39 protein-coding genes, 9 tRNA genes and 1 other RNA gene (1 of these 49 cut by a window edge) are annotated in these 41,158 nt (G+C 47.8%); 3 read left to right on the plus strand and 46 right to left on the minus strand.

The window, feature by feature from the left end; all coding sequences use genetic code 11:
- The 3 genes from LCF57_RS09130 to LCF57_RS09140 form a co-directional block, all read right to left on the minus strand.
- A protein-coding gene (locus LCF57_RS09130; RefSeq protein WP_226000411.1) for a ring-cleaving dioxygenase crosses the window boundary here: on the minus strand, positions 1-706 show its 5' portion. It extends 239 nt beyond the left edge of the window; 706 of the gene's 945 nt are visible here — the first part of the coding sequence; its start codon is at positions 704-706; its stop codon lies off the left edge, out of view.
- 74 nt (positions 707-780) lie between these two features.
- Positions 781-1,179, minus strand: coding sequence for a DoxX family protein (locus LCF57_RS09135; protein WP_025721377.1), 399 nt, complete (start codon positions 1,177-1,179; stop codon positions 781-783).
- A 66-nt stretch (positions 1,180-1,245) separates the two neighbouring features.
- Positions 1,246-1,473, minus strand: a complete 228-nt coding sequence (locus tag LCF57_RS09140) for a DUF896 domain-containing protein (RefSeq protein WP_025721379.1) — start codon at positions 1,471-1,473, stop codon at positions 1,246-1,248.
- A gap of 126 nt (positions 1,474-1,599) precedes the next feature.
- Here LCF57_RS09140 and LCF57_RS09145 point away from each other — a divergent pair, with 126 nt between their 5' ends.
- Positions 1,600-1,833, plus strand: coding sequence for a hypothetical protein (locus tag LCF57_RS09145; protein WP_226000412.1), 234 nt, complete (start codon positions 1,600-1,602; stop codon positions 1,831-1,833).
- Here LCF57_RS09145 and ssrA read toward each other — a convergent pair.
- The 10 genes from ssrA to LCF57_RS09195 form a co-directional block, all read right to left on the minus strand.
- Positions 1,794-2,158, minus strand: a transfer-messenger RNA (tmRNA) gene (gene ssrA, locus LCF57_RS09150). The genes LCF57_RS09145 and ssrA overlap by 40 nt on opposite strands.
- A 259-nt stretch (positions 2,159-2,417) precedes the next feature.
- A complete protein-coding gene (gene smpB, locus LCF57_RS09155; protein ID WP_013308270.1) occupies positions 2,418-2,897 on the minus strand; it encodes an SsrA-binding protein SmpB in 480 nt (159 codons plus the stop codon).
- Between the two features lie 273 nt (positions 2,898-3,170).
- The gene (gene rnr / locus LCF57_RS09160; protein ID WP_226000413.1) at positions 3,171-5,774 is read right to left on the minus strand and encodes a ribonuclease R; all 2,604 of its coding nucleotides are present in this window, start codon (positions 5,772-5,774) and stop codon (positions 3,171-3,173) included.
- 185 nt (positions 5,775-5,959) lie between these two features.
- The gene (secG, locus tag LCF57_RS09165) at positions 5,960-6,193 is read right to left on the minus strand and encodes a preprotein translocase subunit SecG (protein WP_025717843.1); all 234 of its coding nucleotides are present in this window, start codon (positions 6,191-6,193) and stop codon (positions 5,960-5,962) included.
- 360 nt (positions 6,194-6,553) lie between these two features.
- Positions 6,554-7,840, minus strand: coding sequence for a phosphopyruvate hydratase (eno, locus tag LCF57_RS09170; protein ID WP_226000414.1), 1,287 nt, complete (start codon positions 7,838-7,840; stop codon positions 6,554-6,556).
- 63 nt (positions 7,841-7,903) lie between these two features.
- On the minus strand, positions 7,904-9,448 hold the full coding sequence (gene gpmI, locus LCF57_RS09175) for a 2,3-bisphosphoglycerate-independent phosphoglycerate mutase (RefSeq protein ID WP_226000415.1): 1,545 nt from the start codon (positions 9,446-9,448) through the stop codon (positions 7,904-7,906).
- Position 9,449: 1 nt separating this feature from the next.
- The gene (gene tpiA / locus LCF57_RS09180; RefSeq protein ID WP_013308264.1) at positions 9,450-10,202 is read right to left on the minus strand and encodes a triose-phosphate isomerase; all 753 of its coding nucleotides are present in this window, start codon (positions 10,200-10,202) and stop codon (positions 9,450-9,452) included.
- Between the two features lie 58 nt (positions 10,203-10,260).
- Complete coding sequence (locus LCF57_RS09185; RefSeq protein WP_226000416.1) at positions 10,261-11,442, minus strand: phosphoglycerate kinase; 1,182 nt, start codon at positions 11,440-11,442, stop codon at positions 10,261-10,263.
- A 122-nt stretch (positions 11,443-11,564) separates the two neighbouring features.
- Positions 11,565-12,575, minus strand: a complete 1,011-nt coding sequence (gene gap, locus LCF57_RS09190) for a type I glyceraldehyde-3-phosphate dehydrogenase (protein WP_025717839.1) — start codon at positions 12,573-12,575, stop codon at positions 11,565-11,567.
- A gap of 92 nt (positions 12,576-12,667) precedes the next feature.
- Positions 12,668-13,705, minus strand: coding sequence for a sugar-binding transcriptional regulator (locus LCF57_RS09195; RefSeq protein ID WP_226000417.1), 1,038 nt, complete (start codon positions 13,703-13,705; stop codon positions 12,668-12,670).
- Positions 13,706-13,939: 234 nt separating this feature from the next.
- Here LCF57_RS09195 and LCF57_RS09200 point away from each other — a divergent pair.
- Positions 13,940-14,011 (plus strand) — tRNA-Arg (locus tag LCF57_RS09200).
- Positions 14,012-14,224: 213 nt separating this feature from the next.
- Positions 14,225-14,821 carry an ATP-dependent Clp endopeptidase proteolytic subunit ClpP gene (gene clpP / locus LCF57_RS09205; protein WP_013368815.1) on the plus strand — a complete coding sequence of 199 codons (597 nt, stop codon included), beginning with the start codon at positions 14,225-14,227 and terminating at the stop codon, positions 14,819-14,821.
- A gap of 81 nt (positions 14,822-14,902) precedes the next feature.
- Here clpP and LCF57_RS09210 read toward each other — a convergent pair whose 3' ends face one another.
- The 33 genes from LCF57_RS09210 to LCF57_RS09370 form a co-directional block, all read right to left on the minus strand.
- On the minus strand, positions 14,903-16,012 hold the full coding sequence (locus LCF57_RS09210; RefSeq protein ID WP_226000418.1) for a PdaC/SigV domain-containing protein: 1,110 nt from the start codon (positions 16,010-16,012) through the stop codon (positions 14,903-14,905).
- Positions 16,013-16,244: 232 nt separating this feature from the next.
- A complete protein-coding gene (locus LCF57_RS09215; RefSeq protein ID WP_226000419.1) occupies positions 16,245-17,000 on the minus strand; it encodes an SIMPL domain-containing protein in 756 nt (251 codons plus the stop codon).
- 280 nt (positions 17,001-17,280) lie between these two features.
- Complete coding sequence (locus LCF57_RS09220; protein WP_013368811.1) at positions 17,281-17,550, minus strand: HPr family phosphocarrier protein; 270 nt, start codon at positions 17,548-17,550, stop codon at positions 17,281-17,283.
- 135 nt (positions 17,551-17,685) lie between these two features.
- Positions 17,686-18,630, minus strand: a complete 945-nt coding sequence (gene whiA / locus LCF57_RS09225) for a DNA-binding protein WhiA (protein WP_226000420.1) — start codon at positions 18,628-18,630, stop codon at positions 17,686-17,688.
- A gap of 5 nt (positions 18,631-18,635) precedes the next feature.
- Entirely contained in the window at positions 18,636-19,622 is a 987-nt protein-coding gene (locus LCF57_RS09230; RefSeq protein WP_025717834.1) for a gluconeogenesis factor YvcK family protein, read from the minus strand.
- Positions 19,623-19,634: 12 nt separating this feature from the next.
- The gene (rapZ, locus tag LCF57_RS09235; RefSeq protein WP_226000421.1) at positions 19,635-20,534 is read right to left on the minus strand and encodes an RNase adapter RapZ; all 900 of its coding nucleotides are present in this window, start codon (positions 20,532-20,534) and stop codon (positions 19,635-19,637) included.
- A 65-nt stretch (positions 20,535-20,599) separates the two neighbouring features.
- Positions 20,600-21,550, minus strand: a complete 951-nt coding sequence (locus LCF57_RS09240) for an ROK family glucokinase (protein ID WP_226000422.1) — start codon at positions 21,548-21,550, stop codon at positions 20,600-20,602.
- Positions 21,551-21,951: 401 nt separating this feature from the next.
- Positions 21,952-22,905, minus strand: a complete 954-nt coding sequence (trxB, locus tag LCF57_RS09245) for a thioredoxin-disulfide reductase (RefSeq protein WP_226000423.1) — start codon at positions 22,903-22,905, stop codon at positions 21,952-21,954.
- 39 nt (positions 22,906-22,944) lie between these two features.
- Positions 22,945-24,723 carry a tetratricopeptide repeat protein gene (locus LCF57_RS09250; RefSeq protein ID WP_226000424.1) on the minus strand — a complete coding sequence of 593 codons (1,779 nt, stop codon included), beginning with the start codon at positions 24,721-24,723 and terminating at the stop codon, positions 22,945-22,947.
- Positions 24,724-24,950: 227 nt separating this feature from the next.
- Positions 24,951-25,775 carry a histidinol-phosphatase HisJ gene (gene hisJ / locus LCF57_RS09255; RefSeq protein ID WP_226000425.1) on the minus strand — a complete coding sequence of 275 codons (825 nt, stop codon included), beginning with the start codon at positions 25,773-25,775 and terminating at the stop codon, positions 24,951-24,953.
- Positions 25,776-25,811: 36 nt separating this feature from the next.
- Complete coding sequence (gene hisIE, locus LCF57_RS09260) at positions 25,812-26,555, minus strand: bifunctional phosphoribosyl-AMP cyclohydrolase/phosphoribosyl-ATP diphosphatase HisIE (RefSeq protein WP_226000426.1); 744 nt, start codon at positions 26,553-26,555, stop codon at positions 25,812-25,814.
- Positions 26,552-27,310, minus strand: coding sequence for an imidazole glycerol phosphate synthase subunit HisF (hisF, locus tag LCF57_RS09265; RefSeq protein ID WP_226000427.1), 759 nt, complete (start codon positions 27,308-27,310; stop codon positions 26,552-26,554). The genes hisIE and hisF overlap by 4 nt, the downstream gene beginning before the upstream one ends.
- An 11-nt stretch (positions 27,311-27,321) precedes the next feature.
- The gene (gene hisA / locus LCF57_RS09270) at positions 27,322-28,053 is read right to left on the minus strand and encodes a 1-(5-phosphoribosyl)-5-[(5-phosphoribosylamino)methylideneamino]imidazole-4-carboxamide isomerase (RefSeq protein WP_226000428.1); all 732 of its coding nucleotides are present in this window, start codon (positions 28,051-28,053) and stop codon (positions 27,322-27,324) included.
- 109 nt (positions 28,054-28,162) lie between these two features.
- Positions 28,163-28,792, minus strand: a complete 630-nt coding sequence (gene hisH, locus LCF57_RS09275) for an imidazole glycerol phosphate synthase subunit HisH (protein WP_226000429.1) — start codon at positions 28,790-28,792, stop codon at positions 28,163-28,165.
- Positions 28,793-28,795: 3 nt separating this feature from the next.
- Positions 28,796-29,404, minus strand: coding sequence for an imidazoleglycerol-phosphate dehydratase HisB (hisB, locus tag LCF57_RS09280; RefSeq protein ID WP_226000430.1), 609 nt, complete (start codon positions 29,402-29,404; stop codon positions 28,796-28,798).
- Complete coding sequence (gene hisD / locus LCF57_RS09285) at positions 29,388-30,701, minus strand: histidinol dehydrogenase (protein ID WP_226000431.1); 1,314 nt, start codon at positions 30,699-30,701, stop codon at positions 29,388-29,390. The genes hisB and hisD overlap by 17 nt, the downstream gene beginning before the upstream one ends.
- A gap of 72 nt (positions 30,702-30,773) precedes the next feature.
- The gene (gene hisG, locus LCF57_RS09290) at positions 30,774-31,418 is read right to left on the minus strand and encodes an ATP phosphoribosyltransferase (protein ID WP_226000432.1); all 645 of its coding nucleotides are present in this window, start codon (positions 31,416-31,418) and stop codon (positions 30,774-30,776) included.
- On the minus strand, positions 31,415-32,620 hold the full coding sequence (locus LCF57_RS09295; RefSeq protein ID WP_226000433.1) for an ATP phosphoribosyltransferase regulatory subunit: 1,206 nt from the start codon (positions 32,618-32,620) through the stop codon (positions 31,415-31,417). Before LCF57_RS09295 ends, hisG begins: the two co-directional genes overlap by 4 nt.
- Before the next feature lie 230 nt (positions 32,621-32,850).
- Positions 32,851-34,059: an acyltransferase gene (locus LCF57_RS09300; protein WP_226000434.1), complete on the minus strand. Its 1,209-nt coding sequence runs from the start codon at positions 34,057-34,059 to the stop codon at positions 32,851-32,853.
- Between the two features lie 90 nt (positions 34,060-34,149).
- Positions 34,150-34,644, minus strand: coding sequence for an acyltransferase (locus LCF57_RS09305; protein ID WP_226000435.1), 495 nt, complete (start codon positions 34,642-34,644; stop codon positions 34,150-34,152).
- Positions 34,641-35,294 (minus strand): pyrophosphatase PpaX, encoded by a 654-nt coding sequence (gene ppaX, locus LCF57_RS09310; RefSeq protein ID WP_226000436.1) that lies wholly within the window; start codon positions 35,292-35,294, stop codon positions 34,641-34,643. Before ppaX ends, LCF57_RS09305 begins: the two co-directional genes overlap by 4 nt.
- Positions 35,291-36,346, minus strand: coding sequence for a prolipoprotein diacylglyceryl transferase (gene lgt, locus LCF57_RS09315; protein WP_226000437.1), 1,056 nt, complete (start codon positions 36,344-36,346; stop codon positions 35,291-35,293). The genes ppaX and lgt overlap by 4 nt, the downstream gene beginning before the upstream one ends.
- 43 nt (positions 36,347-36,389) lie before the next feature.
- Positions 36,390-37,328, minus strand: a complete 939-nt coding sequence (gene hprK / locus LCF57_RS09320; RefSeq protein ID WP_226000438.1) for an HPr(Ser) kinase/phosphatase — start codon at positions 37,326-37,328, stop codon at positions 36,390-36,392.
- Between the two features lie 343 nt (positions 37,329-37,671).
- Positions 37,672-38,796, minus strand: a complete 1,125-nt coding sequence (locus LCF57_RS09325) for an ABC transporter ATP-binding protein (RefSeq protein WP_226000439.1) — start codon at positions 38,794-38,796, stop codon at positions 37,672-37,674.
- Between the two features lie 103 nt (positions 38,797-38,899).
- Positions 38,900-40,042 (minus strand): PucR family transcriptional regulator, encoded by a 1,143-nt coding sequence (locus LCF57_RS09330; protein WP_226000440.1) that lies wholly within the window; start codon positions 40,040-40,042, stop codon positions 38,900-38,902.
- A gap of 148 nt (positions 40,043-40,190) precedes the next feature.
- Positions 40,191-40,263: transfer RNA gene (locus LCF57_RS09335), tRNA-Lys, on the minus strand.
- Positions 40,264-40,270: 7 nt separating this feature from the next.
- Positions 40,271-40,356: transfer RNA gene (locus LCF57_RS09340), tRNA-Tyr, on the minus strand.
- Positions 40,357-40,365: 9 nt separating this feature from the next.
- Positions 40,366-40,438: transfer RNA gene (locus LCF57_RS09345), tRNA-Phe, on the minus strand.
- A 78-nt stretch (positions 40,439-40,516) separates the two neighbouring features.
- Positions 40,517-40,593, minus strand: a tRNA-Asp gene (locus LCF57_RS09350).
- A gap of 16 nt (positions 40,594-40,609) precedes the next feature.
- Positions 40,610-40,685 (minus strand) — tRNA-Thr (locus LCF57_RS09355).
- 4 nt (positions 40,686-40,689) lie between these two features.
- Positions 40,690-40,765, minus strand: a tRNA-Val gene (locus tag LCF57_RS09360).
- Between the two features lie 10 nt (positions 40,766-40,775).
- A tRNA-Met gene (locus LCF57_RS09365) sits at positions 40,776-40,852 on the minus strand.
- A 31-nt stretch (positions 40,853-40,883) separates the two neighbouring features.
- Positions 40,884-40,975, minus strand: a tRNA-Ser gene (locus tag LCF57_RS09370).
- Between the last annotated feature and the right edge of the window lie 183 nt (positions 40,976-41,158).

Below are 41,158 nucleotides of genomic sequence, written 5' to 3' on the forward strand. Positions count from 1 at the left end.
GGACAGTGCTTCTCCAGTCTTCATGTTGCTCGAAATCTTTTGCACGCCATGCAATGTGATGTACCGTGCCTGCTCCACCAAAGCCTAAACCCATTTTGGCGATTCGAACATCCACGATGTTGCCGATTTCTCCTTCGGACTGATAACGGACATATTCGGCGTCTTCATCGATTTTTGTAAATCCGAGTATGCTTTCCATTACATCCATCGTTTTCTGAGGATTGACACTAAATAGCACGGCACCTCCAAACCCCTTAATTGCTTTATCAGCCGAAATGCCACCGTAAGACCAAGTACTGTTCGCTCCCGCTTCACGTTCGACAAGCTCAAGACGTAGGCCCTCATTATCCTCGAATTGGAGATATTGTTCAGAAAAGCGGCTCGTTTTCGTAACTTGAATATCAAAGCTTTGCAAACGATGCTGCCAAAAATCAAGTGAACCTGGCGGTACTACATATGAGGTAATGCCCACCTGGCCACCTCCGATTCGCCCTTTGGGAGTTCCTGGAGCAGGAAAAAATGTAATGATGGTTCCAGGGCCTCCTGCCTCGTTGCCAAAGTACAAGTGGTAAACCTCAGGAGCATCGAAGTTGATTGTTTTCTTCAATAACCGAAGTCCAAGGATGCCGGCATAGAAGTCGACATTTTCCTGCGGATTACCGGCAAAAGCTGTAATATGATGTATACCTGTAGTTTGAAGTGACATATGAAACCCTCCTTTAATCGTAGGAACCTTTATTTTTTGTCGTTGATGATTTTTAATGGCTTAAATATCATGTTTTATTTAAGTATTGCATCGATGGAATATGAACCTGCCCCTGTCAACGCAATACCGATTACAACGGCAATAAGAACTAGAGGATATTCATAGCCGTCAGCTGTGGCCCAGATCCCATTTTGACCATGTACTTTGAAAATCGCTCCGAGCATAGTCACCGTAATCAACAATGCAGCCAATGGAGTGAGCAGTCCTAAAGTAAATAGAGTTCCTCCCAACAATTCCATCAACCCAGCGGACACTGCCATGAATACTCCCGGCTTAATTCCAACCGATTCCATCCAACCACCGGTACCTTTTAGACCATAGCCACCAAACCAGCCAAAAAGTTTCTGAGCTCCATGTCCCACCAATAACAATCCAACCACCAAACGTACCAGTAACAATCCACTCGCCAACATAAAATCACTCTCCATATTATATTTGTTTAAAGATTATTTAATTAAAGATATTAGATAAAATTAAATTCATTGTTTAACGATTTGGGCCTGTTCTTTTTTTAGTTTTTCAGGAGTAACATCATCTCCATTCGGATCATAGATAGTAGCATTCAAAAGGATGCTTTTTACAGAACCCCGAAAGATTTGAAGGTATTCTTTGCGAAGATCGATTTGTTCCGTTTTTTCAATTTCAGTTAATCCGACTTCTTTTGCTTTTTTGGCAAGCTGATTAATTCTTTTTAAAATTGTAAGCATGTGTATACCTCCATATTCAAAATTTGCTGATCGTTTTTATCTTTAATTTATTTATCTTGATATAAAGATATAATACTTTTCTATCCGTGTCAATACTTATTCAAAAAAAGAAGATGAACCCTTTAGTTGCTTTCAAAGGTAAAAGAAAAAGCAGCCATCACAGAGGATGCTCTGCGACAACTGCTTTCTGGCTTTCAGGACCACATCACCAGCCGGAACCTTCCTGAGGTCAAGAAGTTCATCGGCAGCTATGTAGAAAAGGTGATCGTCTACAAGGAAAACGTAGAAGTCATCTTTAAGCTACAAGTTGTGGATTTGATCGATGGAGGCGAGGGGAGTCGAACCCCTGTCCGAAGATAACGACACATAAGCTTCTACGGGTGTAGTCACAGTTTTGATGTCACCCGAGTATCGCCCCGTAACCGGCTATACGTTGGGTCAGCCTGATTGTCTTCTTCAGCTCACCGCAGGCGGAGATGAGACAGCGTATCCCACTATTTGTTAGCCCCTATCCCTGTCACATGGGCGATGCAGAGTAGAAGCACGCACACAGTTTCTTAGGCTGCGAAAGCGTAGTTGTTTTGTTGTTTGCCGTTTAATAGGCTTTAGCGTTGATGAAGCGGACGCGTCCCCACTACCCGCTACCCATGCTCGAACTATCCCCGTCGAATCCATAAACGCCCCCTTATTATAAAAGGGCTCCACGGATAATTCCGGAAATACCGGAGCATAAGCATGCATAATATCGGAAGCTGAATCCTAAGATTCAACATTCAAACCAAGTTAAAATACAAAATTCATTAAAACTTACTACTTCGTTAGTATACCATATTACATGTCATAACGAAACGGAATGAAACCATTTAAGCTCGATAAAATAGCACCATTACAGGAACAAGTAGCTTATCCACGTAATTTGTACCATACACAATATTACAGCAACCCTATCTCGCAATTTTTTGCTTCTCTCGCAGAGCGCGTTGGATATCACGCTGTGCATCACGTTTAGCAGCTGCATCACGTTTATCATACTGCTTTTTACCTCTACCCAGTCCAAGCAACAACTTGGCATAACCGTTGCGCACATAAATCTTCAACGGCACGATCGTGTAGCCTTCCTGCTTGGACAGACCGATAAGCTTGCGGATCTGCTCTTTATGCAACAGCAGCTTACGCGTACGCGTCGGATCAGTCGGATTATTACGATTACCTTGTTCAAAAGGGCTGATATGCATATTGTGAATATGAATTTCGCCATTACGGATCGTAGCAAAGGCATCACTGATATTGGAGCGGCCATTCCGCAGAGACTTAATTTCCGTTCCCGTTAACACCATGCCCGCCTCGTAGGTGTCCTCAATAAAATAGTCATGGGAAGCTTTTTTGTTCTGGGCGAGCACTTTCCCGTCTGCCTTCTTACCCATGAATACCACTCCTTATAAATAACTTAATTCAAAATATAAATCCAGGCACAAGAATCCGGCTACAAAGAGCTACCTAGAAATATATTGTAACAAATTTCAGATGATAAAAGCAAGAAAGGTCAAGCCTTCTACATTTCTAACTTACACGTATCACACTAAAAGCAAACGGTTTCTATCCATTACTACAGACAGAAACCGCCTTATACCTAAGCCCCCGTCAGCTCATTTACTGGTACGAAAACTCCAGCCTTCTAACGAGTATGTTATATCAACTTACTTTTTCTTTTTCCTCACAAATCCAGCGGTGCTATTGCCACCACCGCCGCTCTTATTTTTCCGCTTGCGGCGCGTGCCGCCGTCACCGCCTGGTCTGGCATCACTCCCAGGTGTAGCTGCGCCGCCGATAAAAATGCCGCTGGCAGACGTCTTCTTCCGCCGCTTGCTTGCACCCGTTGCTGGCGAAGTGTATCCGCCCTTGCCACTGCCAAAGCCAAAGCTGCCCGCCGAACTGGATCCGCCGCCATTTCCACCACCACGGCCTGTGCGACCTGCAGTGTTGATACCTCCGTTGTCAGCCTCTTTAGGCTTCCCAGCCGTCTCACGACCGCCCTTACGCTCTCTGCCAGCCTTTTCCTTGCCGCCCTTACGGTCACGTCCTTCGCGGCCTTTACCACGCCCCTCGCCACGTGCAAAACCACTGCCTTGGCCAGATCCGCCCGTCCGCTCACGGCGTTGACGCGGCTTCATATCGACAAGTTCAAAATCAATCGTGTAATCCTCCATGTTGACGCGGGCGACACGAACCTTAACCTCATCCCCGATACGAAATACCTTGGAGGTGCGTTCACCGATTAACGCCATATGCTGCTCATCAAAATGGTAATAGTCGTCCGTAAGCGCACTCAAGCGCGTTAGACCCTCCACCGTATTGTCCAACTCGATGAACATACCAAAGCTGGTTACGCTGCTGATGATGCCCTCGAACTCCTCGCCAACCTTGTCCAGCATGTATTCAGCCTTTTTCATTTGCTCTGTGTCGCGCTCTGCATCCACAGCCACACGTTCACGCTCAGAGGATTGCTGAGCAATATCAGGCATGCGTGCAGTCAGATATTCTTGACGCTCAGCTGTCAAAGCCCCGCCATTTTCCAATACCTCACGAATAACACGGTGAATCACTAAATCAGGATAGCGGCGAATTGGCGATGTAAAATGAGAATAATACTCCGCTGCCAGTCCAAAATGTCCTGTCGATTCCGCATCATACTTCGCCTGCTTCATCGAACGCAGCATCATGGTACTAAGCACCGTCTGCTCCTTGGTGCCCTCGATATCTTCCAGCAATGTTTGCAGCGCACGCGGATGAATGGAATTCCCGCGGCCTTTGATCTGATGTCCAAAATTAGCCGCAAACGCCATGAAATTTTGCAGTTTCTCCGGGTCCGGGTCCTCATGAATCCGGTATAAGAATGGCACCTTGAGCCAGTGGAAATGCTCGGCCACGGTTTCATTGGCTGCCAGCATAAATTCCTCGATAATTTGCTCGGCTATCGTGCGATCTCTTTTAACGATATCGACAGCTTTACCCTCATCGTTCACAATGACTTTCGCTTCATCAAAATCGAAATCAACCGCACCCCGGCGCATCCGGTTAGCACGCAGCTTCAATGCCAGCTCCTTCATCGTACGGAATACCTCTACCAGATCCTTGTACCGTTCCATCAGTTCGGCATCTTCCTCTTCGAGGATCTTGCGAACGTTGGTATATGTCATTCGTTCCTTGGTTTTAATCACACTGGTGAAAATATCATGCTTTACAACCTTCATATGCTCGTTGAATTCCATTTCACAGGACAAAGTCAAGCGATCCACCTGCGGATTCAAAGAACAAATCCCGTTTGAAAGCCGGTGTGGAAGCATAGGAATGACACGGTCAACCAAATACACGCTACAACCGCGATTATAGGCTTCCTGATCCAGCTTGGAGTTCTCACGCACATAATACCCTACGTCGGCAATATGAACGCCCAGACGGTAGTTCCCGTTCGGCAGACGCTCAACATTGACCGCATCATCCAGGTCCTTAGCATCTTCGCCATCAATCGTAACAATGATCTTATCACGCAGATCGCGACGCCCCTGACGTACAATTTCTTCTTCCGTAATCGCGTCGGGAGCCTGATCCGCTTCCGCTGTCACTTCATCGGGGAATGCCTCTGGAAGCTGATGCTTGCGAATCACTGACAAAATGTCGACGCCTGGATCATCCTTGTGACCCAGAACTTCCAGCACTTCACCTTCCGCCGCCGCCCGTCCTTCCGGGTAGCTCACAATACGCACAACGACCTTTTGCCCGTTTACAGCTCCATTAAAGCTGTCCTTTGGAATAAAAATATCCCGGTTAATGCGTTTATCATCCGGCAAAACAAAACCGTATGCTTCGTGGCTCTGAAACACGCCCACCACTTGAAGCACAGCGCGCTTCACGATCCGCACGACTTCGCCTTCCAATCGGCCACCCGCAGGTCCCTTCGATGTCACTCTTACCAGTACCGTGTCTCCATTCATCGCGCTCTTTAAGTCATTAGCGTGAATGTATACATCCGGGTGCTCCCGGTCCTCTGGAATAAGAAAAGCGAAGCCCTTGGCATGAGCCTGCAAACGCCCGCGCTGCAAATCCATCCGTTCCGGAACACCATAACGGTTTGTGCGGGTCAGCAGAATTTTCCCGTCTTCTTCCAATACGTTCAAGAGCTTAAGGAATTCGCGAAAATCGTCTGCATCCTTAATGTCAAAATGCTGCTCCAGCTCCTGGTATGTCATAGGCTTGTATGCGGTCTCGCGCATAAAATCAAGTAATTGTTGCTCTGTTATCATAATTTTGTCCACCTCGGGCGACCTTTAATTTTCAGTAATAATCCGCATGTTCCTTGTCCTGTTACAAGGCTCTTTTATACTCATACCCTAGTATACACGAATTTAATCGACGGCATCCCTGCTTGCCTAAAATCCAAAAAAGCCTCCGTTTCCCGTGAAACGAAGGCTTAAGGTATATATTTATCTTATTTTGCAAAAAACGCAACCAGCACGGCAATAATCATAAAACACGCACCCAAAACGGCAGTTACGCGTTGCAAAATCAAATCCATACCGCGAGCTTTTGTCTTGCCGAACAGATGCTCAGCACCGCCAGAGATGGCACCGGACAAACCTGCACTTTTCCCCTTTTGCAGTAAAACAACCGCAATAACAGCAATCGAGAACACAACGAGCAGCACTTTCAAAAAGATTTCCATGAAAAATCCCACCTCCTGAGCTTATACATCTGTTTTGCAAAACAACACAGCCTCTTTTATGAAAACATGTCCATATCATGTTATGAATAGCCGGAAATTAACGCAAAACACTATTTTCATTCTACCACAGCTTCCAGTAGATAACAACCAGCTTTGCCGATTGGCTCGCACCAAGCCTTTGCAAGGATACATCTATGTGCTTTTCTACTTATCTTCACTATGCATACAAACAAATAACAAAAATAGACCTGCTCACAGTAGCAGCAGGTCTATTTTAATCATTGCGTCTAGCTTCGAGCGTCCAAGCTTCGTAATCTTAAACCACGAAGCTTAGAACAACTTTAGCATGTTGTCGCAATATTATTTTTTCAGGTTGTAGAAAGATTTCAGGCCGTGGTATTGAGCCAGTTCACCCAATTGGTCCTCAATGCGGAGCAATTGGTTGTACTTCGCAATACGGTCAGTACGGGAAGGAGCACCTGTTTTGATTTGGCCTGCATTTGTTGCAACAGCGATATCAGCGATTGTGCTGTCTTCGGATTCACCGGAACGGTGAGAGATTACAGCTGTGTATCCTGCACGTTTAGCCAATTCGATAGCGTCGAATGTTTCAGTCAGCGTACCGATTTGGTTTACTTTGATCAGGATGGAGTTACCGATGTTTTCTTCGATACCTTTAGCCAGACGTTCTGTGTTCGTTACGAACAGGTCGTCACCAACCAATTGGATTTTGCTACCCAGTTTCTCAGTGAGCAATTTCCAACCTTCCCAGTCATCTTCGGAGCAACCATCTTCGATTGTGATGATTGGGTATTTATCAACCCAAGAAGCAAGCAGGTCAACGAACTCAGCAGAAGTGAAGGATTTGCCTTCGCCTTCCAGCGTGTATTTTCCATCTTTGTAGAACTCAGTGGAAGCAACGTCCATACCGAGGAATACGTCAACGCCTGGTTTGTAACCAGCTTTTTCGATGGCTTCGATAATAGTGGACAGAGCTTCTTCGTTGGATTTGAAGTTAGGAGCAAAACCGCCTTCATCGCCAACAGCTGTGTTCAAACCTTTAGAGTTCAGTACAGATTTCAGGTTGTGGAAGATTTCCGCACCAATACGCAGAGCTTCTTTGAAAGTAGGAGCGCCTACAGGCAGAACCATGAACTCTTGAACGTCAACGTTGTTGTCAGCATGAGCGCCACCGTTAACGATGTTCATCATTGGTACTGGCAATTGCTTAGCGTTGAATCCGCCCAGGTAAGTGTACAGTGGCAAGCCCAGAGCTTCAGCAGCAGCGCGAGCTACAGCCATGGATACAGCCAGAATGGCATTTGCACCCAGTTTACCTTTGTTTGGCGTACCATCCAATTTGATCATCAATGTGTCGATTTCTACTTGGTTTATAGCGTCCATACCGATTACTTCAGGAGCGATGATTTCGTTCACGTTTTTAACGGCTTGAAGAACACCTTTGCCCAGGTAACGGGATTTGTCGTTATCGCGAAGCTCTACAGCTTCGTGAGCACCAGTAGAGGCACCGGAAGGAACGATGGCACTACCGATAGCACCGGATTCCAGATATACTTCAACTTCAACCGTAGGGTTACCACGGGAGTCGAGGACTTCGCGAGCGTACACGTCAGAAATAATAGTCATTTGTACTTAATCTCCTTTGTGAATCATAATTTATTGGTCAAGCCTATACTTATTAAATCAAGCTTACTTGCGGGATGCAATCATAGATTTTCCTGTCATTTCCGCAGGTTGCGGAAGTTGCATTAAATCCAGAAGCGTTGGAGCTACGTCAGCCAGAATTCCATGCTCACGCAAAACGATATTTTCGTCAGTCAAAATGAACGGAACCGGATTCGTTGTATGAGCTGTGAACGGACGTCCCTGCTCATCAATTTCCATATCCGCGTTACCATGGTCGGCAATGATAACAACCACGCCGCCTTTGGCTTTAACTGCATCGACAACACGTCCAACACATTCATCCGTCGTTTCTACCGCCTTAATGGTCGGCTCCAGCATGCCGGAGTGTCCTACCATGTCCGGATTGGCAAAGTTCAGGATGATTGCGTCATGCTTGTCAGCTTCGATTTCCTTCACTGCAGCATCCGCAACCTCGTACGCACTCATTTCAGGCTTCAGGTCATACGTAGCCACTTTAGGCGAGTTGATCAAAACACGAGTTTCGCCAGGCAGCTCGACATCGCGTCCGCCACTGAAAAAGAAAGTAACGTGCGGATACTTTTCTGTCTCAGCAATACGCAATTGCTTTTTGTTGTTTTGTACCAGCACTTCGCCAAACGTATTATCCAGGTTCTTCGGTTCATAGGCTACAAAGCCTCCAACCGTTTCACTGAACAAGGTCAAGCAAACAAAGTGCAGATCCTTAGGCCATTTCGGCCCACGGTCAAAACCACGGAAATCCTCATTGGTAAATACTTGAGACAATTGGATCGCACGGTCAGGACGGAAATTCAGGAAAACAACAGAGTCATTGCTCTCAACCAGCCCTACAGGACTTCCGTCGGCCTTCACAATAACAGTTGGCTCCACAAATTCATCGAACACTGATTTTTCATACGATTCCTTTAATGCTTCCAGTGGGTCAGTATATTGAGGACCTTCTCCGTATACGATTGCACGGTAGGACTTCTCTACACGTTCCCAACGTTTGTCGCGGTCCATTGCATAATAGCGTCCTTGTACAGTCGCAATTTGGCCAATGCCCACTTCCTGAATTTTAGCGATCAGCTGTTGCATGAAGCCTACGCCGCTGTCAGGCATAACGTCGCGTCCATCCATGAAAGCATGAATGTACACTTCTGTTAATCCTTCTTTTTTTGCCAGGTCCAGCATAGCGAACAGATGGCTGATATGGCTATGCACGCCGCCGTCGGACAGAAGTCCGTACAGGTGAAGCTTGGTGTTGTTCTTCTTGGCGTGCTGAACTGCTTTAACCAATGTTTCGTTATCGTAGAATTCACCCTCGCGAATGGACTTCGAAATACGAGTCAAATCTTGATACACAATGCGGCCTGCGCCGATGTTCAAGTGACCTACTTCGGAGTTGCCCATTTGGCCTTCTGGCAGACCCACCGCTTCACCAGAAGCGGTCAACGTAGCATGAGGATACTGTTTTAAATACCGGTCGTAATTCGGCTTGTTGGCCTGTGCAACCGCGTTGCCTTCCACTTTGTCGCGCAGTCCGAATCCGTCCATAATAATTAAAGCTACCGGTTTTGGTGCTGTCATCTTACTTCGCCCCCTCAACAAGCGCGATGTACGACGCCGGTTGAAGACTGGCACCGCCAACAAGCGCGCCGTCGATATCGCTTTGACCCAGGTACTCAGTAACATTTTCAGGTTTTACACTGCCACCGTACTGAATACGTACAGCATTTGCTGTATTTTCATCATACAGTTCTTTAATCAGACTGCGGATGTAGGAGATCACTTCATTCGCATCCTGCGAAGTGGAGGATTTTCCTGTTCCGATTGCCCAGATTGGCTCATAGGCAACAACCACTTGTGCAGCCTGATCCTTAGCCAAGCCAGCGAAAGCTGCTACAGTTTGCACTTTTACAACCTCTTTGGTTTGACCTGCTTCACGGTCTTCCAGCTTTTCGCCTACACATACGATCGGAGTCAGGCCGTGACGGAATGCCGCATGAACCTTTTTGTTTACCGTTTCGTCTGTTTCGTTGAAATATTCACGACGCTCGGAGTGTCCGATCACAACGTAGTCTACGCCCAAATCTTTCAGCATGCCGCCGCTGATTTCACCTGTAAATGCGCCATCTTCTGCAAAGTGCAGGTTTTGTGCGCCGATTTTAATAGATGTGCCTTTTACTGCTTCAACCAGAGCAGGAAGATTAGTAAATGGAGCACAAATTACGCTTTCCACTCCTGCAACCTCTGCCTTACCTTTGATCTCTTCGATGAAAGTTTTAGCTTCTGGCACGGTTTTAAACATCTTCCAGTTACCCGCGATAATCGGTGTTCTCAATGGTTTCAACTCCTAACTATTAGGTGCCCTAAAGCTTTATTACGCACTAAGCGTTTGATTACTTATCGTTAAGTGCAACAACACCCGGAAGTGCTTTGCCTTCCATAAATTCCAAAGATGCGCCGCCACCAGTGGAAATGTGATCCATTTTGTCAGCCAGTTGGAATTTCTCAGCCGCAGCCGCAGAATCGCCGCCACCAATGATGGTGTATGCTTCTGTTGTTGCGCAAGCTTCCGCTACTTCACGAGTACCGCCAGCGAAAGGTTCGATTTCAAATACACCCATTGGTCCATTCCAAACAACCAATTTGGAGTTTTTGATAACATCTGCATAGATTTTACGAGTTTTCGGTCCGATATCCACGCCTTCCCAATCTGCAGGAATACCGTCGATGTCCACAATGTTAGTGTTCGCTGTAGCGCTGAAATCGTCAGAAATAACGATATCTACCGGAAGATAGAATTTTTTGCCGAGCTTCTTCGCTTTTTCGATAAATCCAAGAGCTACGTCCAGTTTGGATTCATCCAACAGAGATTGACCCACTTCATGACCTTGAGCTTTAAAAAATGTATAAGCCAAGCCGCCGCCAATAATTACGTTATCTGCAATGTTCAGCAGGTTGTCGATCACGTCGATTTTGTCTTTTACTTTGGATCCGCCGATAATGGCTGTAAAAGGACGGTCTGGGTTTGAAAGAGCTTTACCAATTACAGATAATTCTTTCTCCATCAGTAAGCCGGAAACAGCCGGAAGAAGATGCGCGATACCTTCTGTGGAAGCATGAGCACGGTGCGCTGCACCAAATGCGTCATTCACGAAAATGTCAGCCAGCTCAGCAAATTGCTTTGCCAGTTCAGGATCATTTTTCTCTTCTCCTGGATAGAAGCGTACATTTTCAAGCAACAGCACGTCACCGTTTTGCAGTTCAGCCACTTTTGCTTTAACAGCCTCACCAACTGCTTCGTCCACTTTAACAACAGGCTTTTTGAGCAGTTCAGACAAACGCACGCCAGCAGGAGTCAGACGCATGGATTCAACGACTTGACCTTTTGGACGTCCAAAGTGACTCGCCAAGATAACTTTTGCACCTTTTTCAATCAGGTAGTTAATTGTTGGCAAGGTTTCACGAATACGCTTGTCATCCGTAATTTTACCATCCTCAACCGGAACGTTAAAATCTACACGAACAAACACCCGTTTTCCATTCAGTTCTATATCACGTACGCTCTTTTTGTTCATCTCCATATTCCTCCGCACCCTTTTAATTTTACGAAACAGGAATTTAAGGCACATTTTGATATATAAAGAGCGGAAACAATAACTGCTGTTTCCGCTCTATGATGTTGCTCGATAAGGAATTCTTATTTAGCCAATTTAGCGAAGTATTCCAACGTACGGATCAATTGTGCAGTGTAGGACATTTCATTGTCATACCAAGCTACAGTTTTAACCAGTTGTTTGTCGCCAACAGTCAGGACTTTAGTTTGAGTTGCATCAAACAAAGAACCGAAAGTCAGACCTTTGATGTCAGAAGAAACGATTTGATCTTCAGTGTATCCGTAAGTTTCAGGATCGGAAGCTTCTTTCATCGCTGCGTTGATTTCTTCAGCAGTTACGGTTTTCTCCAGAACTGTTACCAGCTCAGTCAGGGAACCTGTTGGTACTGGAACACGTTGAGCCGCGCCATCCAGTTTACCTTTCAACTCAGGGATAACCAGACCGATTGCTTTAGCAGCACCAGTTGTGTTAGGGATGATGTTTTCAGCTGCTGCGCGAGCACGACGGAAGTCACCTTTAGCATGTGGAGCATCCAAAGTGTTTTGGTCGCCAGTGTAAGCGTGAATTGTAGTCATCAAGCCTTCAACGATACCAAATTTGTCTTGCAGCGTTTTAGCCATAGGAGCCAGGCAGTTTGTTGTGCAAGAAGCACCGGAAATTACAGTTTCAGTTCCGTCCAGAATTTCATGGTTAACGTTGTAAACGACAGTTTTCATGTCGCCAGTAGCTGGAGCGGAGATAACAACTTTTTTAGCGCCGCCTTTCAAATGTTTCTCAGCAGCTTCTTTAGTTGTGAAGAAACCTGTGCATTCCAGAACGATGTCTACACCCAGGTCTCCCCAAGGCAGTTCTTCAGGGTTGCGGTTAGCCAAAACTTTAACTTCTTTACCGTTTACTTTGAAGAAGCCGTCATGTACTTCTACTTGTCCTTGGAAAGTACCTTGTGTTGTATCATATTTCAACAGATGTGCCAGCATTTTGGAATCTGTCAAGTCGTTGATTGCTACTACTTCAATACCTTCCACGTCTTGAATACGGCGGAAAGCAAGGCGTCCAATACGTCCGAAACCGTTAATACCAACTTTAACTGTCATGAGTGAGTTCCTCCCAAAGTTCGTTTAGTTTAGTTTATATATTCAAGACAGACCCGAAAGCCCGTCAAGACAACACAATTAATCAAGCCATATTAACCTTTTAAATAACGGCTTACAATCTCGACAGCAGCGCCTTCGTCGGTGACAAGAATGTCTTCTTGCCCGAAGCGCAATACTGCATGAATAGCAGCCGCCTTGCTCTTGCCTCCAGCTACACCTAGCACCGTCTCCGTACGCCTAATGTCCTCCAAGCGGAGTCCAAGCGTCAGCATTCTGTGAACAACGACGCCGTCTTCGTTAAAATAATAACCAAACGATTCGGCAACCGCGCCTTCACTGCTGATCTGGGCAAAGGTTTCGGGGTCAAGCTTGCGTCTGTGGGCCATCGCTATGGCGTTGCCTATCCCGTGAATGATGATACGGCTCTCTCGAATCAGGCTTAATATATCCTGAATATTCGTATCCTCAAGCAAGGAGTTGTAAGCATGATTGCTGAGCAAATCCGGTACATGGAGCAGACGGTATTGAGCGCCGACCTTGCGAGCCATCGTGGAAGCAATAGTGTTAGCCTGCATTTCCATGCTCTCTCCCAAACCCCCGCGTGCCGGTACAAACCATCCGCCCTTAAGCGGGCCGTTAGCAGGTAATGTCAGTTGTTCCGCCACATCTGCAATTGTCGTGCCACCTGTTACAGCGACAACATCCTCGTCATCCATAACACTCAGCAGCGCCTTTGCACCAGCACGGCCCAGCTCCTGCTTCGCTAACGGTGAAGCATCCGAATCCCCTGGAACGACAACCACTTTCCTCAAACCATAGGCTTGACGAATCTGATCCTCCAATTGGGACAGGCCGAACAAGTCGTTCGCAATCGGCTCCAGCTGTTCCAGCAGATCCAGTCCTGCTTTGCTCACCTTCATGCCCACACTCTCAATCTCAATTAGCCCTTGGGCTTTAAGAAGATCGGTTTCGGCGCGCAGCACGCGCTCGGTCATATCCAGTGAAGCTGCCAGTGTTCTGCGTCCAATAACATCGGACAGCATGATCTGATGCAGGATCGTGTACCTTTTTTTCAAAACATCCATGAGGTCGGGCAGAAGCTGCTTCTGTATTTCTAATATCTTTCGCATGCTTTCCACTCCCGCACACTTCTAAGTTCTGTCTCTAAACTATATCTCTGATTGGTCTTAAAACGTCCCGGGATAACTTTTTAAGTCCCACGTATATCTTAACCAATATTTGCTCCACATGCAAGTCTATCTGATCCTATATTTCTCAACTTTTTATGTGAATATGCGCACATAATAAAAGCTTGCAATTCAATGCCGTATATCATATAATCATCTTTGTTTCCAATTAGCTGTGCGCCCGTGGTCCAACGGATATGACGTAGGCCTCCGGAGCCTGAGATCGAGGTTCGATTCCTCGCGGGCGCGTCATTTTAAATGAATGCTTTAATGCTTCTATATTATGTTTTAACCAATAAGAGCGCAGAGGGCTCTTTTTTTTGACCATTAGTTTGACTTTCTTTGACTTTTTGTTTGAAATTGTTTATCATGTGGTTAATACGGTAACAGTTTATAAAGTAGGGGCATGTAATTGGCATGTCCACCAAATCCATTAACGATATTAAAGGGAGGTTTTTTGACGTGAGCTATGTTCCTATGGTAGTAGAACAAAGTAACCGCGGCGAACGCGCCTATGACATTTATTCCAGACTGTTGAAGGATCGCATTATTTTGTTGGGCTCGGACGTCAATGACGTTGTAGCCAACTCTATTATTGCGCAAATGCTGTTTTTGGCTGCCGAAGATCCTGAAAAAGATATTCACTTGTATATTAACAGTCCTGGCGGTTCCATTACAGCCGGTATGGCCATTTTCGATACGATGCAATACATTAAACCTGACGTGTCTACGATTTGTGTGGGTATGGCTGCTTCCATGGGGGCGTTCTTGCTGAACGCAGGTGCCAAAGGCAAACGTTTTGCTTTGCCGAACAGTGAAATTATGATTCACCAACCATTGGGTGGTGCACAAGGTCAGGCAACGGATATCGAAATCCGCGCCCGCCGCATTCTGAAAATGCGTGACAAATTGAACCGCATTCTCGCAGATCGCACAGGCCAACCACTGGAACGCATTGAAAAAGACACAGACCGTGACTATTTCATGTCCGCTGATGATGCCAAGGAATACGGTATTATTGATAAAGTATTAACCAGCTCTTCTCCAGAAGGTGTATAAGAGAAGAAATGTACTTCTGAATAGCTGGTAAATGAAAAAGCTGCCCCGGATGTTCGTATCCGGTAGGCAGCTTTTTTGGTACTATTCATTTTGTCCTGCAAAAGGCTTTCCGCCCTGAGGCAGCAGTTGAGCAAACGAGTAGGTGAACTCCGGAATTCCATACGCGTATGGCGCATAATCATACAAATCAAACACGACTGTTACCCCACTGTTGGTCACATAAAAATTTTGATCCGCCGCCAGCTCTTTAAATTTGCCAAAACCTTCGCCAGCCTGAAGCGCATCATTTTTTTTCTTTAGGTCGTTATTGAGAAACTGTTTGTATTGGGGGTTCGCTTTCAGCACGTCGGATAATTGCAGCAGTTTGCCATCAGCGAGCGAGAACGTGCATCCTTTACGTGCCGTCATGCCATGTGCGCCGCCTGTATATGAGTAATCCTGCATAATTACACTCAGAATACCGTCCTTGTTGTAGGCAATCGCAAAATCATTCCCAAACTCATACGGTCTTTCTGTTGTAGCCTCTCCCTCAGCCATCATCTTTTTGCCTGCTGCCAATACTCCCTCTGCATGCTTTTTAAGCACACTGTTAATGGCCTGTTGAGCTTCAGGTCCCAGCTGGCTACCGCTGATTTGCGGGTACTTAATCTTATAGGACACCTTCGCATTACTCGAAGCCGGAAGAGACTGGGACGCAATTGTGATCGGATTAAGCTGGCTTTTACTCAACGTTACTGTTTTCTGAGCAGCATTCCACTGAGCATCGATACCCAGATAATCTTTCAGCAGACTCATAGGAATGTATAACTTCCCGGCGATCTGTTTGGCATCCATGCTCCGTGTGCTTATTCCATTGATATTGACATAGGGATCGTCAAAGGAAGAGGGCATGATGTAAAGCTTGTTATACCCGCTACCTACGGTATATGTTGCTGTTTTGCTATCAAAGCTCATCGGAATTCCCAAGCTGTCACGCAGTGCTGCTACTGGAATGAGTGTGCTTCCGTTTACCTGGACTCCTTTGGTTGCCAATGTTTTACCATTCCATTGGATGGAGATTCCCGGTTGCTGTGATGTAGCTTGCTGTTTGGTCGATGCTGCCTCAATATAGGAAACGGGAATAACTGCGACTCCTGCTAGAATTCCCACTGCCAGGAGAGCGGAGCTCCATTTTTTCGTATGCTTGTTCATCGTAAGTATTCCTCCTGTGGTGGATCTGTATGTGTTTTGATTACTTTTCTTATTATATCTGTACCCGATTACATGAGGTTTACAATCTGTACACCCTCCGATTTCAATCTCTACACCTAACACCCCTTAGCTATGACAGACTCATTACAAAATGGTTTCGATATACAAAAAAAGCCAGCAAGCCAACCTGCACATGATGCAAGCCGCTTGTGGCTTTGTTTAACGTTCTGTATTAGTTCATTTCGTATTGGGCCGATACCTGAACCTTTATCGTCACTTGACCGGACTGAATATCTGTTCCATTACCATCCATAAGCGCCTTACTCATAGCAGTCTCACGTTGTGTGAATACCTGGGCTTCTCCACCGTCTACCGTCACATTCACAAGAGTCCCTAGTCCGCGTTTGGCTGCCTTAGCAACGGCACTGGCTTTAGATTGAGCGTTACCGAGCGCCTTGGCAATCGCTTCTTCTTCGTAGGTGGAAGGGTCTTCTACTGAAAACCGTACATTATCCACGTTATTCGCCCCGGAATTTGTAGCCTCATCCAGCAGCTGACCGATTTTATCCAGATCACGGTATTTCACGGAAAGTGTATGGTTGGCAATGTAGCCTTTGAGCTTCTGCCCTTCTTTTTCGTTGTAGATATAGTTAGGTTGCACGTAGAACTGGCTAGTCTGAATGTCGTCTGCGCTAATGCTCCATTTCTCTTTCAGCAATTGTGTAACCTTATTTATTTTCGTGGCATTGGCTTTTTGCGCAGCGGCCGCTGTGTTTCCTTCCGATTGCACACCGATCGAGAGGTATGCAATATCGGGCTTAGCCAGTATTTCGCCGCTTCCGCTCACATTTATTACACTATTCACCGTCGCAGCTGTTGATGCGGCATAAGCACGATCTGCTCCTGTCCACAATCCTCCAGCTACTCCCCCTGCCAATAATGCTCCTGTGAGAACTGCTGTGCTTACCATTTTTGTCCAATGTCTCATCGTATCCAACCTCTTTCTTGAAAATGTTTGTACCTTCCAGACGGAAAAGACGAAAAAAGGTTGCAGACAAGCGTTCACATTTCCGAAATAAAGAATAAACACGGAATATAAATTAGATGTAGGTTGGACTAATTCCAGTTGGCATATTCAACAAAACGGTACTTATAGAGCTTTACGAAGCTTTACGAAGGAATATCTAGACTTTTTACGGAAATAAAAAAAGCCCCGAAGGGCTTTTCACGAAAGAGCGTACACCGTATCACAAAAAATAGACAGTCGCTTACTGATTTTCCAGTTCTACCTTACTAACCAGACTTACTAAAGCGTTTACAGCCTGTTCGGCGTCCGCACCTTCAGCACTAATATTAATTTCAGTACCTGTACTGATGGCAAGACTCATAATACCCATGATGCTCTTGGCATTAACCTTCTTGTCTTCTTTTTCCACAAAAATCTCAGATGAATATTTATTCGCTTCCTGTACGAATAACGCAGCAGGTCTGGCGTGCAGTCCTGTTTTCAAGCGTACGACTACCGGATGTTTTGACATGTCAGCTTACCCCCTCATCAAATAAATCTGGACACTACTTACTCCATTTTATTTATCACATTATAACATTAACCTGGGACAGACACTAGAAAAAAAACTAATTAAAGCGGCAAAAAGCCCCAAGGACATTCTTTTTTACGGAATCAGGCCATTTTCTCCCCTGATTTTGTCCGCCATCTCGTCAATCTTGCGAAGACGGTGATTTACACCGGATTTACTGACGACCCCTTTGAGCATTTCCCCAACTTCTTTCAAGTTCAAATCAGGATGGGCAAGTCGGATTTCCGCCACTTCACGCAGCTTATCCGGCAAGGTCTCCAAACCAACTTCCCTCTCCAGCAGCTTAATGTTTTCAATTTGCCGGACCGCAGCACCGATCGTCTTGTTCAAATTGGCTGTTTCGCAATTGACAATGCGATTTACGGAGTTGCGCATATCGCGCATAATACGTACATCCTCGAATTTGAACAAGGCTTGATGCGCCCCAATGATACTGAGCAGTTCAATGATCTTCTCGCCTTCCTTGATGTAGAGAATAAAGCCTTTTTTTCGCTCAATACAGCGGGCATTCAGATGAAAGTCATTCGCAAGATCTACCAGTGCCTGACAATGCTCCTCATACATCGAGGAAATTTCAAGATGGTAAGACGATCCCTCCGGGTTGTTTACAGAGCCGCCAGCCATAAAGGCGCCACGCAGATAAGCCCGCTTACAACAGTTTTTCCGAATGATCTCCCGATTAATCCCGTCCGTGAACAAGAAGCCTTCTGATACAATGTATAAATCCTTCAACAGCTCTTGTACACCGTTAGGAATACGGACAATGTACACATTATTTTTTTTCAAGCGCATTTTTTTCCGTACAAGCAGTTCAATGTGAAGCTGAAAATGCTTTTTGATCAAGGAGTAAATCCGCCTTGCAATCGCGGCATTTTCTGTAGACACGTCCAATATTACCCTTTTATTCGACAGTTGTACGGATCCGAGCATACGTATAAGCGCAGACAGCTCCGCTTTTTCACAGCAGGGCTGGCTTTCAATCATCGTAAGCTCTTTTTTCGTTTGTGCCGCAAAGGACAAGGGACTCACCTCCTTCTTAATATCCAGTTTTGTACCAATTGATAAATATGCTGGCTTAGTTTGTCTGCATCATGCCGTAAATACGTGCGGAACAAAACTAACGTATCTGCCACCACCTTATATCCCCGGTCGTTCAGTTCGCCCATGTCGACTTGAACTGGCTTGGCTCCCTGCTCGGCATACATTTCCTGCACTTGAGGCGGGATTTCTCCGTTATTGACAATGACATAGTCGAAGAGATGATGCCCTACATGCTCGTAAATAGCCTGCAGGTGATCTCCCACCGTATAACCATCGGTTTCACCCGGCTGGGTCATGACGTTGCAGACAAATATTTTGATAGCATCAGATTTCACTACAGCCTCAGCGAGCTTCGGTACGAGTAGATTGGGTAAAATACTGGTATACAAACTGCCGGGGCCGATCAGAATCGCATCAGCTTCATTTATGGCCTCTACAGCCTCAGGCAACGGCTCCACGTGAGTCGGTTCAAGAAAAACACGTTTGATTCTGCCGCCCGCTTCCGGGATTTTGGACTCTCCGGTAACAACCGTGCCATCCTCCATTTCGGCACTTAACACAACGCCTTCTTCGGCTGCCGGCAGTACACGCCCCCGGACAGCAAATACACGGCTAAGCTCACGCACCGCCGTTACAAAATCACCTGATATATCGGTCATCGCTGCCAAAATCAGATTGCCCAAACTATGGCCTGACAATCCTGATCCTGCACCGAAACGGTATTTTAGCATATCTGACATCACTGGTTCTACGTCAGCCAAGGCAGTCAGCACATTGCGGATGTCCCCTGGAGGGGGCATCTGCAGCTCACTGCGCAATATCCCGGAGCTTCCGCCATCGTCAGCGACTGTAACAATAGCCGTAATATCCAGTGGCTTTTGCTTCAAGCCCCGCAGCATGACAGACAAGCCGGTTCCCCCGCCCATAACAACAATACGCGGGCGCTCCCGTTGTGATCCGGTCTCTTTCATCATTTCACCTCATTAATGCCGGTCCCGATCAGCATCCCGATGCGAAACAGAAACGGATTCTGTCTCGCTGGCACCCAACATTTTTCCTAAATATTCCGATATCGCAACAGAACGATGCTTACCGCCGGTACAGCCAATACCGATGATCACCTGACTCTTGCCTTCTTTACGGTATTGTGGAATCAAAAAATGCAACATATCCAGCAGCTTGGTCAGAAATGCCTGAGTCTCAGGCCATTTCATAACATAATCATATACATCGCTGTCCTGGCCCGTGTGGGGGCGAAGCTGGTCCACGTAGTGAGGATTAGGCAGGAAGCGCACATCGAATACAAGATCAGCATCAATGGGAATACCATATTTAAAGCCAAAAGAAGTAATATTCACGGAAAGCATACTGCTTTCCAGATGTGAAAATCTCGAAATGATCCGAGCCTTTAAGGTTGCGGGCTTCATCGTGCTTGTATCTATAACCTCTGTAGCGGAGCTTTTCAGCTCCTTCAGCATTTTGCGCTCCAGTCGGATTCCATCCAAAGGCATACCGTCTGGAGCTAGCGGATGACGTCGACGGCTTTCCTTGTAACGTTGCACAAGAACGCCATCATTAGCATTCAAGAATAGAATTTCACAATGAATCGTAAAATGATCTTTAATATAATTCAATGATTCCGACAAGGCAGTGAAAAATTCTCGACCACGCAAATCAATTACGAGCGCCACTTTACCTATTTTTCCGTTAGACTGCTCGATTAACTCAGCGAATTTGGGAATCAGCACAGGGGGCAAATTATCAACGCAGAAGAAGCCCAAGTCTTCCAGGCTCTGCACCGCAATGGTCTTCCCTGCACCTGACATCCCCGTAATAATAATGAGCGTTGCCCACGGCGCAGCATTTTTTAGGTTGTCTGTCATATGGACTTCCCTCTCCTTTTGCTTCTTCGCTCTATGTCAGTACCCGTATATCAGTTGCCTATAAATCAGGAGCGCAGCAGCAAGCCTGCAGCCCCTACGATACCTGCGTCATTGCCCAGTACTGCCGGAACAATCGATACTCCTTGCTGAAGAGGCTCAGGTGCCAGCTTAGTGTATACGCGGCGCATCTCTTCAAACAAAAAATCGCCAGCTTTGGAAACACCGCCGCCTATAATAAACAGCTCCGGATTGAGCACTGCGGCCACGGCTGCCATAGATTTCCCCAAATAAAAGGCAGCCCGGTTCACGATACGTAACGCGACCTCATCACCGGCTTTAGCAGCATCAAATACTTCTTTAGCAGCAATTTGATCCTCCAGTGCCAGAGAGGTGCGATCGCCACGTTCCACAGCGTCTTTTGCCATACGGATAATACCTGTTGCAGAAGATACGGTTTCCAGACAACCCATTTTGCCGCATCCACACTGGATAGCCTCCAGATCAGGTACAACACTCATATGTCCAATTTCACCGGCCATACCCGAGAAGCCTTGATATATTTTACCATTAATAATAATGCCGCCGCCAACACCCGTACCCAGGGTATAGCATACGCAGTTATCTCTGCCTTTGCCCGCTCCGGCCCATGCTTCGCCAAGTGCGGCAACGTTAGCGTCATTGTCTATTTTTACAGGCTTGCCGATCCGTTCCTCCAAAAGCGCCCGAATCGGTACGTCACGAAAGCCAATATTAGGGGCGAGGACAATAATACCGTTGCGAACATTTGTAAAACCCGCAACGCCCGCACCGACACCCTTCAATTGATCCCATTCATAAGGAGATTGCTCAACAATGTGCCGCACATATTTTTCGATATTGCTGATTACAACATCTACGCCCTTATCGGTTTCGGTTGGTCCCTCATAAGTGTGCAAAAGCTGTCCGTTTTCATTACAAATGCCGACTTTAATCGCTGTACCGCCCAGATCGACACCCACATAGATACTTTCAGACATGTTTCAAGCCACCTTTATGTTTACTTAAAAACCTTGTATGAAACATATGATTAAAATCTTGACTTCATAATAGCAATCCTACGTTCCAACTATAATTGAAGCCCCCGTTACGGTCAAGGACACTTACCTATTGAAAAATGTACGATTAGCGGAACTTTTGGTCTCGCTCATCCATAAGAAAAACGTCTATTGATGTACTTTCACGGAAGCCACCACGCTTAACGGAAGTTTTCCTTGCGATTATAGAATTGTTCAGCTCCGCTGAAAATTTATAAATTCTATAATCTTAAAAAGGAAAAAGCCTGTGCAAACGCAGCAGGCCTCTCTTCCTCAACATCGAAATATCGCTTATAACAGGGCTACCTTACCCCACTCTAGTCATTGTGAGCTATAGGCTGTCTTTATTGATCCAGTGTTTCGCTCCAGTCATGAACAGCGCTGCCCTCGAGATATTTCTCGCAGTCCATAGCCGCCATGCAGCCCGTTCCCGCAGCCGTAATAGCTTGGCGGTAACGATTATCCTGCACGTCCCCACACGCAAAAACACCGGGGATGTTCGTTTCCGTCGTGCCTGGCTTCACTTTAATGTAGCCGTGATCGTCTGTATGGATTTGACCGTTCAGGAAGCTTGTGTTTGGTGTATGTCCAATCGCTACGAACACGCCATCCGCCTCAATCAATTCATCCTGATTATTTTCATTATTGTGTACCTTCAAGCCCTTCAATCCAGTTTCTCCCGTTACGACTTCCAGAGGAGTCCGGTTTAATGCCCAGTGTACTTTCTCATTCTCACGTGCGCGGTCTTGCATAATTTTAGATGCCCGCAGCTCATCACGACGATGAACCAGGGTTACACTGGAAGCAAACCGGGTCAAGAAGCCCGCTTCCTCCATCGCCGAATCGCCGCCGCCGACCACGACAATCTTTTTCCCGCGGAAAAAGAAGCCGTCGCAGGTTGCGCACGTGCTGACTCCGCGCCCTACATTGTCCTGTTCACCTGGAATACCGAGATATTTGGCAGACGCGCCTGTAGCAATAATAACCGACTCCGCCTCAATGATGCCTTTACCCTCTACCTTCACTTTAAAAGGGCGCTTGCTGAAATCCACTTCCTCTACCCAACCGGAAGTAAATTCAGCGCCAAAGCGTTCAGCCTGCTTGCGCATGTTATCCATCAATTCAGGACCAAGGATACCTTGCTCAAAACCCGGGAAATTTTCAATTTCGGTCGTCGTGGTAAGCTGCCCGCCGGGCTGCATTCCCTCAATGATCAGCGGATTCATGTTAGCGCGCGCCAAATAAATAGCGGCTGTATAGCCTGCGGGACCTGTACCAATAATTATGGATTTATACATACGTTTGTTGCCTCCTTTAAGTGATGTTTGGAGCAGGCCTCAGACCTGCTTTTTAAACGTGGAGAGCGGCTGCTTCAGCTTCTGTTTGATACCACACACACTGTCAATCTGGCGCGCATAGCGGCTTACGGTCGATACGGAAATACCGTAACGGTCGGCTACTTCTTGATAGGTGACTGCATGATGATGCATTTTGGCTGTCAAATATTCCAGCGCCGCTGCCCATCCCTCAGTATGCTGAATCATCGGCACTTCTGGAGCAAGTCGATCCAAATACTCCAGCCAAAGCGACCGCAAATCGTGCTGCATGGCCGGATCTGACGGCTTGCTCATGACGGTCAGCACCTTATCGAGCACTGCCTGCCATTGCGGATCGACCGGAGAAGCAGATACATCGCCTTCAGTTAACTGACGATCTCTTTCAGCTTCTGACCGCTCCATCTGATCTGCTTGCGAGGCCGTTTCCTGAGCGCCATGCTCCTGCTCCGTCAGCTCTTGCAGAACCTGCAAGGCACGCTGTTTCAGCTCACCCTCCTGATCCGGGTCATCTACAAACGACTCCAGTGCCTGGCGCACCTCATCATCACCGATCAAGCTCAGCGCCTGAATGACCTGAAGCTGAGTTGCCCGGTCTCCGTGGCGCAAAGCCCAGAAGAAGGATGACCGTATGAGCGGGTCCTTCTTCATACTGTCAGGCACTTGGTCAGCGCCGAACTTCTCCCACATGCGGAATTGCTCCTCAAAAGGGAGATGATAATGGTAGCTGAGCACTTGTAGTGGTGTGCCCTCCTGCTGGAGTTCCTCCAGTCGGGACAGGAAAAAGCGCGGAACTTCCGAGGAAGCATCCTGCTTTTGCAAATGACTCCACAACCGCCGGGCTTCCGCATATCTTCCTGTATTGCTGGCAGCTACTGCCGTGTAATGGTACAAAGAAGCGTCAGCACTGTTCTCTCCAGTGCCATGTAGCAATCTGCGGAAATGTCTGTAGGCCTCCTCATGGCGTCCGAGAATGCCCATGGTGGTTGCCAGCTTGAACACCTGTTCCTCCTGAAACGGTATGGTGACCGCCAAGGTTTGAACTAAGCGATCCAATTCCGGACCGCCTCCCTCATGCTGATAAAAGATCGCCAAGTTGCACAACGCGTGCAAATTCCCCGGCTCATCCTCCAGCACTCGAAGAATGACCGTTTTAGCATTTTGGAACAATCCCATGTAGTAATAGGCCAGCGCCAGATTATTTCGCGCAGCGAACATATCGGGCTGTTCCTCCGAAATTTGCTTGAGCAATTGGGCTGCCTGAGCGAATTTCCCTTCCTCCAGCAGGACGCGGGCCTGATCATGCTCGACTACTCCCTGCCGGGCCTTAATGCGGTTCAGCTTGGTTGGACGGTCCAGCTCATAATAGAGCAATTCCATCATTTCCTCGGCCTCATCAAGAAACTGTCCTTCTTCGTCCTCCTCCAGGTACGTGACTAAAGCTTTCTCCGCTTCTTCAAATTGCTCCATATTAGCGTAATTATTCGCCATATAGAAATAACACTCTGTCATCGACGGATCTACGTCGCTCAGAACAGAGGACAGGATCTCGTTCGAGCCTGCATAATCCCCCATCTCTGATAATATACCCGCCATATTGCAATGATTCACCGGATTATCCGGCTCATATTCAACGGCTTTACGAAAATATTTCAATGCCTTGTCATAATGATTACGGTCAAGCGAGCGCACAGCTTTCTCAAAAAAGAAAGATGCGTCGAAACGCAAAGCAATAATCTTAGGGCTAGGTTGTTCCGATACTCGCAGATGTTTCCCTTTCATAAATAACCAAGGCACCTCCTTTAAATGTAACTGGCATGTTCATACCCTCCAGTATACCACAACTTCAAAACGACTTGACAGTCGGTCATGCTGCATTCCAAAAAACAGATGCAGGATTGTTCTCCAATAAATACACACTGTTAGACACATATAAGAGGATACGCCAATAGCCGAGCGCGTTTTCCTCTTTAAAAGGTAGCGTTCGGCTAGTCTATGGATATATGAAATTAAAGCGTCAACGGCACTAGCGTACGCTCGCGATGCTGAAATACAGCAAGCTCGCGATAGCCGACCTCATATAGAAGAGCGCGCGCCTTCTCCAAATGCTCGGACAGCTTCGCTGGATCATGGGCATCCGAGCCGACGGTCAGCGGGATGCCTAGCGATAGTGCCTGCACCAGCATGCGGCGGCTCGGGAACATCTCTGCACAGGGCTTGGATAGCCCTGATGCATTCAGCTCCATTGCCCGACCGCTACGGGCCACGGCTGAGAGTGCTGAGCGCTCCAGCTCACGCAGATCCTCCTCTTCCTCCGGCTTCGGATGATGGCCGAAGCGTTTAATGACATCCAAATGACCCATGATGTCATATAAGCCGGTAGCTGCCGCCTTGGAAACCGCATCGTAATACGCGCGGTATACCTCCAGCACATTTTTGCCTTCCCAATGGTGTACCTGACGGAAGTCCGTAACATCCCATTCACCGAGAAAGTGAACGGAACCAATCACATAATCCCACGGATACGCGGTAATAATATCTTCGATTTCTCGTTCCCAGCCCTCAATGTAGTCGCCTTCCAGGCCGACACGTATATCAATCTGCCCTTTATAGCGGTCCTTCAATTCCAGACACTCTTCTACATATCGGGGCAGCTCCTCCATAGGCATTGCCATTTCCGGGTAATAGTCGGCTGGTTTTACATGCAATAAGGGCATGTGATCCGACAAGCCAAGCTGATCCAGCCCCAACCGAATCCCCTGCTGCACATACTCTTCCAGACTTCCTATCGCGTGACCGCAACGGGCATGATGCGTATGATAGTCAATTTTCATGCAGCCCTCGCCCCTTTCTGCACTAAAACACCCATTTTAATCACGACGAGGACGTTCATGACGACGATTCAGCTCAGCCAGCACATCATCCAGCGGTAGCTTCCGCTCCTGCAACAGCACCAGCAGATGATAAATCAAATCGCTGACCTCCAAACGCAGCTCCTCATTATCTTTATTTTTGGCGGCAATGATCGTTTCGGATGCTTCTTCGCCAACCTTTTTCAGGATTTTGTCTACGCCTTTATCAAAGAGATAGGTCGTGTAGGCTCCTTCGGGACGTGTCACCTCACGTTCCTTAATGATCGCCTCTAGCTGGGCAAGCACCTCAAAGCGACTTGTGGCAGCGTTGGCCGTTCCGTCCGTCTCAGCCGCCTGAGATTGCCCCGCCGCTATATTGCCAGTGGCAGATGCTACAGCCGTTCCCGGCGCAGAAATCTCGCGGGAAAAACAGCTCGTTGCTCCTGTATGACAAGCAGGACCGTTCGGAATGACACGTACAAGCAGAGCATCACCGTCACAATCCAGCTGGATGGAGGAGATTTTTTGCGTATTCCCGGAGGTTGCTCCCTTGTGCCACAGCTCCTGTCTGGAACGAGACCAAAACCAGGTCTCTCCCGATTCCAGAGACAGCTTCAGCGACTCGCGGTTCATGTAGGCCAAGGTTAGCACCTGGAGCGTAGCAGCATCCTGTACAATGGCTGAAACAAGCCCCGCTTCATTCCAGCGGATATTATCCAATATCTGCTCCAGAGATAGCTGCTGGTTCAATTCGTTGCTCATCGTATCTCCACTCCTCTGCGCTTTAAATCCCGTTTTAGCTCAGGGATTCCTATTTCTTTATAGTGAAAAATCGTTGCCGCCAGTCCAGCATCCGCCTTGCCCGTCGTAAACACGTCATAAAAATGCTCCTGCTTGCCAGCTCCACCGGACGCAATGACCGGAATTCTCACCGTATCCGACACCGCAACAGTCAGTGGCAGGTCAAATCCATCCTTGGTTCCGTCCGCATTCATGCTGGTCAGCAGAATCTCTCCAGCCCCCAGCTGTTCAGCCTCCTTGGCCCAGGCCAAGGCGCGGATACCGGATGGCGTCCGGCCTCCGTGCGTATATACTTCCCACTCGCCCCACGCCTCATTGTACTTGGCATCAATCGCAACAACGATGCATTGTGAACCAAAGCTGCGTGCACCCTCCGCAATCAGCTGAGGGTTACGCACAGCCGCCGTATTCACGCCAATTTTATCGGCCCCGGCACGCAAAATACGTTTCATATCATCGACATGGGAAATCCCGCCACCGACCGTGAAGGGAATAGCGATCTCCCCGGCTGTCTGGCGAACGACCGCTTCCATAGTGGCACGACCTTCAACCGATGCGGAAATATCCAGAAATACAATCTCATCCGCACCTTCCCGGTCATACAGCGCCGCCAGTTCCACCGGGTCGCCCGCATCACGCAGATTCACAAAATTGACGCCCTTGACCACCCTGCCATCCTTTACATCCAGACAGGGAATAATACGTTTAGCCAGCATGTTTACTCCCCCTATGCCTTCGCTACAGCTTGTACGGCCATCTGTAAGTCAATGCTTCCCGTATACAATGCCTTACCCACAATGGCACCGCCAACACCTTCTTGTGCATACGCGCTCAGTGTGATCAGGTCATCCATCTGACTGACACCCCCGGAAGCAATTACGGTACGTCCGCTGCTTTTTGCAAGCGCTACGATTGCCTCCACATTCGGTCCCTGCATCATTCCATCGCGTGAAATGTCTGTAAAGATGAACGTCTGCGCCCCCTTGGCGGCCAGCTCAGCGGCCAGTTCATCCGCGCGTACCTCCGAGGTTTCGAGCCACCCGCGCGTAGCTACATAGCCATTTCGCGCATCCAGACCGATAGCGATCCGATCACCGTGGGTAGCCAACACCGCTTCGGTAAAGGCGCGGTCCTCAATTGCCGCCGTGCCCAAAATCACGCGGCTCACGCCCAATGACAACAGTCGCTCCACATGCTCGCGTGTGCGTAAGCCGCCACCCACCTGTACAGGCACCTGCACTGCAGAAGCGATACGACCGATTAGCTCATCGTTTACCGGCTGGCCAGCTTTAGCACCGTCCAGATCAACCAGATGAATATAAGAGCCGCCCTTGCGCTCCCATTCCCGGGCTACCTCTACCGGATTTTCGTTGTATATCGTCTCCTGGTTGTAATCCCCCTGTACCAACCGTACACATTTGCCATCGCGAATATCAATCGCCGGATATATCGTGAACAAAGTATGACCCCCTTGTGAGCTATTCAACATCTATATGCCTTCACACCAATCAACGCCCAAAGCTGGCCGTACCGTATACCGTAGCACCCTCCCACAGACTGATGAGTAGTTACGCTCGCTTTACCGCCTCCGCCAGCTCCAAAAACTGACGCAGCAGCCGCATGCCCATTTCTCCACTCTTCTCAGGATGGAACTGCATGCCATATACATGGCCTCTGCCAACGATAGCTGTTACAGGCCCGCCGTAGTCAGTCACCGCCAGCAGGTCACTTTCAACCTCCGGCTTCGCATGATAGGAGTGCACAAAATACACATGCCCTTCCTCCAAGCCCTGCAGCAACGGGTGATCCGGCTGTGTCATACGCAGACGATTCCAGCCCATATGCGGCACCTTAACACCCAAATCGGGAGCAAAACGAACAACCTCGCCCGGTAAAATATTAAGCCCTTCATGACTGCCATATTCTTCACCACGAGTGAACAATAGCTGCATACCCAAGCAAACACCGAGCAACGGTTGTCCAGCGCTCGCCACCTCCTGAATAACACGATCCAATCCACTGGAACGCAAATGCTCCATAGCATCTCCGAATGCCCCCACACCCGGCAGAATCACACCGCTGGAGGAACGAATCACTTGGGCCTCTCCTGTGACTACAGCCTCATAGCCAAGACGTTCAACCGCCTTGCTCACACTATGCAGATTGCCTCTGCCGTAATCCACAATAGCAATGGACATGGACTATAGCACTCCCTTCGTTGAAGGCACTCCCGTTACCCGTGGATCAATGGAGGTCGCCTCGTCCAGCGCTCGTCCCAGTGCTTTGAACACCGCCTCGATCATATGATGGGTATTTTGCCCGTAGTGAACGATGACGTGCAGCGTCATACGGGCCTCTAATGCAAACTTCCACAGAAATTCATGCACCAACTCCGTCGAAAAGCTCCCTACCTGCTGTGACGGATACTCCGCACGATACTCAAAATGGGGTCGGTTACTGAGGTCAATGATGACTTGCGCGAGCGCCTCATCCATCGGCACAAAGACGCTGGCATAGCGCTTGATTCCTTTTTTATCACCCAGTGCTTCCAGCAAGGTTTGCCCCAGACAGATACCAATATCCTCCACAGTATGGTGATCGTCGATGTCAACATCCCCTCTGGCCTGCACATTCAGGTCAAAGTGTCCGTGCTTCGTGAACAAATCCAGCATGTGATTTAGAAAAGGAACATCCGTTTCGATCTCGGCCTGTCCTGTCCCATCTACCGCAAAAGTTAGCTGAATATCCGTTTCGTTCGTCCTCCGGCTGACGCTCCCTGTACGTCCTGTTCCGTTATTTTCGTTCCCCATCGCCATCCACCGCCTTCTTTTCATTGTCCAATCGAACCTGTATCGCCCGCGCGTGACCTTCCAGCCCTTCATGCCGGGCAAGCTGCATAATCGTCTCTCCATTGCGCAGCAGCGCTTCCTTGCTGTAATAGATCATACTCGACTTCTTGATAAAATCATCAATATCCACCGGCGAAGAAAACCGCGCGGTTCCATTCGTCGGAATAATGTGGTTTGGCCCGGCAAAATAATCGCCTACCGGCTCTGAGCTGTACGCTCCCAGGAAAATAGCTCCCGCATTTTCTATCAGACCCACATGCTCCATCGGCTGCTCTGTCATGATCTCCAGATGCTCCGGCGCAAGCCGATTGACAATACCGATGCCCTCTTCCAGAGTGTCAACGACAATGATGGCCCCGTAGGACTCTACCGATGCAGAGGCAATATCTCTGCGGGGCAGATCGGCCAATTGGCGCTGTACCTCAGCAGATACTTCTTCCGCCAAGCGCTGCGAGGGTGTAACCAGAATGGCCGAGGCCATTTCGTCATGCTCAGCCTGCGACAGCAGATCTGCTGCAACGTAAGCAGCATTCGCCGCATGATCAGCCAGCACGACAATTTCACTTGGTCCGGCAATACTGTCGATATCCACCGCACCGTACACCTCACGCTTTGCCAGTGCTACATAAATGTTGCCGGGACCGCAAATTTTATCGACTGGTTCAATGCGATGTGTTCCGTATGCGAGAGCGGCAATCGCCTGCGCTCCACCCACCCGGTATATTTCGGTCACACCAGCCTCTGCCGCAGCTACCAGTGTATATGGATCAATTCCCGCCTTGCCGCCTGTTGCCGGGGGTGTCACCATGACAATCTCCGGTACACCAGCCACCTGAGCGGGAATGACATTCATCAGCACCGAGGATGGATAGGCCGCTTTACCGCCCGGAACATACACGCCTACACGCTGCAACGGTCGGATAATCTGACCGAGCAGGCTACCGTCCGGCTGCCAATCCATCCACGAGTTCCGTTTTTGCTTCATGTGAAAAGCACGAATATTTTCTGCCGCCTCTCGAATCGCCTGTATAAAAGAAGGCTCCACCTTGTCATATGCTGACTTCAATTCTTCATCTGTCACACGAAGCTGCTCCGCCGTCAACGATACGCCATCAAACGATTCCGTATACCGCAGAACAGCTGCATCTCCCTCCTGCCGCACCGATTGAATAATGGCACGAACAGCCTCATTTTGTTCTGGTGTACCGTAATCCACCTCGCGCTGGAGACTGAAATCACGAATTGATACGATCTTCATTTGTCCATTCCCTCCTCACTTGCAGCTTGCTTTGCAGAATGCTACTTCAACCATTGACCTCATTCCATTAGATTAGTCCCGCGGTGTCACCGCAGTTGGAATCACCTGATGCAATCGGTCACATAACGCCTGAATCGGGCCGTTTTTCATCCGGTAGCTGACCCGGTTGGCAATCAGACGACTGGTAATATCCAGAATGCTGATCTGCTCAACCAATCCATTCTCCCGCAAGGTCTGCCCGGTCTCCACCATATCAACAATGCGGTCTGCCAGGCCGATTAACGGCGCCAACTCGATGGAACCGTTCAGCTTAATAACCTCCACCTGCTGACCTTGCTCCCGAAAATACTGGGAAGCCACGTTCGGATATTTGGTAGCGACACGCTGGCGAATACCTGGCTGCCAATCCGGCAGAGCAATCACCGACATTCGACAACGGGCAATTCCCAGATCCAGCAGTTCATACACATCCTTGTTTTCCTCCAGCAATACATCCTTGCCTACAATGCCAATGTCCGCAGCTCCATACTCTACATACGTAGGGACATCGACCGGCTTCGCCATGATGAACTCCATTCCCAGCTCAGGTAGCGGAATGACCAGCTTGCGCGTATCATCCACATCCAGGGGAATCGGGACCCCAGCTCGGCGAAACAGCTCAGAAGCCTGCTTATAAATCCGTCCCTTCGGCATGGCTACCTTCAATGTTTCCGTCATGGTAATTCCCTCCCTTGTACCGGTCGTCTTTCTGTGGCTGTATAGCTGTATACCTCCGCATATAAGTCCTGCTGCTGGCGCCGCCCATCCTCCGGTCCACCCGTTAAGCCTGTAACCACAATCCGGCCGACTGTACGAAGCTGCTCCGCAGCGGATAATGCCTCCCGGCGTCCCTGCTCGTCATAAAGGATAAGCGCAGGACGCTTCGTCTCAATCTCAATGCCGTCTACACCGTCGACGATCCGGTTCGTCTTCAGTGCAAATCCCGTCGCAGGTACAGACCGACCAAACTGCTGAAGCAGATTGTCATAGCGACCTCCGTTGCATACGGGAAATCCAATCTCCGCCGCATAGCCCTCAAAAGTCATTCCTGTATAATATGAAAAATCCCCGATCATGGTAAGGTCAATTAGCACATGTTCAGATACGCCGTAAGCCTCCAGTACTTCCCACACCTCACACAAATGTGCAATAGATTGAAGCGTCTGCTGCTCTACGCTAAGACGGGTAGCCTGTTCGCAGATTTCTTTTCCACCGCGTAGCCGAAGAATAGCCTCCAGCTTATCCCGATGTTCAGAAGCCAAGCCCAAAGCCTCAATCGCTGTTCGGTAGCCCACTACATCTCGGCCCAGCAACAGCTCCTTTAGCGCTTCCTGTTCAGCCTGGCGACCTGGAATGATTTCCTCGAACAGACCGTTCAGGAATCCCACATGTCCCATGGCAATTTTAAAAGAGGTAACTCCTGCGGCCTGTAACGATGCGATCGCCAATGCCACAACCTCTGCATCTGCCTCCGGCGAGTCATCGCCTACCAGTTCTACACCCGTCTGAAAGAACTCGGCTTCTCTTCCCGCCTCTTCCTCAATCGCCCGAAATACGTTGGCGTGATAGGAAAGCCGAAGCGGCACTTCCTCTTCCTTCAGTAGCGACGATACCACCCGCGCAATTGGCGCAGTCATATCAGACCGCAACACCAGCGTGGTTCCCCGGTTATTGAGCAGCTTAAACAGCTTCTGATCCGAGGTGGAGCTGGCTACACCCACCGTATCGTAGTATTCCATCGTAGGCGTCATAATCTGACGGTAGCCCCAACGCTCCATGCATTCGAGCACATTCAATTCTATCGCCCGCAGCTTCGACACTGCACGTGGGAGGTAATCCCGAACCCCTATAGGAATTTCAAACCCTTTTGGCTTAGACATCTCTATCACCTCATGATTTCACAATATCTTTATCATGGTAAAGTGCTAACAAACTAAAGTATATTCGATATATTATCATGCCCTACTTGTGAACGTCAACCGAACGGAGCTGCCCATTTTTAAAGTTTTCATCCATACGCTACCCCTCTCTATATTGTATCCACTGCCGAATTCATGAATCCTAAAAAAAAGACTGCCAGCCTCTCAGCCAACAGTCCATCTTAAAATATTTAGCCGCTCACCTGCTCACCTTTAGTCCGTGAAGGAGGTAATTTCGGAATCGTACCCAATCCGACCCAGGAAAACGGTAGATATCGAAAACATAACGTCACAATCAGCCATGAGCCAAACAGTGCCAACAACCATCCGCCGGCAACGTAGAAAATATATTCTATCGGCGTTCCATGCAGATCCAGCTTGCGATACACTCGCAATAATGCCGGGTGAAGTAAATAAATACCGAACGAACATGCACCCATCCAACTGATCCAGGCTCGCAGCCTCCCATTCGCATAACGATAGAGCAAAACAGAGCACTGAAACAGCACTAGCGCAGATACGAGGGAATGTGCATTGCGGAGCAGTTCATAGACCAGTGAGTCTGCATAGATGGCTTTGCGATACGCTATAAACCATATCTGCACATAAGCTATGCCCACTAGTAGCCAAGCCGCCCACAAGGCACACCAGCTGATCAACTGTCTGCGACCGATTGCCTTCCCTGGCAACGGAAAAAGCCACTTTTTGAACCCTTCATACCCAATCGCTACCGCTGCACCCAGAGCAAAGTAACTGATATACGTAATCGCAAGGCTTCCTCTTTCCATTTCCCAAACATATTTGTTCAGTAATACAAACCCCCATTGGATGACCAAACCTGCTGCCAAAATAACAAAAGCTGCTCTCTCTGGGCTTACTATCCATTGTCGTAAACGCTGTACTCCCCACAGCAGTAACGGAAAGACCAAATAAAATTGAATAATGATGATTACATAATACAAATGCGTATATGCCTTTCCTGTTAACAGCACCAGAGGAAGATCACTGAGCGGCATTAGCCCGCGTGTCACCAGGGTCAAATAGTAGAGAAGTGAAAACAAAATATAGGGCAATACAATAAACATCAGCCTTTTCCGAAAAAACACAAGCATATTCTTACCCCGAAGCGGTCGATCCACATAATTGTAAAATAAAACAAATCCGCTCACAAAGATAAACACTGGCACTGCAAAGCTACTAAACACATTTAAAAATAAAAAAGGATAAAATAATAGCGAATGACGTGCATCAATCAAAGCCATTGAAGTCGCATGAATAGTAACAACGGCTGCAATTAGCATTCCCCGATAAATATCAAGCTCCGGTATACGTTCCTTTTTGACCAAATCAACACGCTCCCATATCGCCTTGCAAATATATTTTTTTCTATATTTAAACATAACCAACAGCCATTCCTCTACTTATTATACAAAAAACAGTGAAAAAAGGCCCCTTAATCCATAAGGGGCCTTTCTTGTTAATGCTATTTACTATTGCTCCACATCGGATGGTCCTAAATCACGCAATGGATTACCGCCTACGAATGCTCCAGCAGGTACGTCTTTATGCACCACCGCTCCGGCAGCTACGATCGCTCCGTCACCGATGGTAACCCCTGGCAAAATGGTCGTGTTTGCACCGATCAATACATGATCCCCAATCACCACTTTACCGATACGATACTCCTGTATAAGGTATTCATGGGCCAGTATGGTCGTGTTATATCCGATGACCGAATTGTTTCCTATCGTAATATGCTCTGGAAAAAAAACATCTACCATGACCATCAGGCCGAAGGCCGAATGTTGCCCCACCTTCATACCCAGCATTTTACGGTAAATGGCGTTTTTCAGAGAAAGCATAGGGCAATACCGAGCAATCTGTATAAAAATGAAATTTTTAACGCCTTTCCAAGGGCTCACCGTCCGATAAATCTGCCACAACGCGTTAGGTCCTTCTACGGGATAGCGTTTCACCTTTCTCACGATACATTGACACCTTGAAGCTCCAGCTTCAGCAGGTCGCGCATATCATGCAACATGTAATCTGGTCCATACCCACGCAGAGTTTCCTCACCCTTGAGCGACCAGGCAACACCCGCAGATTTCACACCTGCCGCCTTAGCTGACAAAATATCAAACGAACTGTCTCCGACCATCAACGTATGCTCTGCTTCAGCGTTCAAGCCAGCCAATGCCTTGAGCACTGGCTCTGCATGCGGCTTCGGATGCTCCACATCGTCTACCGTCACAATATAGTCCATAGAGGAGGTCATATTGAAAAGATCAAGTATACGCATCGTGGATGGTCGTATTTTGGTTGTCACGACCCCCAGCTTAATTCCTCGCGCACGCAGCTCCTGAATAACCTCAATCACATACGGAAATGGCTTTACCATTTGATCATGATGAATATGATTATAAGCACGATAGGCTTTAACCAGCTCAGATACATCCGTTAATCCTGAAAAAGTACGGAGCTGATCATCCAGCGTTCCACCCATATGGGGTATAATATGCTCCCGAGTTAGCGGATCAGCATCCGGATGATTCATAATGTGCAAAAACGTGCTGATAATCAGTTCATTCGTATCCATGATGGTGCCATCCAAATCAAACAAAATCGTGTTTATCATAGATGCTCCTTCTTATCCTCGTCCCTTTCCTCCATAGGAAGCTTATCCGCTGTTGCAGTTGGAGGAGCCGTATCTTGTCCTGGACGGGATGCTTGCTCTGGCGTCACGTCAGGTACCTGATCAATCCCCGTCTTGCTGGAGACAATCGGGTCGCTATATCTTGCAACGGATGAGCCCTTCCGGCGACGAACCAGGATAAAAATCACGGCGGTTACAATAATGAAGATAGCAAGCAGCTGTGAAATCCGTACGTTACCGTAGTTCGGGTCCAAGTACCCTGGTTCAAACCCTAGCCATACCATAGGGGACCACAGAGCATTTAAAAAGGAAGCCATCCAGTCCGGCCCCTGAAAGGCCAAGCTGTCCGTCCGCACACGCTCGATGAAAAAGCGACCGATAGAGTACCAAATGAAGTAGAATGCAAACATTTCACCTGCACGCACAAATCTCATGCGGCGAATCACAAGCAACAAAATCACGCCTACGATACTCCACAGCGATTCATACAGGAACGTAGGGTGGTGGAATACCCCGTTAACGTTCATCTGATTCACAATGAAATCCGGCAAATGCAGTTGATTCCGCAAAAAGGTTTCTTCCGTCGGTCCACCATAGGCTTCCTGATTGACAAAGTTACCCCAGCGTCCAATCGCTTGGCCGATCAGTAACCCCGGCGCACAAATATCAGCGATACGCCAGAAGTTATACCCTTTATAGCGAAAATAAATGACAGCACATATAATCGCGCCGATCAACGCGCCGTAGATCGCAATACCGCCATTCCAAATTTTGAAAACATCCCATAGATTATCTTTATAGTCTTCCCACTTGAAGGCCACATAATAAATACGCGCTCCAATAATAGCCGATGGGACCCCTAGCAACAGCATATCCATAAAAAAATCCTGCGGAATACCGAATCTTTTTCCCTCACGGATGGCGAGATATAAACCCACAAGCGCCGCCAGCCCCAAAATTAGCCCATACCAGTGGACCTTAATTGCCCCGATTGAAAAAGCAATCGGATTCAGCAATAATGTTGCCGTTGACATATGTTTCTCTCACTCCTTCTTCTTCCTTGCAAACAACCGAACCTTAATCCATATCTTCCATATCTTCGGAAATTGTAGCCGTCAGCTTATTCGTAAATTGTAGAGCTGCATTAACGCCCATTTGTTTCAAACGATAATTCATCGCTGCCACCTCAATAATTACAGCCAAATTTCTGCCCGGACGAACTGGAATCGTAACGAGTGGAACATCTGTATCAATAATACGAGTCGTTTCTTCATCTAAGCCAAGACGGTCATACTGCTTGTCCTGCTGCCATGCCTCCAGACGAACAACCAATGTAATCCGCTTGTTATTACGAACAGCACCTGCACCAAACAGCGTCATCACATTAATGATACCCACGCCACGAATTTCCAGCAGGTGACGAATCAACTCGGGTGCAGTACCATGCAGCTGAAAATCAGACGTTTGCCGAATTTCCACCGCATCATCCGCTACCAAACGGTGTCCACGCTTAACCAGTTCCAACGCGGTTTCACTTTTACCAATTCCGCTACTGCCTGTGATGAGCATACCTACACCATAGACGTCACATAGTACACCATGAATAGTCGCCGTAGGAGCCAGCTTTCTTTCGAGAAAGCCCGTAATGCGGCTTGATAAAATCGTCGTCGCCATATTGGTCCGCAGTACAGGAACGTCTCGCTCGGCGCTCGCCTTCACTAATTCAGCGGGTACTTCCAAACCACGAGTGATAATAATACATGGAGTCAGCTCTGTACACAGGCGCTCCATCCGATCCCGTCTCTCCTCAGGAGGCAGCATACCCAGAAAAGCCAACTCAGACCTTCCCAACAGCTGCACCCGCTCCTGTGTATGGTATTCAAAATACCCCGCCATCTCCAAACCCGGACGATTCAAATCGTCAACTGTGATCAGTCTGCGCAGACCCTTTTCACCGGAAATAACCTCCATTTGAAACTGCTGTACAAGCTCGGATACCTTTACCTGTTTAGCCATCGTATTCTCCCCTTCATCTGCAAAACCGGATTCTATACCTTATTTGATTTATGTAGCTTTACCCTATCAACCATACAGCCCCACGCCAGTCTATCCTGCACCAGCCCAAGCCTCACTGTATTATTTCATCATATGATTTCAGGCTACCTCTGTTTCCGACAGTTGGATTGATCACACTTATGACCCACTACAAAGCTTGCCTGAACCCAGACCTACACCATTGTACCCATCGTATCGGAATTTTCCAATGAATGCAATGCCGAAGCTGGTAGCTGTAGGACATATACAAAAAAAGCCACCGTTCCCTGATTAGGAAAACGGCGACTCTTTCCACAGGCTGGTCTTATTCACCAACCAAAATGCTCAATTCCGATTCTTTATCGAAAATATGAACCTTGTTCATATCGACAGCCAACTTCGCTTTGACACCATCACGAGTATTGGAACGTCCGTCTACACGGGCAATAATCGTGTCATTTCCGGCACCACTCAGGTACAACAGCATTTCATGACCGAGATTTTCCGTTACATCCACAGTGGATGTAAAGATCGTATTTGGAGAAGCCTCCAGGAATACAGGCTCTTCATGAATATCCTCAGGACGGATGCCCAAGATTACTTCTTTCCCGATATAACCCTTGGCTTTTAAAATCTGTCCTTTACCTTCAGGCACGAACAGATCCAGACCTGGTGCAGTGAAATGCAATGCACCTTCTTTTTCAACCAGCTGACCTGTGATAAAGTTCATCGTAGGTGAGCCGATAAAACCAGCCACGAACAGATTCACTGGACGGTTGTACAGTTCATCTGGGGAGGCAGCTTGTTGGATAATACCATCCTTCATAACTACGATCCGATCACCCATCGTCATGGCTTCGACCTGGTCATGCGTTACGTAGATAACGGTTGTTTCCAGGCGCTTAGCCAGTTTCGTGATTTCAGCACGCATCTGACCACGCAACTTGGCATCCAAGTTGGACAGTGGCTCATCCATTAAGAAGACTTGCGGGTCACGTACAATCGCACGTCCCAAGGCAACACGCTGACGCTGACCACCGGACAGCGCTTTCGGCTTGCGATCCAGGAGATGCTCAATATCAAGGATTTTAGCCGCTTCACGTACACGTTTGTCAATTTCTTCTTTCTTCACCTTGCGAAGCTTCAGACCAAAAGCCATGTTTTGGTACACGTTCATATGCGGATACAAAGCATAGGATTGGAACACCATCGCGATATCGCGATCCTTTGGAGCCACGTCGTTCACAACACGATCTCCAATGTACAATTTACCGTCCGAGATTTCCTCCAGACCAGCAATCATACGGAGTGTAGTAGATTTACCACAGCCGGAAGGACCAACCAATACGAGAAATTCTTTATCTTGAATGTCCAAATTGACATCAACAACCGTAGCTTTCTCTGCACCGGGATATTTCTTGAAAATATGCTCTAAACGTACACCAGCCATAGCTTTTGCCTCCCCAAGATCAAGTTTTGAAATCGAATACATTTTCTACTTGTATCTTACCCTAGTACCCAAAGCATGGCTATTCGCAAACTGCACAAAAATGCTATTTCCTTTTTGTCACTTTGTACAATAGTAGATAAAGCTTGACCAAAACTGCATCATTAAACGTCCGTACATCCAAACCCGTCTCCTGTTTAATTTTGTCCAGACGGTAAATCAGCGTATTCCGGTGTACATACAAACGCTTAGCTGTCTCACTTACATTACAGTCCAGTTGAAAAAAGATATCTAATGTAGCCACCGTTTCTGAGTCTTTCAATATGACAGATGACTTCATTAACTGCTCTAAAAATAGTATCCGTTGTTCCTTGGGAATACGGTTTAACAGCCTTTCCAAATGAAGTTCCCATGAAAAGTGGATGTGCTCTGTTACGTGAAAAATTTTCCCAAGGTGGATCGTCTCCCATAGCATATTCAGCTCCTTGGAGAGATTTCGTGAAGGTATAAACGGCTTGGATACCGCCAAATGGAATACACCCACCCACTCATTCGCGATAAGCTCGTATAAGCCCAGACTAAAAGCCGTAAGGACCTCCTCCAGCGATTCCGTAAAATCTGCATCCTTGGTTTCAGTGTCTTTATCCCGTTCGTCGTCTGCTCCTAACAGGAGCTCTTTTTTAGCCATAATCAACCAAGATTGCTTATCTAGTGGAACAAGCAGCACCTCTCCACCAAAATAACTAGCTAACAGTCGATGCAGCTGCGGAAAGGCAATCCCCCCCTCCTGTGTACCCTCACCATGGAGTAAAATCGGAACCATGCACGCTGATAGCGAATCATGAAGCTGCAATTCATCAGGAGCCTCTTCTTCATTGTCCAGATTAGCAGCCTGCTGTATGAGCCATTGTCCAAAACGATTCATTCGCTCTTCCTCGCTATAAATCGGATTCATCGACAATTGTGCCCCATTCTGCCAAACCTGCTCCATGTTCCCCAACAGCGCTTCTACTAACTGTCGTTCCCGATCGGTCAAGTGTCTGGCCTCTACCATAAAGGCAGCCAGTTCACCCACCGCTGCACGAAACGGGAAATATAACTTGCTATCACGTATAAACGATCTATCCGGTATAACTGAATCTGCGGTCTGACCTTCCGCCATCATTTCCGAACACCAGGGCACTATGGTAAAAGGCGCTTGAATAATATTCTGAAGCTGTTGCTGAATCCATTCCGTATTCAGAGTCACGCGATCACCACTTCACTTTTTTTGATATGCACAAAGCGAACATAATGAAATCATTATAACCCGTCGATACCGTAAAATAAAAAAGTGATTAAAAACATAACCTAAACAACACAAAAATAGCCATCAACCTATAGTTGATGACTTTCGATGAGCCATGAAGGACTCGAACCTTCGACACCCTGATTAAAAGTCAGGTGCTCTACCAACTGAGCTAATGGCTCATAAAACTGGTGGAGGATGATGGATTCGAACCACCGAACCCGTAAGGGAGCAGATTTACAGTCTGATGCGTTTGGCCACTTCGCTAATCCTCCATATAAAGGTGGCTCGGGACGGAATCGAACCGCCGACACGAGGATTTTCAGTCCTCTGCTCTACCGACTGAGCTACCGAGCCATATCCATTAACAAAAAAATAAAGTGCGGAGGGATTCCCCTTCCCACTTTAGTACGGTTAAACTATAAAATTGAAAAATGGCGGAACTGACGGGATTCGAACCCGCGATCTCCTGCGTGACAGGCAGGCATGTTAGGCCTCTACACCACAGTTCCCTATATTTTTCATAAATGGTGCCGGCGAGAGGACTTGAACCCCCAACCTACTGATTACAAGTCAGTTGCTCTACCAGTTGAGCTACACCGGCACGGTGGTGGAGGCTGAGGGGATCGAACCCCCGACCCTCTGCTTGTAAGGCAGATGCTCTCCCAGCTGAGCTAAGCCTCCTGGGTATGTATGGTAGCGGCGGAGGGGATCGAACCCCCGACCTCACGGGTATGAACCGTACGCTCTAGCCAGCTGAGCTACACCGCCATAACATAATATTTCGCAAGCTTGTCTTAAATGGCGGAGAGAGAGGGATTCGAACCCTCGCACCACTTTCGCAGTCTAACCCCTTAGCAGAGGGTCCCCTTATAGCCACTTGGGTATCTCTCCAAATAAATAGACACACTTAGCGATAATCAAGCTAGTTATTCTACATATTACACTGAATATCAAGCCTAATTCAAGGTGTTACACCCTGAAAACTGGATCCGAAACTTCATTGCGTCTTATTTTTAGGATAAGCCCTCGACCGATTAGTATTGGTCAGCTCCATGCATTACTGCACTTCCACCC

It is taken from the genome of Paenibacillus sp. BJ-4, assembly GCF_020404765.1.
Lineage (GTDB): Bacteria > Bacillota > Bacilli > Paenibacillales > Paenibacillaceae > Paenibacillus.

Excerpts from the sequence above, each read along its gene's own strand:
- hisIE (WP_226000426.1), bottom strand. The coding sequence starts at position 26,555 with ATGAGCAACGAATTGAACCAGCAGCTATCTCTGGAGCAGATATTGGAT.
- hisD (WP_226000431.1), bottom strand. The coding sequence starts at position 30,701 with ATGAAGATCGTATCAATTCGTGATTTCAGTCTCCAGCGCGAGGTGGAT.
- trxB (WP_226000423.1), bottom strand. The coding sequence starts at position 22,905 with ATGTATAAATCCATAATTATTGGTACAGGTCCCGCAGGCTATACAGCC.
- LCF57_RS09220 (WP_013368811.1), bottom strand. The coding sequence starts at position 17,550 with ATGTCAAAACATCCGGTAGTCGTACGCTTGAAAACAGGACTGCACGCC.
- LCF57_RS09240 (WP_226000422.1), bottom strand. The coding sequence starts at position 21,550 with ATGTCTGAAAGTATCTATGTGGGTGTCGATCTGGGCGGTACAGCGATT.
- lgt (WP_226000437.1), bottom strand. The coding sequence starts at position 36,346 with ATGTCAACGGCAACATTATTGCTGAATCCGATTGCTTTTTCAATCGGG.
- ppaX (WP_226000436.1), bottom strand. The coding sequence starts at position 35,294 with ATGATAAACACGATTTTGTTTGATTTGGATGGCACCATCATGGATACG.
- hisB (WP_226000430.1), bottom strand. The coding sequence starts at position 29,404 with ATGGGGAACGAAAATAACGGAACAGGACGTACAGGGAGCGTCAGCCGG.
- LCF57_RS09195 (WP_226000417.1), bottom strand. The coding sequence starts at position 13,705 with ATGCGAAAGATATTAGAAATACAGAAGCAGCTTCTGCCCGACCTCATG.
- rapZ (WP_226000421.1), bottom strand. The coding sequence starts at position 20,534 with ATGACAGACAACCTAAAAAATGCTGCGCCGTGGGCAACGCTCATTATT.
- LCF57_RS09140 (WP_025721379.1), bottom strand. The coding sequence starts at position 1,473 with ATGCTTACAATTTTAAAAAGAATTAATCAGCTTGCCAAAAAAGCAAAA.
- LCF57_RS09250 (WP_226000424.1), bottom strand. The coding sequence starts at position 24,723 with ATGAAAGGGAAACATCTGCGAGTATCGGAACAACCTAGCCCTAAGATT.
- LCF57_RS09295 (WP_226000433.1), bottom strand. The coding sequence starts at position 32,620 with ATGTCTAAGCCAAAAGGGTTTGAAATTCCTATAGGGGTTCGGGATTAC.
- smpB (WP_013308270.1), bottom strand. The coding sequence starts at position 2,897 with ATGGGTAAGAAGGCAGACGGGAAAGTGCTCGCCCAGAACAAAAAAGCT.
- LCF57_RS09325 (WP_226000439.1), bottom strand. The coding sequence starts at position 38,796 with ATGGCTGGTGTACGTTTAGAGCATATTTTCAAGAAATATCCCGGTGCA.
- LCF57_RS09135 (WP_025721377.1), bottom strand. The coding sequence starts at position 1,179 with ATGTTGGCGAGTGGATTGTTACTGGTACGTTTGGTGGTTGGATTGTTA.
- LCF57_RS09210 (WP_226000418.1), bottom strand. The coding sequence starts at position 16,012 with ATGAACAAGCATACGAAAAAATGGAGCTCCGCTCTCCTGGCAGTGGGA.
- LCF57_RS09300 (WP_226000434.1), bottom strand. The coding sequence starts at position 34,059 with ATGTTTAAATATAGAAAAAAATATATTTGCAAGGCGATATGGGAGCGT.
- LCF57_RS09230 (WP_025717834.1), bottom strand. The coding sequence starts at position 19,622 with ATGAAAGAGACCGGATCACAACGGGAGCGCCCGCGTATTGTTGTTATG.
- hisH (WP_226000429.1), bottom strand. The coding sequence starts at position 28,792 with ATGTCCATTGCTATTGTGGATTACGGCAGAGGCAATCTGCATAGTGTG.
- hisF (WP_226000427.1), bottom strand. The coding sequence starts at position 27,310 with ATGCTGGCTAAACGTATTATTCCCTGTCTGGATGTAAAGGATGGCAGG.
- rnr (WP_226000413.1), bottom strand. The coding sequence starts at position 5,774 with ATGATAACAGAGCAACAATTACTTGATTTTATGCGCGAGACCGCATAC.
- LCF57_RS09185 (WP_226000416.1), bottom strand. The coding sequence starts at position 11,442 with ATGAACAAAAAGAGCGTACGTGATATAGAACTGAATGGAAAACGGGTG.
- gap (WP_025717839.1), bottom strand. The coding sequence starts at position 12,575 with ATGACAGTTAAAGTTGGTATTAACGGTTTCGGACGTATTGGACGCCTT.
- gpmI (WP_226000415.1), bottom strand. The coding sequence starts at position 9,448 with ATGACAGCACCAAAACCGGTAGCTTTAATTATTATGGACGGATTCGGA.
- hisJ (WP_226000425.1), bottom strand. The coding sequence starts at position 25,775 with ATGAAAATTGACTATCATACGCATCATGCCCGTTGCGGTCACGCGATA.
- hprK (WP_226000438.1), bottom strand. The coding sequence starts at position 37,328 with ATGGCTAAACAGGTAAAGGTATCCGAGCTTGTACAGCAGTTTCAAATG.
- eno (WP_226000414.1), bottom strand. The coding sequence starts at position 7,840 with ATGACTATTATTTCTGACGTGTACGCTCGCGAAGTCCTCGACTCCCGT.
- LCF57_RS09215 (WP_226000419.1), bottom strand. The coding sequence starts at position 17,000 with ATGAGACATTGGACAAAAATGGTAAGCACAGCAGTTCTCACAGGAGCA.
- hisG (WP_226000432.1), bottom strand. The coding sequence starts at position 31,418 with ATGACGGAAACATTGAAGGTAGCCATGCCGAAGGGACGGATTTATAAG.
- secG (WP_025717843.1), bottom strand. The coding sequence starts at position 6,193 with ATGGAAATCTTTTTGAAAGTGCTGCTCGTTGTGTTCTCGATTGCTGTT.